The following is a 55,938-nucleotide window of genomic DNA, read 5'->3' as shown; positions in this document are numbered from 1 at the left end:
TCAGCCCGCTGCTGACCCGTATGCCGTCCGCGGTGCTCGGTGCGCTCGTCGTCTACGCCGCCATGCGGATGATCGACCTTGCGGGATTCCGGAGGCTGGCGTCCTTCCGGCGCCGGGAGCTGTTCCTCGCGGCCGGCTGCCTGGCCGGGGTGCTCGCGCTGGACATCCTGTACGGGGTGATCGTGGCGGTGGGTCTGTCGGTGGCCGAGCTGCTCACCCGGGTGGCGCGCCCGCACGACGCGGTGGAGGGACTGGTGCCCGGGGTGGCCGGCATGCACGACGTCGACGACTACCCCGAGGCCCGCACGGTCCCCGGTCTGCTGGTCTACCGCTACGACTCACCCCTGTTCTTCGCCAACGCGGAGGACTTCCGGCGCCGGGCGCTGGCCGCCGTCGACGAACAGACCGACCCCGTGCGCTGGTTCGTGCTCAACGCGGAGGCCAATGTGGAGGTCGACATCACGGCTCTGGACGCGGTCGACGAGCTGCGCCGCGAACTCACCGGCCGCGGGATCGTGTTCGCCCTCGCCCGGGTCAAGCAGGAACTGCTCGACGACCTACAGGCGTACGGACTCCTCGCTTCGGTCGGCAAGGACCTCGTCTTCCCCACGCTGCCGACCGCCCTGGCCGCCTACCGCGCGTGGTCCGAGAGCCGGTGAGACGCGCGGCGGTCAGCCGCTCGTGAGGTCGGGGCGGACCAGTGTGCCCGACCTGCCGTGGACGATCTCGTACGCCGCGTCCAGGGCGCCGATCGCGGCGAGTCCCCCAGTGCGCTCGACGAAGCGGGCCGCCGCCTCGGCCTTGGGTCCCATGGAGTCGGCCGGGAAACCGCCGCGGCGCAGCTCGGCGGGGGTGGCGTCGAGGACGGGCCGCTGGTCCCGGGTGCCGTACCCCTCGTACACGTGCGGGACGTCGGTGAGGATCAGCAGGAAGTCCGCCTTCAGCTCCTCGGCGAGCAGGGCGGCGGTGAGGTCCTTGTCGACGACGGCCTCGACACCGGTCAGCGCTCCGGTGCAGCGGTCGGCGACGACGGGCACGCCTCCGCCTCCGGCGCAGATCACCAGGGCGCCGCCGCCGAGCAGTTCGTGGATCGTGTCGCTCTCCACGATCCGCTCCGGCTCCAGTGCCGGCACGACCCGGCGCCAGCCGCCGGTGTCCGCCGCGATGTGCCAGCCTCGCGTGCGGGCGAGCACCTTCGCGACGTCACGGGAGTAGACCGGGCCGACGCACTTGCGGGGCCGGGCGAAGGCGGGGTCGTCGGCGCGGACGACGGTGTGGGTGACCAGGGCGGCGACCCGGCGGCCGGGCAGGACGTCGTGCAGGGTGCGTACGAGCAGGGAGCCGATGAGCCCCTGCGCCTGCGCGGCAAGCAGATGCAGTGGACAGGGAGTGCTCGACGCGGGGTCGGCGGCACTCTCCGTGGCGAGCAGCCCGGTCCGCTGCCCGTCGCCGTGGGTGAGAACCAACTCGTGGTCGTGGGCGAGCGCGGCGAGCGCGGTGGCGACCCGCTCGATGCTCGCCTGCCGGCCGCCCGGGTCGGGGCGTTCGCCGCGGTGCGACAGGGCGTTGTCGCCGAGGGCGACGACGATGCGCATGGGTCAGTCCTCCGGGGGGTCCGCACGGCTGTGGTCCGATGTAGTGAGGTGTGTTCCGGTGTGTTGCTTGTGGCGGTCGCTGCCGATGATTCGACGCGCCGACGACGTTGCCGCGCCGGTCCGGCTCGGGACAGCGGCCACATGGACTCGCGGCGGTGCCGTTGGTCCCGGCGGCGCGGACCGGACCGGCCCGGCTCGCCCGGGAGTGCGGGCGAGCCAGGTCCGGGCGGCTGGAGGAGGTTGCGGAGGACGGCTCGGCACGCCTCCGCCGTGGTGGACCGTACGGCCCGGTCCACGGGCCTGGTGGCCCATGGCCCCGCAGCGCGTGCCGGCACACCCTGGGAGTGACAGCCCGTACGACGTGCCGGGGAGGCACCTCATGAACAGTCCCCCCACACCCAGCATGCTGCGCGCCCTGCCCGTAGACCACCGCCGTCGGCTCATGGATGTCGCCCGGGAGGTGTCGATCCCCCAGGGGACCCGGCTCTTCGACGAGGGCGCACGCGCCGACAAGTTCTGGATCATCCGCACCGGCACGATCGAACTCGACATGCGGGTGCCGGGCCGCCGGCCGGCCGTCATCGAGACCCTGGGTCACAACGAACTCGTCGGCTGGTCCTGGCTGTTCGCCCCGCACGCCTGGCACCTGGGCGCCGAGGCGGTCACGCCGGTGCGCGCCTACGAGTTCGACGCCGCGTCCGTCCGTTCCATGTGCCGGGACGACCCGGCTCTTGGCCACGCCGTAGGCCAATGGGTCGGCGAGGTGCTGGCCCACCGCCTGCGCTCCGCACGTACCCGGCTGCTGGACCTGTACGCCCCGTACGGCGCCGGCAGCGCCGTCTGAGCGGAGCCCACTCGTCCGCACGTTCAAGGAGTCGTCATGCACGGCACCCCGCACATCGTCAGCGACGTCATGACCCACACGGTCGCCGCCGTGGGCCCGCACGCCACCGTCAAGGAGATCGTGCGGCTGATGCGGGACTGGCGGGTCAGCGCGCTGCCCGTCATCGAGGGCGAGAGCCGTGTCGTGGGCGTGGTCAGCGAGGCGGACCTGCTGCCCAAGGAGGAGTTCCGCGACGCTCCGGCCGACCGGATCACCTTGTCGGACCGCCCCGACGCGCGGGTGAAGGCCGACGGGGTGACGGCGGGCGAGCTGATGACCTCCCCCGCGCTGACCGTCCATGCGAACGCCCCGCTCGCCGAGGCCGCGCGCATCATGGCCCGGGCCAAGGTCAAGCGGCTCCCCGTGGTCGACGACATCGGCCTGCTGGAGGGCATCGTCAACCGCGGCGACCTGCTCAAGGTCTTCCTGCGCCGCGACGAGGAGATCGCCGACGAGGTACGCCGTGAGGTCGTGTCCTACCTGTTCCCCGGACCGGCGTCGGCGGTGCGGGTGCGGGTCGACGACGGCGTGGTGACGCTCGGCGGGCGGATCCGGGACACGTTGCTCGTTCCCGTGGCGGCACGCCTGATCCGCGCGGTCGAGGGCGTGGTGGACGTACGGTTCGACCTCACACGCCGTGCGGCGACGGTGTCCCGGCCGTAGACCGGCGGAGCGGATTGCGCCGCCACCGCCGATCCCCGTACCGCCGTATGCCCTGCCTGCCGCGTGGGACAAGCCTCTCCGGCCCTGGTGAGTGGGGCCGGTCGGCCCTAGTGCATCCGGGCTCGGCGCGTGATGATCTCGTGGTGGGCAGCCCGCAGTCTGTCCTTCACCCGGGGAACGAGGGGCCTCATGACCGAGACACGCACCTTCACGGAGGAGAACCCGATCCGTGTCTTCCTGCTGGACGACCACGAGGTCGTACGACGCGGACTGGCAGATCTGCTGGACGCCGAGCCGGACATCTCCGTGATCGGCGACGCCGACACTGTCCAGCACGCGCTGGTCCGTGGCCCGGCGCTGCGTCCGGACGTCGCCGTGCTCGACGTACGCCTGCCGGACGGCGACGGCATCACGGTCTGCCGTGAACTGCGCAGCCAGATGCCGGAGCTGGCGTGTCTGATGCTGACGTCGTTCGACGACGAGGACGCCCTCCTCGACGCGATCATGGCCGGTGCCTCGGGTTACGTCCTCAAGCAGATCAAGGGCTCCGACCTGGTCTCGGCGGTGCGGACCGTCGCCTCGGGCCAGTCGATGCTGGACCCGGCGACGACGGCCCGTCTGATGCGTTCGCTGCGCGCCGACCCCGCGGAGACCCCGGCCATGCCGCCCGAGCTGGCGAGCCTGTCGCCCCGGGAGCGGGACATCCTCGCACTGATCGGGGACGGACTGACCAACCGCGAGATCGGCAACAGGCTGTACCTGTCGGAGAAGACCGTCAAGAACCACATCTCCCGCCTGCTGGCCAAGCTCGGCGTACAGCGCCGGGTACAGGCAGCGGTCCTCGCCTCACACCTGGAACAACCGGAGCCGGGCGAACGATCGGCGAGGTAGAGCGCGCCCGGCCGACGGGAGGGCAGTCCTCGCGGAGGGAGGTGACCTCGGCGGCGGGTGTCTGCGAGCACGCGGGCGTGACCACGACAGGCGACGGACGCCGACATGCACGCGGGCGCGACCCCGGCCGACGACGGATGCCGGCACGCGGGCGTGCGATCGGTGGGGGCGGGAGACCGCCGAGCCGTTCAGCATCCAAGATGCTGATCCGCCTCGGCTACGGCCCCGAGGGCCCGCCATCGCCGCGCCGCTCAGCCCAGCGGGTCATGGACGACGGGCTGCTGTCACGGGGCGCCGCAGGCCTGCGCTGACGCCGAGCCGCGGCCCCGGTCACGACTGCTCGTGGCGCACGATCACGACGGGGCAGCTCGCGTGCTGTGCGACGTTCTGGCTGACGGATCCCAGCAGGGCCCGGGCGAAGCCGCCCCGCCCATGGCTGCCGACGACCACGATCTCGGCATCCTCGGCGGCTCTCAGCAGGACGTCGACCGGGTTGCCGCGCACCAGGAGCGCCCGGACCTCGCCCGCTCCCTCGGTGCCGAGCGCGTCCGTCAGTTCCTGGGTGAGCTGCTGCCGGGCGACCTCCTCGTCGAAGTCGGTGTCCACGGCCGGGGCGGACCAGCCGTACAGCCCGCCCAGCTCCCACGCGGCCAGCGCGTCCACGTGGCCGCCGACGAGACCGGCGTACCGGACGGCCCAGCGCAGGGCCGCGTGCGAGGACGGCGACCCGTCGACCCCCACCACGACCCGTGGTCCCGAGACATCCTTGTCCATACGACCCACCTCTCCTGCGGCCTCGCGCCCGCCCAACCGGTCCACCGCTCCCTTCCACGCTGCGCGACACGGGGCCACCCCGCCAGGGAAGAGCGTCCGAGGGCATGGCGCCCGATCCCCCGACGAGCACGTTTCGGCAGTGGTGCAAGGTGAGGATCGACGAGTGCGTGAGCGCGGGCGGGAACGCTCCCGCCGGCACGGTCCTCCTCGACGGTGAGTCGCCCCCGCCCAAGCCGACGGAGTAGATGCTGACCCGGGCAGCAAGCTGCGCGCGTTACTGGCCGCGCTGCTGGTACAGCGCGCTCACGTCGGACGACAGCTGGCTCTTGACCCAGCGGGTGAGGTCGTCCGCGAGGACCTCGTGGGCTCCCGCCTCGACGCCGTCGAGCGCGGCCACGGCGATGTCGTGGGCGTTCGCCTTGGGTGCGTCGATGTTCGTCGTCATGTCGGTGGCCACGTAGCCCATGTGCAGACCGGTGACAGAGATGCCGCGCGGCTGCAGGTCCAGGCGCAGGCCGTTCGTCTGCGCCCAGACCGCGGCCTTGGTGGCGCTGTACGCGTTGCCGTCGGCGAGCCAGGACAGTACGGAGTGGACGTTGAGGACATGACCGCCGCCGTTGCGCTCGATCACCGGCGCGAAGGCACGGGTCACCAGCAGCGGGCCGTAGAAGTTGGTCTCGAACTCGCGGCGGATGTCGTCGACCGGCGCGGTCAGGAGCCGCGCGCCTGTGGCGATGCCGGCGTTGTTGATCAGGACCGTGACGTCCTGCGCCTGCGCGGCGGCCGCCGCCACGGAGTCGGGGTCGGTGACCTCGAGAGCCAGCGGCACGGCGTCCGGGTGGGTCACGGTACGCGGGTCACGGGCCGTGGCGTACACCTTGCCGGCGCCCCGCGCGTACAGCTCCTCCACCAGCGCCTTGCCGACACCCCGGCTGCCGCCGGTGACGAGAACGACGGAGTCCTTGATCGCGGTCATGAGAGTCTCCAGACATGTGAAACCGATCGGTTTCCCGCATCGTAAACCGATCGGTTTCCACATTCAAACGGGGGCACGTTCCGCCGCCTCAGGGCGAGGCACCCCGCGTGTCTCAGGGTGAGACGCCCCGCGCCGCCGTCGTCCCGCACGCTCGTCGTGACACGGCACAAGGCGGCGAGGCAGGGAGGCCCGGGATGGCGGCACGGTCATGGGGACACCGCGAACGACTGCTGGCGCTCGGCGGGTTCGGGGTGCTGCCGGCGGTGTGCGGCGCGCTCGCGACGGCGACCGGCGCGACGGCGAACCCGGGCGTGGCCCTCACCGGGACAGCTCTGGCCTGCCGGGAAGGGCTCAACGGACCGGACCCGGCTGCCCCGCACAGTCCACCGGCGCCAGAGCGTGACGACGATCAGCACACCCACCACCGGTCACCAGCCGCGAGGGTCAGAGCTGGGAGCGGGCTTCCACCTGCACGCTCACGCCACCCGTCCACGGTGGGAAATCCCATTGCCGGACACTACGTCTGACACGGGATCGCTTAGCTGATCAGAGACGCTGCTCACGATGATCCCGGCGATCGCGGTCCTGGCCGCCGGTGCCGGGCCGACCCAGAGCCTGGTCCTCAGCCAGATCATCCTCTCCTTCGGCATCCCCTTCGCCCTGATTCCACTGGTCCTGGTCACCCGGGACCGCGCCGTCATGGGGCGCTGGGTCAACCGGCGGGCGACGACGTACGGCGCCTGGGCGGTCAGTGCCGTCGTGGCGGCACTCAACGTGGCCCTGCTGGTGAGCGTGTTCAGCGGCTGACGCGGGTTCGTCCCGCACTCCCGCAGGACGGGCGTTCGGAGTCCGACGCAGGGGACCGGCCGGCCCAGGGGGCGCACCCGCCGGCCGGTCCCGCATCCGTGTCACGTGCGTCGGCGCCGTCGGCGCGCGGTGGCCGCCGCACGCCGAGTCGGGCGCTGCTCACCCGTGTACACGTTCATGGGGGTGCCGCGGAGATCGGAACCACGCGCTCGTGGCGGTTCCTGAGCCGGCGGGGCCTCACGATTTGGTCGACACCATTCTGTCTACAGTATTCCACTTCACACTGACAAGACTCGCGACAGCACACATGGAACAGCGCATGAAAGCCGAGCGAGCCGCGTAGACTGTAGACAGAAAACAATCTTCGGCTCGGGTGAGTCGCTACCGAGGAGTGAAGCCATGGCGCCTGCCGCGCTGCCGACCGGTTCCGTCTCGAAGCTGGACCGGCCCGGCCCCCTGCGCGAGCGCGCCTACGAGGCCCTCCTGGAGCTCATCGTCACCAGATCTCTCAAGCCCGGACAGCATCTGGTCGAGACCGAACTCGCCGGACTCCTGGGCGTCTCGCGCCAGCCGGTCCGCGAGGCACTGCAGCGGCTCAACACCGAGGGATGGGTGGATCTGCGCCCGGCGCAGGGCGCCTTCGTGCACGACCCGACGCAGGAAGAGGCCGACCAGCTGCTTGTCGTACGCGGCCTGTTGGAGGCGGAGGCGGCGAGGCTGGCGGCGGCCAACGCCACGCCTCGGGCCACGGGGCGGCTGCGCGAACTGTGCGACGCGGGTGAGCGGGCGCTGAAGTCCGACGACGTCGATGCCGTGGTCGCGGCCAATGCGGCGTTCCACGCGTACGTGATGGAGCTCGCCGCCAACTCGGTGCTCGCGGAGTTGTCGGCACAGGTGGACCGCCGCGTGCGGTGGTTCTACACGCCGGTCGCGCGCACCCGCGGCGCGCTGTCCTGGGAGGAGCACCGGGCGATGATCGACGCCATCGAGTCGGGCGACGAGCAGCGCGCGCAGCAGTTGATGCGGGCCCACACGGAACACACCCGCACCAGCTACCGCGAGCGCGCGGCCCAGGCGGCACGGAACGGTCGCGCCGGTTCCGGGCGGCTGTAGACCGGCCCACGGTTCCGGGCGTTGCCGCTGCCGCGAGGACGTCGTACAGCTCCCTCACACATCCCTGCGCAAAGCATTCGGCACTTGAGGCGTAGATACTCGACCGGTTGCGGTATACAGTATGCAATCCTCCGAGACTTCAAGGAGCCGCTCCATGTCGTACCGCTCCGCCCTCTCCTATGTCTTGAGCAGCACCATCGCCTCCTCGGCCGAGCAGACCAGCGCGCACGAGAGGTTCCCGCGCGCGTCGGTGGCCGCCCTCGGAGAGGCAGGGCTGCTCGGGCTCACGGCCTCCGCCGACGTCGGTGGCGGGGGCCTGGGCCTCACCGAGGCCACCGACGTCGTGAGCCGGGTCTCCCGCACCTGCCCGGCGACCGGCGCCGTGCTGCGCTCGCACTACGCCGCCGTCGCCTTCCTCGAGGCGTACGGCAGTCCCTGGGTGCGCCGAAAGGTCGCCGTCGGCCACCACCTCAGCACCCTCGCCCTGGCCGACGACGGACCTGGCGATCCGGGCCCCGCGGCGCGACGCACCGGCGACGTGGTGGCACTGCACGCCCGCAAGCGCGACGTCGTCGCGGCGGGCGAGGCCGACAGTTACGTCTGGTCCTCGGGGCCCGTCGAGGGCGGCACGGGGCAGACCCTCTGGCTGGTGCCGGCCGAGGCACCCGGTCTGTATGTGCCGGCCCGGCCGAGCGGCGCGGGTCCGCGCGGCAGCGGGACCTCCACGGTGTGCGCCGACCCGGTACTGATCCCCGCGGGCGCGCTGCTCGGGCAGGACGACGGCGGGCTCGACGGGGTGCTCAGCACCGTGCGCGCATGGCTGGCCTCACTGCCTTCGGCCGACACCGCGCCGGCGGCCCTTCTCTGACCGCCCCACCCGGCGCGGCTTCGGACCGCGTCCGGGCCGTACTTGGCGCGCTCCGGACGGTGGACGTATCGAATCCGGACTGCATACAGTATTCGAGAACCACTCGAATACACGACTCAGCTACACAATCAGCTCGCACTCAGGGGCGTTATGCACCGCACGAGCAGGGCGGCCAGGTCGCCGCGCTCGTCGATCACCACCCCGTGGAGCCAACGGATCAAGGCCCGAAGGATGCACATGTGCACGACGGTGAGGGGGAGGACATGACGACGAGCGTCAGTGACGTGACGACGGAGGCCGCCATCAGTGCGATCGTGGCGGCCCATCGCGGCCATCGCGGCCCGCTGCTTGAGATTCTGCACGCCATCCAGGCCGAACTGGGCCATGTACCGAAGGAGGCCATCCCGTTGCTCGCCCGGGAGCTCAATCTGTCCCGGGCGGACGTGCACGGGGTGGTCTCCTTCTACCACGACTTCCGTGAGGCTCCGGCCGGGCGTACGACGGTGCGCATCTGCCGTGCCGAGGCCTGTCAGGCGCTCGGTGCGGGCGCCCTGGTCGGCTGTGCCGAGGAGAAGGGCGTCCCGCTCGGCGAGACGCGCGCGGACGGTTCGGTGACGGTGGAGCAGGTCTTCTGTCTCGGCAACTGCGCGCTGGCCCCGTCGGTCGAGGTGAACGGCCAGGTGCTCGGCCGCATGAGCGCGGACCGGCTGCGCTCGATCCTCGACGAGGCGGTGACGTCATGACCCAGGACACGAACTCGCCGGTGCGGGTGTACGTGCCGCGCGACTCGGCGGCGCGGTCCGTCGGCGCCGACGCGGTCGCCGAGGCGATCCGGAAGGCCGCGGCCGACCAGGGCCGGCAGATCGAGCTCGTCCGCAACGGGTCGCGCGGCATGCTCTCGGTGGAACCGCTGGTCGAGGTCGTCACGGCCGAAGGACGCGTCGGATACGGCCCGGTGACGCCCGAGAACGTGCCGGACCTCGTCGCCTCCGGCCTCCTGGACGGGGCCGACCACGCGCTGCGGCTCGGGCTCGTCGACGAACTGCCTTGGCTGGCCCGCCAGAACCGGGTCACCTTCGCCCGGGTCGGCGTCACCGACCCGCTCTCCCCCGAGGACTACGAGCGCCACGGCGGTCTGACCGGACTGCGCAAGGCACTTCAGCTGCCGCCCGCCGAAGTCGTGGCCGCGGTCACGGAGTCAGGGCTGCGCGGCCGGGGCGGGGCCGGGTTCCCGGCCGGCATCAAGTGGAAGACCGTGCTCGACTGTGCCGACGAGCTGAAGTTCGTCTGCTGCAACGCCGACGAGGGCGACAGCGGCACCTTCGCGGACCGCATGGTCATGGAGGGCGACCCGTTCATGCTCATCGAGGGCATGACGATCGCCGCCCACGCCGTCGGAGCGAGCGAGGGCTATGTCTACATCCGCTCCGAATACCCCGACGCCGTGGCCACGATGCGCGCCGCGATCTCCGTCGCGCGCGAGCAGAACTGGCTCGGCGAGCGCATCCTCGGCTCGGACCTCACCTTCGACCTGCACGTACGCGTCGGCGCCGGGGCGTACATCTGTGGCGAGGAGACCTCCATGCTGGAGAGCCTGGAGGGCAAGCGCGGCATGGTGCGCGCCAAGCCGCCGATCCCCGCGATCACGGGCCTGTTCGGCAAACCGACCGTCGTCAACAACGTCCTCACCCTCGCCACGGTCCCGGTGATCCTCGCGAACGGCGCGCAGGCGTACCAGGAACTCGGCGTGGAGCGTTCACGCGGCACACAGGTCTTCCAGTTGGGCGGCAACGTGGCGCGCGGCGGCATCGTGGAGACCGCGTTCGGCATCACGCTGCGCGAGCTGGTCGAGGACTTCGGCGGGGGCACGCTCAGCGGACGCCCGGTACGTACGGTGCAGGTGGGCGGGCCGCTGGGCGCCTATCTGCCGACGTCGATGTTCGATCTGCCCATGGAGTACGAGGCGTTCGCGGCGGCCGGCGCCATGCTCGGGCACGGCGGTGTCGTGGTCTTCGACGACTCGGTCGACATGGCGGCGCAGGCGCGCTTCGCGATGGAGTTCTGCGCCGCGGAGTCCTGCGGCAAGTGCACACCGTGCCGTGTCGGTTCGGTACGCGGTGTCGAGGTGATCGACCGGATCGTGGCCGGTGAGGAGCGCGACGACAACCTCGCGCTGCTCGAGGACCTCTGTGAGCTGATGACCGACGGATCACTGTGCGCCATGGGCGGGTTGACCCCGATGCCGGTGCGCAGCGCCATCACACACTTCTCGGACGACTTCCTCGCGAGGAAGGAGGGCACGGCATGACACTGCTCAAGGAGCCCGACTACGGAACCCCGGAGCGACCGGGGGCGGCGACCATCTCTGTCGAGGTGGATGGGCTGCCCGTCACGGTGCCGGAGGGCACTTCGGTGATGCGGGCGGCGGCACTCGCCGGCGTCGACATCCCCAAGCTCTGTGCCACGGACAGCCTGGAGCCGTTCGGTTCCTGCCGGTTGTGCGTGGTGGAGATCGACGGCCGCCGCGGCACCCCGGCGTCCTGCACGACGCCGTGCGCCGAGGGGATGGTCGTACGCACCCAGACGCCCAAGGTGGAGAAGCTGCGCCAGGGCGTCATGGAGCTGTACATCTCCGACCATCCGCTGGACTGTCTGACCTGTTCGGCCAACGGCGACTGCGAACTGCAGGATATGGCGGGTGCCGTCGGGCTGCGTCAGGTGCGGTACGGGTACGAGGGCGAGAACCACCTCGACGCCGAGCCCGACAAGAGCAACCCGTACTTCGACTTCAGCCCGTCCAAGTGCATCGCCTGTTCCCGCTGTGTCCGCGCGTGCGGCGAGGTGCAGGGCACGTTCGCGCTGACCATCGAGGGCCGTGGCTTCGACTCGAAGGTGGCCGCGGGCGCCGGCGAGGCCTTCATGGACTCCGAGTGCGTCTCCTGCGGCGCCTGCGTCCAGGCCTGCCCGACGGCGACGCTGCAGGAGAAGTCGGTCGTCCAGCTCGGCATGCCGTCCCGCTCGGTGATCACGACGTGCGCGTACTGCGGCGTCGGCTGCTCCTTCAAGGCCGAGCTGCGCGGCGACGAGCTGGTGCGGATGGTGCCGTACAAGGACGGCGGCGCAAACGAGGGCCACTCCTGCGTCAAGGGCCGCTTCGCCTTCGGCTACGCGACCCACCCCGACCGCAAGCTCAAGCCGATGGTCCGCGAGCGGATCACCGACCCGTGGCGCGAGGTCGAGTGGGACGAGGCGATCCGGACGGTCGCCACGCGGATGCGGGCCATCCAGGAGACGTACGGCCCCAGTTCGATCGGTGCCATCAGCTCCTCGCGGTGCACCAACGAAGAGGTGTACGTCGTCCAGAAGATGGTGCGTGCGGCCTTCGGCAACAACAACGTCGACACCTGCGCCCGCGTCTGCCACTCCCCCACCGGCTACGGGCTGAAGCAGACGTTCGGCGAGTCGGCGGGCACGCAGGACTTCCGTTCGGTGGCCGAGGCCGACGTCATCATGGTGATCGGCGCCAACCCCACCGACGGGCACCCGGTGTTCGCCTCGCGGATGAAGCGGCGGCTGCGTGAGGGCGCCCAGTTGGTCGTGGTCGACCCGCGCCGCATCGACCTGGTGCGCTCCCCGCACATCGAGGCCGCGCACCACCTCCAGCTCAAACCGTCCACCAACGTCGCCGTCATCAACTCGATGGCGCACGTCGTCGTCACCGAGGGCCTGGTGGACCGCGGCTTCGTGGCGGACCGGTGCGAAGGGTTCGACGAGTGGGCCGAGTTCGTCGCGCTCCCGGAGAACAGCCCGGAGGCGACCGAGCCGATCACCGGGGTCCCGGCCGACCAACTTCGCGCCGCAGCACGGCTGTACGCGGCCGCGCCCAACGCGGCCATCTACTACGGCCTCGGAGTGACCGAGCACAGCCAGGGCTCCACGATGGTCATGGGGATGGCCAACCTCGCGATGGCGTGCGGCAACATCGGCCGCGACGGTGTCGGCGTCAATCCGCTGCGCGGTCAGAACAACGTGCAGGGCTCCTGCGACATGGGCTCCTTCCCGCACGAGTTCACCGGCTACCGGCACGTCTCCGACGACGCGGTGCGCACCGTGTTCGAACAGCTGTGGGGCCGCGAGCTGCTGCCCGAGCCGGGCCTCAGGATCCCCAACATGTTCGACGCGGCGATCGACGGGTCGTTCCGGGGCCTGTTCGTGCACGGCGAGGACATCGCCCAGTCCGACCCGAACCTCCAGCACGTCAGCGCCGCGCTCGCGGCTATGGACCTGGTCGTGGTGCAGGACCTGTTCCTCAACGAGACGGCCAAGTTCGCGCACGTCTTCCTGCCGGGCGCGTCGTTCCTGGAGAAGGACGGCACGTTCACCAACGCCGAGCGCCGGGTCAACCGGGTGCGCGCGGTGATGAAGCCGAAGACGGGCAAGCACGAGTGGCAGATCGTCTGCGAGATCGCCACCGCCATGGGCTACCCCATGGCGTACGACCACCCGAGCCAGATCATGGACGAGATCGCCCGGGTGACGCCGACGTTCAAGGGCATCTCCTTCGAGGTCCTCGACAAGCTCGGCAGCGTCCAGTGGCCGTGCAACGACGAGGCACCCGAGGGCACCCCGACGATGCACGTGGACGAATTCACGCGCGGCAGGGGGCAGTTCGTGGTCACGACGTACGTCCCTACGGACGAGCGCACCACCTCGCGCTTCCCGCTGGTGCTGACCACGGGCCGTATCCTCAGCCAGTACAACGTGGGCGCGCAGACGCGCCGTACCGAGAACGTGGCCTGGCACCCCGAGGACGTCCTGGAGCTGCATCCGCTGGACGCCGAGAACCGTGGCATCAGGGACGACGATCTGGTGACGCTGGCCAGCCGCGTGGGCAGTACGACGCTGAAGGCGAAGGTGTCCGACCGAATGCCGCCGGGTGTCGTCTACACCACGTTCCATCACCCGGTGACCGGCGCGAACGTGGTGACCACCGAGAACTCCGACTGGGCGACCAACTGCCCGGAGTACAAGGTGACCGCGGTCCAGGTCGGGCTCGCCCATCCGCTGGCCCGGCACACCTCGGAGTCCGTCGAGGCCGGCTCGCTCGCGGGGGTGGACTGAGATGGCCGCCGCCGTGCCGTCCGAGCAGCGGATGGCGAACCAGATCGCCACGAACCTCCGTCACCAGCCCTCCGACCGGGCCGCCGAGACGCTCGCGGGCCACATCCAGCGGTTCTGGGACCCACGGATGCGCGCCCGGCTGTTCGAGCTGGTGGACGCCGGGGCGGACGGTCTGGACCCGGTGGTGGTCGCGGCCGCGCGGCTGCTGCAAAAGGCCCAGGAGGAGCGCGTGGGCTGACCGCCCGCAACCGGCCGACGACCGGACAGCGCCCCGTCTCCCCTCAGAGCGAGGGGAGACGGGGCGCTGTCGTGTGTACGGGAGCTCAGGCGGCCTCGGCGTCGTCCAGGCCGCGGCTGGTGACCAGCCGGACCTGTCCGTCGTCGAGGTGGTAGGAGAGGCCTACGACCGCCGTCCGGCTCCGCACGAGCGCGGGCGAACGGTCCAGGAGCAGGTCCACGGTGTGCCGTACGTGCTCGTCCACGATGTCGGGCTCCTCGCTCAGGCCCGCCGCGCGCGCGGCCAGCACGCTGGAGGTCACGCGTTCGACGACGTCTCGTACATATCCGGCCGGGGTCAGGCCGTCTTCCAGGGCGGTGCGTGCGGCGCGGATGGCGCCGCACGAGTCGTGCCCCAGAACCACCACGAGGGGACAGCCCAGTTGGCCCACGCCGTACTCGATGCTGCCGAGCACCTCGGGACCCAGGACATGGCCGGCGGTGCGTACCACGAAGAGGTCGCCCAGCCCGCGGTCGAAGATGATCTCCGCGGCCAGGCGTGAGTCGGAGCATCCGAAGAGCACAGCGAAGGGATGCTGGGCGGGCGCCAGTGAGGCGCGATGCGCGGCACCCTGGTTCGGGTGCTGCGGCTCTCCTTCGACGAAGCGCCGGTTGCCCGACAGAAGGATGTCGAGGGCCTGCGCTGCTGTGGGCGTACGGGTGAGGGCCATGAACAAGTATAGGCCCGAACTCCATACAGTATGCAATACGCGTGCAGGGGTTCTACGGGCGTCAGGCGGGCCGGGTTCCGGGTTCGGACGGCGCCGGCGACGCGTTCTCGGCGCTGCGGCGCGCCAGCAGGTCGGTGGCCGCATGGACGGCCCGCAGCGTGGGCGCCTCGGCGCCGGTGATGTCGGCGATCTCGACCACGGCCGTGACGAGGGCGTCGAGTTCGAGCGGCTTGCCCGCCTCCAGGTCCTGGAGCATCGACGTCTTGTGGTGGCCGACGCCCTCCGCGCCGCGCAGCCGCTTCTCGATGGAGATGTCCGGCGTACTGCCGACCCGGGCCGCGATGTCGAGGGTCTCCGCCATCAACTCGGCCACCAGCCGCCGGGTCTGGGGGTGACCGCAGATCTCCGCCATGGTCGCGCGGGTGAGCGCGCTGAGCGGGTTGAACGCGACGTTGCCCATGAGCTTGATCCAGATGTCGTCACGCAGGTTCTTCTCGACGGGCGCCTTCAGACCGCCGGCGACCATGGCGTCGCTGAGCGCCGTACAGCGCTCGGAGATGTGGCCCGCGGGCTCACCCAGCGAGAACCGGGTGCCCTCCAAGTGCCGGATGACGCCGGGTGCCTCGATGACGGTCGCCGGGTAGACGACACAGCCGATGGCCCGCTCCGGCGCCAGGACCGCGCTGGTGGCGCCGCCGGGGTCGACCGCCTCGACCCGGCGGCCCTCGTAGGGCCCGGCCAGTTGGTGGAAGTACCACCAGGGGATGCCGTTCTGTCCGGCCACGACGGCCGTGTGCTCCGCGAGCAGCGGTTCGATGAGGGGCCCGCAGGACGGGTAGGAGTGCGCCTTCAGACCGAGGAACACATAGTCCACCGGGCCGATCTCGGACGGGTCGTCGGTCACGTGGGGCCGGGCGGTGAAGTCGCCGCGCGGGCTGTTCACCCGGACCCCGTCGGCCTGCATGGCCCGCAGATGCGGGCCGCGGGCTATGAGGTGCACCTCGGCGCCACCCCGGTCCAACGCGGCGCCGACATAGGCACCGATCGCGCCGGCCCCGAGGACTGCGATCTTCATGGAGACTCCTCTCGATTGAAGACTGTATACTGTATTCAGACTGATCGCGCATGTCCACCAACTCCGCGTAACCAAAGGCCACAGACTTCGACAGTCGAAGACCAGCGGTTCAGGCATTGCATACAGTATGCGATCCGCACTACCCTCGTCCGATCCAGACGTTCCCGTGTGTGCTCTCCTCGGCCCCGGCGGGGCGGAGAGCGGGAAACGCCCATCCTCAGCCAGGAAGAAGCACATGACTGTGATCGGAGTGCCGCGGGAGACCGCGACCGGCGAACGCCGCGTCGCACTGGTCCCGAAGGTCGTCGAACGCCTGCGCGCAGCGGGCCTTTCCGTGGTGGTCGAGCCCGGCGCCGGGTCCGGCGCCCTCATCCCCGACGAGCAGTACGAGCAGTACGAGCAGTCCGGAGCCGACCTCGGCGACCCGTGGCCGGCCGACGTGGTGGTCAAGGTGAACCCGCCGACACCCGACGAGATCGGCCGGCTGGGTTCCGGCTCCTCGCTCATCGGCTTCCTGGCACCGCTGACCCGGCCGGAGATCGCGGAGTAGCTGCGCCGGTCCGGCGTCACCGGCTTCGCGATGGAGGCCGCGGCGCGGATCTCCAGGGCGCAGTCCATGGAAGCGCTCTCGTCGCAGGCGAACGTGGCCGGCTACAAGGCCGTACTGGAAGCCGCCGAGCGCTCCACCCGGTTCTTCCCGATGCTCACCACCGCCGCGGGCACGGTGAAGCCGGCGACCGTCCTGATGCTGGGCGTGGGCGTGGCCGGCCTCCAGGCCCTGGCCACGGCCAAGCGCCTGGGCGCCCGCACCACCGGCTTCGACGTCCGCCCCGAGGTCGCCGAGCAGGTGCGCTCGCTGGGCGCCCAGTGGCTCGAACTGGGCGTCGAGGCGTCCGGCGAGGGCGGGTACGCGCGGGCGCTCACCGACGCCGAACAGGCCGCGCAGCAGCAGCGGTTGACCGAGGCGGTCGCCGGGTTCGACGTGGTGATCACCACCGCACTGGTGCCCGGCCGCCCGGCGCCGCGGCTCGTCACCGCCGAGGCGGTGCGGCGGATGCGGCCCGGCAGCGTCGTGGTGGACCTCGCCGGGGAGACCGGCGGCAACTGCGAACCGACCGTGCCCGGCGAGACCGTCGTACGGCACGACGTCACGATCGCGGCACCGGCGAACCTGCCCGCGACCATGCCCGAGCACGCGAGCGAGCTGTACGCCCGCAATGTCCTGGCACTGCTCGAACTCATGCTGAACGACGGCGAGTTCGCACCCGATCCGGCGGACGAGATCATCGCGGCCTGCCGGGTCACCGGCGAGAGCGCGGAACTGTCGGAGGTGGCCTGATGTTCCTGGCCAATCTGGCGATCCTGGTGCCGGCCGGCTTCGTCGGCTTCGCGGTCATCTCCAAGGTGCCCAACACCCTGCACACCCCGCTGATGTCCGGCACCAACGCCATCCACGGCATCGTGCTGCTCGGCGGACTGATCCTGGTCGGACTGTCGGCGTCGGGCTTCCTGGACAAGCTGCTGCTGGTGGTGGCGATCACCTTCGGGACGATCAACGTCGTCGGCGGCTTCCTGGTGACCGACCGCATGCTCGGCATGTTCAAGAAGAAGCCCGCCGGGGCCGGAGCCGAGGGAGGTGCGGGCCGTGAGTGACGTCGTCACCGTCCTCTACATCGTCGCGTTCGCCCTGTTCATCCATGGGCTGACCGGACTGACCGGCCCGCGCACGGCCGTGCGCGGCAATCTCACGGCGGCGGCCGGCATGGTGATCGCCATCGTCGCCACCCTGCTCACCCCCGGGATGGGCAACTGGCTGCTGATCGTGCTCGGGCTGGTGCTCGGCACGGTGATCGGGGTACCGGCGGCGCAGAAGGTCAAGATGACCGCGATGCCGCAGATGGTGGCCCTGTTCAACGGCGTCGGCGGCGGTGCCGTGGCCCTGATCTCCTGGGTGGAGTTCCGCGACAGCCCGCCTACGCGGCGGAACCGGCGTACGTCGCCGTCACCTCGTTGTTCGCCGCGATCGTGGGCTCGGTGTCGTTCCGGGGCTCGCTCATCGCGTTCGGCAAGCTCCAGGAGGTCCTGCCGGGGCGGCCCGCGGGCCTCGGCCGGGGCCAGCAGCCGCTCAACCTGGCACTGCTCCTGGTGGCGCTGGGCTGCGCGGTCTCCATAGGCCTGGGCGCCTCGTCCGAGGCGCTCATCGTGGGCGTGCTGCTGGCGGCCGCGGTGCTCGGCGTGATGGTCGTCCTGCCCATCGGTGGAGCGGACATGCCGGTGGTGGTGTCCCTGCTCAACGCGTTCACCGGACTGTCGGCGGCCGCCACCGGACTGGCCCTGGACAACACCGCGCTGATCGTCGCGGGCATGATCGTCGGCGCGTCCGGGACCATCGTGACCAACCTCATGGCCAAGGCCATGAACCGGTCGATCCCCGCCATCGTCGCCGGCGGGTTCGGCGGGACGGGCGGAGCCGCGGGCGCGGGCGGCGGTCCGGTCGACCAGACGGTACGGCAGACCAGTGCGGCGGACGCGGCGATCCAGATGGCGTACGCGAGCCAGGTCGTCATCGTCCCCGGCTACGGCATGGCGGTCGCCCAGGCGCAGCACGTCGTGCGTGAGATGGCGGGGCTCCTCGAGGCGCGGGGCGTGGAGGTCAAGCACGCCATCCACCCCGTGGCGGGGCGCATGCCGGGCCATATGAACGTGCTGCCGGCCGAGGCCGACGTGCCGTATGAGCAGATGAAGGAAATGGATGACATCAACGGCGAGTTCGGCCGCACCGACGTGGCGCTGGTGATCGGCGCCAACGATGTGACCAACCCGGCCGCCCGCACGAACGCCGCGTCGCCGATCTACGGGATGCCCATCCTGAACGTCGACCACGCGAGGTCGGTCATCGTGCTCAAGCGCTCGATGAGCCCCGGCTTCACGGGCATCGACAACGAGCTGTACTACACGCCGAAGACGGCGATGCTGTTCGGCGACGCCAAGGCGTCCGTCGCCGAGATCACCGAGGAACTCAAGGCGCTGTGAACCGCGGGGTGCTCCGCCCCGTGACCGAGGAGCGGCCGAACACGACAAGTGTCCGGCCGCTTCCGGCGTTGCACGGACGGAGTGTGGGTCAGCCGACCGGCAGGTCCACGTCGACGCACCAGCCCGCGGCATCGCGCCGTATCTCCATGCGGGCCGCGAGCGCGTCCACGATCCCGAGGCCGCGGCCGTGCTCGTCCGGATCGCCGTCCGGACAGGGCCGCCGGGGAGCGCTTCTCTTCCCGTGGTCGCGCACCCCGACGTGCAGGAAGTCCGTGTCCAGACTGAAGCACAACGCCATGTGCGGCCGACCGTGCTCCGCCGCGTTGGCCGCCAGCTCGCCCACGACGAGGACGGCGGTGCAGCGCTCGTCCTCGGTCAGGTGCCACTGGCGCAGCAGCGCCTCGGCGAAGTGCCGTGCGCTGCCCGCCGAGGCGCGGTGGGCGGGAAGGAGCAGCAGTGCGTGCCGAGCGTTACGCCTGTTGTTCATGATGCCATCCCACAATCGGATACTGTATCCAGTATCCTGCAGCCCTCGCCGAACCGGCAGCGATTTTTCGGCAATGACGGAAATTGTTTGGTAAGAACGGACCTCGATTCCGGCGCCGGACACGACAAGAAGCCGGCCCGGGCTGATGGCCCGGGCCGGCTCCTTATGTACGGCGGCTCAGAATGTACGGCGGCTCAGATGATGATCTGCTTGTCGCGCATCGCGGCGATGGCACTGGCGTCGTAGCCCAGCCCGCTCAGCACCTCGTCGGTGTGCTCACCGAGCAGCGGCGCGCCCACGATCTCCGGCTTGAACCGGGAGAACTTGATCGGGCTGCCGACCGTCAGGAACGTCCCGCGGCCCTTCTGCTCGACCTCCACGACGGTCCCGCTCTTGCGGAGCGCCTCGTCCTCGGCGATCTCCTTCATGCTGAGCACGGGCGCGCAGGGCACCTCCCACTCACGCAGGATGTCGACCGCCTCGTACTTCGTCTTGTCCGCCAGCCACTTCTCGATCTCCTCGAAGATCTCGAAGATGTGGTTCTGCCGCGCCTTGGCGGTGCTGTACTCCGCGTCCTCGGCCCACTCGGGCCGGCCGATGGCCTCGGCGGTCCGCTTCCAGTTCTGCTCCTGGATCGTGAAGTAGATGTAGGCGTTGGGGTCGGTCTCCCAGCCCTTGCACTTCAGGACCCAGCCGGGCTGACCGCCGCCGCCCGCGTTGCCGCCCCGGGGCACGGCCTCGCCGAACTCGCCGTTCGGGTACTGCGGGTACTCCTCCAGGTAGCCGACCCGGTCCAGGCGCTGCTGGTCGCGGAGCTTGACGCGGGCGAGGTTGAGCACGGCATCCTGCATGGACACCGCGACCTTCTGGCCCCTGCCGGTCTTGTCCCGGTCGATCAGGGCCGCGAGGAGGCCGATCAGCAGGTGCATACCGGTGTTGCTGTCACCGAGGGCGGCGCCGCTGACGGTGGGCGGGCCGTCCCAGAAGCCGGTCGTGGAGGCGGCGCCGCCGGCACACTGGGCGACGTTCTCGTAGACCTTGAGGTCGTTCCAGGGCGAGTCCTCGTTGAAGCCCTTGACGGAGCCGAAGATCAGCCGCGGGTTCCACTCCTGGAGGGTGTCCCAGCCCAGGCCCATGCGGTCCATGGCGCCGGGCGCGAAGTTCTCGACGAGGACGTCGGCCTCGCGGATCAGCTTCTCCATCACATCCCGGCCCTCGGCGGACTTGGTGTTGATGGCCAGGGACCGCTTGTTGCTGTTGAGCATGGTGAAGTAAAGGGCGTCGGCGTCAGGAATGTCGCGCAGCTGGTTGCGCGTCACGTCACCGCCGGTGGTGCGCTCGACCTTGAGGACATCGGCTCCCAGCCAGGCGAGCATCTGCGTGCAGGCCGGGCCGGCTTGGACGCCGGTGAAGTCGATGACCTTGATCCCGGAGAGCGGTAGTTCAGTCATATCTGTTCCTTTGCGTGAATCATCTCGATGCGTGCCGGATGCGTCTCGACGTGGGTGATGGCGGGACGTGGTCAGTGCTTGGCCGTGATGCCCTTGGGGTTGAGGTGCGCGATGTTGCCGCTCTCCGTGCCGTCCGAGGGGTCGATCACGCAGTCGATGAGGGCCGGCACGCCCGCTGCCAGGGCCTCGCGGAGCGCGGCGGCGACCTCGGTGGGCGTCGTGGCCTGGTAGCCCTTGCCGCCGAACGCCTCGATCATGAGGTCGTGGCGGGCCTTCAGGGCGGTGGGCGCGGGGTCGGAGGTGGTCGACGGGTCGTCACCCCGGTAGACGCCGCTGTTGTTGAGTACGACGGTGACGATCGGCAGGTTGTAGCGGCAGACCGCCTCGATCTCCATGCCGCTGAACCCGAAGGCGCTGTCGCCCTCGATGGCGACGACCGGTTCGCCGGTCTCCACGGCGGTGGCGATCGCGTAGCCCATGCCGATACCCATCACGCCCCATGTGCCGCTGTCCAGGCGGTGGCGCGGCACCTGCATGCCGATCGTGTTGCGAGCCAGGTCCAGCGCGTTGGCGCCTTCGTTGACGACGTAGGCGTTCGGGTTGTCCTTGAGAACGTCGCGGATGGCCTGGAGCGCGCCCAGGAACTTCATCGGGTGCGCGGTCTCGGCGGCCTTCAGGCGTCCGGCCATCTTGGTCACGTTCTGCGCCGAGCGCGTGGAGAGTTCCTCGCGCCACTGCACCGGGGCCGTGATCCGGCCGGGCTTGCTGCGCTCGACGAGGGCCTCCATCACGGAGCCGACGTCACCGACGAGCGGGGCCGCGATCGGCTGGTTGCTGTCCATCTCGTTGGCCGCGATGTCGACCTGGATGAACTTGGCGTCCGGGCTCCACTGGGGCGCGTCGCCGTGGCCGAGCAGCCAGTTGAGGCGCGCGCCGACCAGCATGACGACGTCCGCCTTGCGCAGCGCCAGCGAGCGCGCGGTGGCCGCGGACTGCGGGTGGTCGTCGGGCAGCAGACCCTTCGCCATCGACATGGGCACGTAGGGGATGCCGGTGGTCTCGACGAACTCACGGATCGGGTCGTCCGCGCGCGCGTACGCGGCGCCCTTGCCGAGCACGACCAGCGGCCGCTCGGCGCCGGCAAGCAGGTCGATCGCCCGGTCCACGGCCTCCGGCTGCGGCAGCTGGCGCGGCGCCGGGTCGACGAGCTGCCAGAGGGAGGCGGCGCCCTTGTCGGCGTCGATGATCTCGCCGAGCACGGCGGCCGGAATGTCCAGGTAGACACCGCCGGGGCGGCCGGAGATCGCGGTGCGGATGGCGCGGGCGATACCGCGGCCGATGTCCTCCGCCCGGTGGACCCGGTACGCCGCCTTGGCGAACGGTTTCGCCGCCGCGAGCTGGTCCATCTCCTCGTAGTCGCCCCGCTGGAGGTCGACGAGGTGGCGCTCGCTGGATCCGGAGATCTGCACCATCGGGAAACAGTTGGTGGTCGCGTTGGCGAGCGCCACGAGCCCGTTGAGGAAACCGGGCGCGGACACCGTCAGGCAGATGCCGGGCTTCTGCGTGAGGAAGCCGGCCGCGGCCGCCGCGTGCCCGGCATCGCTCTCGTGCCGGAACCCGATGTAGCGAATGCCCGACGCCTGGGCGAGCCGCGCCAGGTCGGTGATCGGGATGCCCACGACTCCGTAGATGGTCTCGACCCCGTTGAGCTTCAGCGCGTCGACGACCAGATGGATCCCGTCGGTCAGAGCGGCCGGATCTTCGGCGCCCTCCACCCCCGTGTCCCGTGTGACAGCGTCCGTCATGGTCCGGATCCTCCCTAGAGGCTCGCCGAGTTCGTCTTCCGTGTTCACCATCGGCGCGAAGCGGCCGATGCGTCCAAGATCTTTTGCCAACCAGCTGATTTACGGCGTTTATCGATACGGGCGCAGAACGCCCGCGCCCCTCCGGGCACCTGTCAGCGGCCCTGCCCGACACGACTCGCCGCCGCGTTCGGGGCCGCCGCAGCCATCAGCCCGCCCCACGGAGGGCGACGGACTGCCTGTCGTACGGGACCTCGTCCTGCCTGTCGTACGGTTCCTGCGCCCCGCCGGACACGGGGGCGAGGTCCGGCCGTTCCGGCAGGAAGACCTCGTCCAGGGACAGCCCCGCGACCACGTTGAGGAACGCGCGCGCGGCGACCGAACCCGGCGTCGCCGCATGGATCGCCACCGCGATCTGCGCCCGCGCGTCCGGCTCGACCAGCCGCACGGCCCTGGTCCCGCCCGCCATAGGCATCGCGTTCAGCCAGGTGTGCGGGACGACGCTCGCCCATGCGCCCGTGGCGACGTGCGCGCACAGAGAGGCGACCGAGTCCGTCTCGACCTGCGGGGTCGCCACGGCGCCGCAGCTCTCGAAGGCGTCGTCGATGAACTGACGGAACCTCATGTCCGGCGTCAGCAGCGCCAGCGGGAGCTGCGCCGCCTCGGCCCAGGTGATGGTGGGCTTCGCGGGCACCAGGTGCTCGCCGGACACCAGCAGCACGTACTGCTCCTCGTACAGGGGCAGCAGCTCCAGGCCCTCGCGGTCGTCTGGCCCGAAGTGGGCTATGGCGGCGTCCAGTTCGAAGTCGCGCAGTTGCCGGACCAGTTCCGCCGAGGACAGCCGCGAGCAGACCTTCACCCTGGCGAGCGGGTGCATGGAGCAGAACGCGGCCACGGGAAGCCCCGTCGTCGTCGACACCGTGGGGCCGGTCCCCAGCCGCAGCGTCCCGGTGATGCCGGACTGCATGACAGCCACCTCGGCCTTGAACGCGTCGTGCTCGGCGAGGATCCGCTTGGCCCACACGACCAGCCGCTCGCCCTCCGGGGTCAGGCCCTCGAAGGTGTGCCCGCGGTTGATCAACGTGACGTTGAGTTCCCGCTCCAGTTTGGCGATGGCGATCGACAGCGCCGGCTGCGAGACGAAGCAGGCCTCCGCCGCACGCGCGAAATGTTTCTCCCTGGCCACGGCCACGAAGTACTCGAGCTGCCGGAACAACATGAGCGGCCCCTTCCGGACGCGATGGCGATTGTATGCAGTATTCCTTATTCAAACGGCGGACGCCATACTGTCGCCGATCCGGATCCGGAGTGGGCGCACCCGGCCGCGGGCACGGACCCCCGGCCCACCGGGCAGCGCCCCGGAAGAATGGGAGAACGCCGTGGGCGACGGCAGCGAAACAGCGGGCAGGAACGGCACAAAGACGGGACAGGCGACCCCGGGGACCGGGCCCGCCGACGAGCCGGAGGCATGGCTGGCACAGGCGATCGTGCGCGAGTCGTCCGAGGCCGTCGTGGCGGCCGACCCGGACGGGATCATCCTGGTGTGGAACGGCGGCGCGGAGCGCATGTTCGGCCACACGGCGGCCGAGGCGGTGGGCCAGAGCCTCGACCTGATCATCCCGGAGAAGCAGCGGGCGCGGCACAACAAGGGCTACGAGCAGACGATGGCCACCGGTCGGACCCGGTACGGCGACACGCTGCTCGGCGTACCCGCCACCCACAAGGACGGCCATCGCCTCTCGATCGAGTTCACGGTGGCTCTGCTGCGCGACGCGACGGGTCGGATCGCCGGGATCTCGGCGATCATGCGCGAGGTGTCGGAGCGCCGCGCCACGGAGAAGGCGTTGCGTATGCGACTGGCCGAACTCGAGCGCCGCTTTCCCGACCCCGAACCGGAGCCGGAATCAGAACCGGAAGGAATGGTTCCGTGACATCCATCACAGCATGTCTGGATCTAGCCGGGCCGGATAGTAGGCGCGACTCTGACGACATATGGGATTTGTCCGTCTTGATCTAACGGCTCGGCCTGCCGGGGTGGGCGGTATTCCACCCACCCCGGATTCTCAGCGGTTCTTCGCGGCCGCAAGGATTCTGACGGGCCAACAGAATGCCGTGGAGCCGCGAAAACACGGCAGGCATGTCCCCGCACCCATGACAAGGGCCGTACGAGTCTACGAAGCGAGATAGTACGAAGGCCCTTTGCGCGCTGTATGAAGCCGTCCTAAGAATGACGAGCCGCAGGCACGTCGCCGCAGTTCAGGGGCGAAACCTGCACACAGCCAGCAGCCGCACAAGGAGCGCTCGGCGATCACCGAGTGAGGTCACGCATGGGTAAGCACAGCAAGAAGCAGTATTACCGGCGGATAGTCATAGCCGCCGCCGTCCTCGGCGCCGTGGGCGTACCGTCCGTCGCCATGGCCTGTACCGATTGGCCGGGTAGCGGAGGAAACGATCCTTCCCTCACCCGCACGGCCGCGGCGAAGAACTGGTGGAACGACGCCGACTGGTACCGCCAGTGGAACGAGGAGGCGAGCGCGCCCGCCTCCGCGACGCCGGAGCCGACGGCCCCTTCCGCCGCCTCGTCGCAGCCGATGTCGCCGCATCACAAGAAGAAGCACAAGCACACCGAGCGGAAGCACTGGCCCACCGCGACGCACAGGCCGTCCCCCAGCACGCAGAAGCCCACGACTTCCGCCCCCTCCACTCCTTCAGCTCCCGCGAGCTCCGCCGCTCCCGCGGCCCCGAGCACCCCGAAGCCCTCCGCCACGGCGTCCGGCGTCGCCGCCCAGATCGTGCAGCTCGTCAACGCCGAGCGCAGCAAGGTCGGCTGCTCGCCCCTCACCCTGAACGCGACCCTGACCAAGGCGGCCCAGGCGCACAGCGCGGACATGGCCGCCCACCAGAACATGTCGCACACCGGCTCCGACGGCTCCGACCCGGGCCAGCGGATCACGAGTGCCGGCTACAACTGGAGCGCGTACGGCGAGAACGTCGCGTACGGCTACGCCACGGCCCAGCAGGTCATGGCGGGCTGGATGTCCAGCCCCGGCCACAAGGCAAACATCCTCAACTGCACGTTCAAGGAGATCGGCGTAGGCCTGGCCCAGCCAAACAGCTACTGGACCCAGGACTTCGGGACGGCCCGCTGACCCCTCCCCGGGCATACGGCAGGCCGGGGCCGGTCAGGCGAACCGGCGGGCGCTCAGTGGTCGACCACGATCACCGCGTCCCTCCGCGTCCGCGCGAGTGGTGCGGAACTGGTTGACGGGGTGCTCGGTGTCGGCGTGGCCGAAGGAGACCGCGCAGACGACAAGTCGGTCCGGCGGGATGCGGAAGTACTCGCGGACATGGTCCGCGTGCATCGCGATCGCCGCCTGCGAAATGGTCACGACGCGCGGTGACGATGCTCTGCGCCGCGACGCAGCGTGCGGCCGAAGCGGCCTGTGGCTGCCTGGACCGCGCTCTGGCCGCCGGCCTGACGTCCAGGGCGGTCGGCAGGAGGCTGTCCTGCTCACCGCCGAGGGCTTCGAGGACGTTCTCGGGGCGGCGGCCGGAACCCGAGGCGACTACAGCAGCATTTCCGGCGTGATGGGAAGGCTGCGCATCCGTGAACCGGTCGCGTGGTAAATGGCGTTGGCGATCGCGGGGGCCACGCCGATCGACGCGATCTCGCCGATTCCCTTCGTCCCCAGAAGGTTGACATACGGGTCGTCCTCTTCGACGAAGATCGGGTCCAGCACCCCGATGTCCGCGTTCACCGGGACGAGGTAGTCCGCCAGACTGCCGTTGACCACGTGGCCGTCTCGGGGGTCGACGACGGTGTGCTCCAACAGGGCCATCCCGATCCCCATCACCATGCCTCCGACGGCCTGGCTGTGGGCCATCTTCGGATTGACGATCCGGCCGCCCCCGAAGGCGCCGACCACCCGTGGCACGCGCACCAGGCCGAGATCCGGATCGACCCTCACTTCGGCGAAGATGGCACCGAACGCATGCATCGAGTACTGGCCGGATTCCTCACTGGGCCGGTATTCCTCGGTTGCCTCGACCGAGTGCCCCAACCGCCCCATGACCTCGGCGAGATCTGCGTCGCCGCTGGTCTCCCCCGCCTGCTCCAGAGCTTGACGCCTCGCCTCGGCGCACGCGGCGTACACGGCGGAACCGACACCTCCCATGGTCGCCGATCCACCGTGCGGGGGCGCTTGAGGCAGACTGGCGTCCCCCAGCTCGAAGCGAACCCGCTCCAGGGGCAGTCCCAGCGTCTCTGCTGCGACCTGCGTCATCGATGTATAGGTGCCCGGCCCCATGTCGCTCGTCGCGGAGGTCACGAGGGCCGAACCGTCGGGGTGGACCACCGCACGCGCCTGGGCCGGGAAGTTGTAGACGGGGTAGGTCGCGGAGGAGCATCCGTAGCCGATCAGCCGTCCCTGCTCGTCGCGCATCGATCCGATGCGCGGGTCGCGGCTGCTCCAGCCGAAGCGTTCTCCGGCGGTGATGAGGCATTCCCGCAGGCTGCGGCTCGAGAACGGCAGATTCCTGTCCAGATCGCGATCGGCGTCATTGCGCAGCCGCAGCTCGACCGGGTCGATGTCGAGGACTTCCGCCAGTTCGTCCATGGCGGACTCCAGGGCGAAGATGCCACTGATTTCGCCCGGCCCCCGCATGGAGCACGGCGTGTTGACGTTCATCTCGGCCAGGCGATAGCGCGTGGCGACGTTCTCACACCGGTAGAGAAAGCGGGTCGGTCCGAGGAGGTTCTCCGCGTACTGCTCGTACATCGAGGTGACCGCCGTACCCTCGTGCTGGATGGAGACGAGGGTGCCACTGCGGTCGGCGCCGAGTACGACGCGCTGTGCGGTGTGCGGCCGAAAGCCGGTGAGCTCGAACATCTGCCGCCGTGTCAGCATCACCTTCACCGGCCGGTCGACCCGTTGTGCCGCCATCGCCGCGAGCACGGTGTGCGGCCACATATTCAGCGCCGAGCCGAAGGCACCGCCGACGAAGGGCGAGATGACCTCGACGTTCTCGGGCGGAATCCCGAAGGTCGCGGCGATGGAGGTGCGCATGTTGCCGACCCACTGGGTCTTGGCCCACAGCCTGAGCGTTCCACCGTCCCAAACCGCGGTCGTAGCCATCAGCTCGATGGGGTTGTGGTCCTCGCGTGCGATCACATACGTGGAATCGACCTTTGCCTGGGCCGTGCGCAGTGCAGCATCGGGGTCGCCGCGCCTCGTGTCGGCGGGCAGACCGAACTGCTGGTTGCCTGGTCCCGGCGCGACGGCGTGTGCGGCGGCGTCCTCGAAGGAGGTCGCGGCCGGGTCCTCGGCGTAGGAGGCCTGTACGAGCGTCGCGGCGTGCACAGCGTTCTCAAAGGTGTCGGCGACGACGAGCGCAATGGCCTGGCCGTGGTGAAGGATGCGGTCGTCCTGCAGCACGTGGATCGGCTCACCGTCCTGGGCGTCGATGAGGGACCGGGACGGGTGGTACGGAAGCCGGGGCGCGTTGTAGTGGGTCAGTACCTCGATGACACCGGGAGTGGACTCGGCTGCGGCCGTGTGTACGGCGGTGATACGGCCGTTCGCGATGGCGGAACCGACGACGACGCCGTACGCCAATCCCGGTCCAGGGTCGAATTCGGCGGCGTAGGTGGCCTTGCCGGTCACCTTGGCATATCCGTCCACTCGGCTGACCGGCTGCCCGATGTAGGACGTCGCGCGGGTGACGGTCGTCGTCATGCTCGGCCTCCCACGACGCTGAGGGCACGGACCACCGTCCGCTTCATCAGTTCGGGCTTGAACTCGTTCTGTGCACGGGTGACGGCACCTTCGGTCGCATGCTGCGCCGCATTCCGGTACGTGTCGTCGCCGTTCGGACGACCGCGCAGCGCGTCTTCGACCTTGCGCATGCGCCACGGCTTGGTGCCGACTCCGCCCATGGCCACCCGTGCTGCGCGGATGGTCCCGTTGTCGATGTCCAGAGCCACGGCCGCGGAAGTCAGCGCGAACTCGAAGGACTCCCGGTCCCGCACCTTGAGGTAGTGGGAGCGTCGAGCAGCCGGCGACGCGGGAACCACCACCGCGGTGATCAACTCACCTGGATCCAGCACCGTTTCGATGGAGGGGGTGTCGCTGGGCAGGCGATACAGAGCGTCCACGGCAACAACCCGTTCCCCGTTCGGACCCAGTACGTGGACCTCCGCGCCCAACGCCACCAGCGCCACGGCGACGTCGGAGGCGTTCGTCGCGATGCACTGATCGGATGTGCCCAGCACGGCGGCCGTCCGGTTCACGCCGTCCATCGCGGCGCAACCGGATCCAGGAGCGCGCTTGTTGCAGGCGTGGAAGCCGGGGTCGCGGAAGTAGGGGCAGCGCGTTCGCTGCAGGAGGTTGCCGCCGATCGTGGCCATGTTCCGCAGCTGTCCCGAGGCCGACAGCAGCAGCGCCTCGGCGATCACGGGGAAGGCCACGGCGACATCGGGATCGGCGGCGATGTCGCTCATCTTGGCGGCGGCGCCGAGGCGCAGTGATCCATCAGGCGCCACTTCGATGCGATCGTCGAGCACGCCGTCGAGAGCCACCAGCTGTTCCGGGCGCAGGATTTCGTCGACCAGCAACTGCATCATGTCCGTGCCGCCGGCGATGTACTGGGCGGACGGAGCGGAACCGAGACGTCTGGCCGAGGCCGGGTCGCCCGGGCGCTCGAGCGTGAAGGGATACATCGCTCAGACCTCCGACCACTTCTCGTCCGGCGCCGATCCAGTCGGGGTCTTCGCCACCTGGGCAATGGCGGCCACGATGTTGGAGTACGCGCCACAGCGGCACAGATTGCCGCTCATGAACTCCCGGATCTCGTCGGCCGAACCCGTATGACCTTCCCGCAGCAGGCCGGCAGCGGACATGATCTGCCCGGAAGTGCAGTATCCGCATTGGAAACCGTCGTGGTCGACGAACGCCTGCTGCAGGGGGCTCAGAGCGCTCTCACCATCTTGCGCCAGGCCCTCGATGGTCGTGATCTCCTTGTTGTCGTACAGCGCAGCCAGAGCCAGGCACGCGTTGATCCTCCGGCCATCGGCGAGCACGGTGCACGCACCGCACATACCCAGGCCGCAGCCCTTCTTCGAACCGGTCAGCTTGAGGTGATCGCGCAGGGCGTCCAGCAAGGTCGTCCGAGTGTCCAGTTCTTCCAGCGCGTACTCTTCACCGTTCACGTGCAAGGTCACGGAAACCGTGGGTGTCGCGGTCATCGAGAACTCCTCACCGGCTGTCCGAAGCACCGTTTACGAGTATCAGCAGGGGGCGACGACGGCGCCATTTGGAAAGGGGTTCCCTGCTCTCTGGCATCGCCGACCTGGATCGGGGTGGAGATTCCTCCCCTCACAGAAGTTGCGCGCTCAGCCGGACTCGCCTGCATGAGCAGCAACCCGAGCCGAGGCGGGCTCCGCCGGGAGGAAGTGGCCCTGCTCGCCGCCATCAGCACCGACCACCGCGTCATGCCGGTGACCTCGGCGTCGTCGGCGATCTGGAGGGCCTGCTCGACCGCGTACCCGTCCAGCTCGGAGAGCAGACCGTCCCCGTCATCGCGGGCCGAGACCCCCAACAGAGCCGACGATGACGTCGAGGACGGCGCCGCGCACGCGGGTTGGCCGGGTGGGACACCTCGATCATCGGGGTAGATCTTGGGTTCGTGCCCCCCGGAACCTTGATGGCAAGCGGTCGCATGCCGGTTCCTTGCGTGACATGTGCGGTGCCCCGGCTGTTCCAGACGGGCCCTGTGGTGTGCGGAATCCCTCCGTCGACGAGTCCGACGTAAGTAGGGTGATACGCATGAAGGGGCCCTGACCTCGCTGGAGGGTGGGTCGGACACGATGGGGGGTCGCGTTGGATCGCCTGGCCGGAGCAGACCTGGAAGTCGGCCAAGACCAGTTCGTGCTTGACGGGTTTGTCATCTTGCTCGGTTCAGCCGCGCAGCCCGTACAGACTGACGATCCCGGCCATGTCGGCGGGCTGCATCGGGCAGTTCTTGCGGGGCTCGACCGCCGCCATACAGGGGGTTGCGGCGCGGTCGAGTTCGGCGATGAAGTGCGGGCTTTCGCTGGGGCCGTAGAAGCAGTCGGCGACCAGCGCACGGAACGCGATGCCCTTGGCGCGGGCCCGGGCGGTGGCGGCCGCGACGATGCCGTTTCCGACCTGCCCACGGGAGCCGAGGTACTGACGGGACACATAGGCCGTGGCGTGCCCGGACTTCCGGACACCGGAGTCGTCCGGAAACAACGCCCCGCCGTCGTGGGGCGCGGTCACCGGCTCCGCCAACGCGGTCAGCGTCTTGTTGCGGTCCCGCGGCGCCAGCAGGGTGGCGACGTAATCCCGCAACGCCCGACGCTGCGCACGGCAGACAAGAAGGTCACTACCGCAGGTCGATCGGACGCGGTGGGCGTGTGACCGGCCGGCCGACGCCCACGGTACTGCCCCCATCGCTGCGCGTGCGGCTCGGGCTGATCGCGGCCCTCTCCACACTGGCGGTCATCGTGCTCGGGGTCCTGTATGCCGGCCACAGCCGGCCCGGCAAGGTGGACGGGTGGATCCAGCCCGCGGTGGAGGGTGTGCGGCCGCCGTGGCGGAACGTCGCTCTGGCCGCGGACTTCTGGGGGGAGCCCGCCGGAGCGGCGATGTTGGTCGTGGCCGCCGTGGCAGGCTGCCTGCTGCTTCGGCGTCCTCGCGCGGCGGGGCTCATCGTTGCCGGCGTCGGCATGACCGTGGCGACGACGACGCTGCTCAAGTCCTTGGTGGGACGCACCATCCACGGCGACAACCTGTCCTATCCGAGCGGGCACACCGCCTTCGCCACCGCGCTCGCCCTCATGGTGGCGCTGCTCGCGACCGGCCTGCTCGGCCTCGGCAGGACGGCCGGCACGTTACTCGTGCTCGCCGCGGCGCTGGTTGCCGGCGCCGCCATGGGCTGGGCGCAGGCCGCCCTGGGCGCGCATTACCCGACCGACGTCCTCGGCGGCTGGTGCACCGCGCTGACGGTGATACCGGCGACAGCCTGGCTGGTCGATCGGATGGCCGACTGGCTGGTCGATCGGATGGCCGCCGCCGCTCGGCGGGAGCGTCGCTGACGTCACGTCACGCCAAGGGGCGGAATACGGGCTTCACCGGTCGCCCGGCCAGCCAGGGGGTGGGGTCGCCGGCGTCCAGTGCCTTCCGGTACACCGCACATGCCTGGGCCACCACCTCGACGGTGCGGTCGATGTCGTCCTCGCCGAGCGCGCTGCTCACCACGAACGACGGGGCCAGCACCCCGCCCGCGAGGAGCCGACGCAGGAACAGGGTGCGGTACTCCTGCGACGGCTGCCGGTTCTCGTCGAGGGTGGCGAAGACCAGGTTGCTGGCCCGGCCCCGGACGAGGACGTGCTCGCCGACGCCCATACTGGCCGCTGCGTCGCGGACACCGGCGGCCAACCGCTCGCCGAGGGCGTGCAGCCGCGCGGTGACGCCCTCCTCGACGTAGGTGGTGAGCACGGCCATCGCGGCGGCCAGTGAGTGCGTTTCCGCACCGTGCGTGGTGGACAGCAGGAACACCCGGTCGCCGGAGTGGCGCAGCCCGCCCCGCTCCATCAGTTCGCGGCGCCCGGCCAGCGCGGAGACGGCGAACCCGTTGCCCAGCGCCTTGCCGAACGTGGAGAGGTCGGGGACGACGCCGTACAGGCCCTGGGCGCCCGCCTCGGACCAGCGCAAGCCGGTGATCATCTCGTCGAAGATCAGTACGCATCCGTGTCGGTCGGCCAGCTCGCGCAGGCCGGCGAGATACCCGGGGGGCGGCTCGGTGTGGCCGGCAGGTTCGAGGATCAGGCAGGCGACCTCGTCCTGGTACCGGGTGAGCAGCTCCTCCGTGGCGTCCAGGTCCCCGTAGGGGAAAGCCACGGTGAGCTCGGTGGTCGCCGCCGGAATACCGGCGGACATCGGCGTGGTGCCGATGAACCAGTCGTCGACGGAGAAGAACGGATGGTCGCCGCAGATGGCCACCCGCGGACGCCCGGTGACGGCACGGGCGAGGCGCACCGCGGCGGTGGTGACGTCGGAGCCGTTCTTCGCGAACTTCACCATATCCGCGGTCGGCACCGTGGCCAGGAAGCGTTCCGCGGCCTCGACCTCCACGATGGACGGCCGGACGAAGTTGCTGCCGCGGTCGAGTTCCCGCCGCACCGCCTCGATCACGCGTGGGTGGGCGTGGCCGAGGCTGACCGACCGCAGGCCGGAGCCGTACTCGATGTAGCAGTTGCCGTCGACGTCCCACACGTGGGCACCGCGGCCGTGGCTGATGACCGGGGCCAGGTTGTCGGGGTACTGGTCGTCGCCCTTGGCGTAGGTGTGCGCGCCCCCGGGGATCATGGCGTGCAGCCGCTCGTTCGCCAGCCGCGACCGGGGCAGGAGGAACTCTTCGGTGTCCACGGGAACCTCAATTCTCTTCCTGCTTCAGGACCTCGGCGAGGCTCGGCGCCTCCCGGTCCCGCTGGGACATCGATGTGGCCGGCAGCGGCCAGGGAATGGCGAGCTCCGGGTCGTCGAAGGCGATCGTCACGTCCTCGGACGGATCGTGCGGGCGGTCGATCCGGTACGAGGTGTCGGCGGTCTCGGTCAGCGCCTGGAAACCGTGCGCGCACCCCGCCGGGATGTACAGGGTCACCTGCGTCTCGCCGGACAGCTCGAAGAAGGCCCGGTTGCGGTAGGTCGGCGAGTCCGGCCGCAGGTCCACGACGACGTCGAAGATCTTCCCGTACGAGCACCGCACCAGCTTGGCCTCGCCGGCGCCGGAGCGCAGATGCAGGCCGCGCAGCACGCCCCGGACCGAGCGGGACAGGCTGTCCTGGACGAAGGCGTCCGGGTCGAGACCCACCGAGCGGACCACGTCGGCGTCGAAGGTGCGGCAGAAGAAGCCGCGCTCGTCGGCGTACGGCGTCGGCTCGAAGAGGTAAGCGCCGGTGATCTCAGGGACTTCGGTCGCCTTCATGGAGCCTTCCGCGAGGTGTGGGCGTGGTCGGCCGCGGGGAACAGGGCCGCGGTCAGGGAGTTGAAGTGGTGCTCGAGTCGCCGGGCGGCGGCCAGGTTCCTCTCGGTGAGGGTCTGACGCAGTTCGGCCGAACGCTTCTCCAGCGCACGGAACTGTTCGAGCAGCCGGTCGGCGTCGACCTCCTGCGCCGGGTGGCAGTACGCGCTGAGGCCCATCTCCGCCATGAGCGCGTCGCTCTTCGTCGCGTAGCAGAGGGCGAGCACCGGCGTACCGGTCTTCAGCGCGCAGATCAGGTTGTGGTACCGGACCGCCACTACGGTGTCGGCAGCCGCCATCTCGTTCATCAGGTCGGCCAGTGACGACGGCTCGGCAGCGGTGACCAGCGGCGAGTCCACCGCGTCGCGGATCGCGGCGACCACCGACGCGTCGCACTCGTCGCCGGTGAGCAGCCGGACAGGCCTGCCCTCCTCGACCAGCGTGCGGACGAACCGGATCGTCCCGTCGAGGTAGCGCCGGTATATCTCATCGGCTCGGTCGCGATCGTCGTTGCCGCCGTGGAAGTCCATGACGCCGACGCAGACCGGGCCCGGCGGGGCCGACGGGTCCGCGGGCGCGCTCGCCCGCGGCGTCGGCAGGGCGAACGCGAGGTCCGGGTGGACCTCGTCGCGCGTGGTGTCCACGCCCATCTCCCGCATCGCGTCGCGGGACGGGGCGTCCCGGTACGACCGGTAGGCGGCCAGCCGCGCCGACCACCGCACCAGGGTCCGGGTCGGCCGGTTGCCGATCGCGGCGGCGCCGACGCCGACCAGCGCGACCCGGGTGCGCAGCAGCCGGCCACTCGCGCAGAGCAGGAACAGCGAGTACGGGAAGCCCCACGGCCGCAGCGGGAGCGTGGCCTCCAGGACGCCCATGCCCGGCACGATCACCACGTCGTGCCGGCGCACCCAGGAGGCGGTGCGGAAGACGTCGACGAGTTTGCCCAGACCCTTCGCCACGATCGCGTTCGCACGCGACGCGGTCCGGTACTCCCCGCGGTACCAGTGCAGCCGCGTCGCGGGGATCCCGAACCGGGCCGTCACGGCCTCGGGACCGCCGCACAGCGCGTCCACGACCGCCCCCGGGTGTTCGGCGCGGAGGTAACCGAGCACGGCTTCGAGCGATCCGTCGTTGCCGAGGTTGCCGGAGCCGAGCAGGCCGAACACCCCGACGCGCACCGGGGCCCTGTCCGCGGCCGTCATGCCTGCCTCCCCTCACGGCCGGCGACCAGGGCGTCGACGGAGACGGTGAGCCGGTCCGGGTCGACCGGGGCGCGGTCCTCGACCCGCTCGCCGGCGCCCGGCCGGACCCGGCTGGTCATCCACGCGGCCAGGTGGCGGTAGCACGCGCGCCGGTCGGCCGGGGACAACGGCGCCCGCCGGACCGCCGCGACGAAGCCCCAGATGTACTCGGCGAGCAGCCGGGGCGTCGGATGCAGCGGGCCCGCCCGGCGGGGGTCCAGGTTGACGCACCGAGAGCGCTTGGAAGGATTCGCCCGCTCGGCGCGCGTGGGGTGGTCGCGGCGGAAGTACAGCAGCTCCGGCACCTGGTGGAAGGCCCCGTGCAGGGTGATCTCGGCGACGAACGTGCGGTCCGCGTGGTGGTAGCTGTCGAGCGGCTTCACCCGGCGCAGCATGTCGGCCCGCATCACCCCGTAGAAGTCGTCGCCACCCGGCTCGAACAACAGACTGCGGAAGCGCTCCGGCGCGTGCGGGGAGTCGGTGGCGAGCCCGTACTCGTAGGGGACCTTCACCTGGCCGTCGCCGTCTATTACCGCCTGGCCGGTGTGCGCGAGGATCATGTCCGGCCGCTCGTCCAGCGCCTGAACGCAGCGCCGCAGCAGGTCCCGGCCGTACAGGTCGTCGTGCGAGGCCCACTTGAACAGCTCGCCACGGGACTCGGCGAACACATGGTTGTGGTTCGGCGTGGCGCCGATGTTCCGGGGCAGCCGGAGGTACCGGATGCGCGAGTCCCGCGCCGCGTACTTGCGACAGATCTCCTGGGTCCCGTCGGTCGAGGCGTTGTCGGAGATGACCAGCTCGAAGTCCTCGTAGGTCTGGCCGAGCAGGGCGTCGAGCGACTCGGCCAGGTACTCCTCGCCGTTGTACACGGGCAGGCCGATACTCAGCCTGGGTTGGGCGGTCATGAGGTCCTCACTTCGGGGATGGGATGGCGGTGGCGCTCGCGCAGGGCGGACCGCAGTTGCAGCCACCACACGGCCGAGCCGCTGACGGTCGCGGCGGCGACGCCCCAGGCCGAGCCGACCGTGCCGGCGGCGGCCGCCCCGCCGAGCCCGCCGCCGACATAGCAGGCGGAGGCGAAGAGCTGGCAGCGCAGGCTGCGCCGAGCCGCGCCGAGCGCACGCAGCCCGGCCGCCGCGCCGGTGCCGAGGCCCGCGCCCGCGACGCCGAGGGTGACCGGCACGATGAGCTGCGAGGCGGAGTGCCAGACGTCGCCGAGCACCAGATCGCCGAGCCGGCCGGGCATCAGCAGCAGCGCCGAGCCCCAGAGCAGCGCACCGGCGGCCTGCCCCCCGCCCAGCAAGAGGCAGAACCTGCCGAGCCGGTGCGGGGCCTGCCGTAGCACCCGTGCCGCCTCCGGGACGGTGACCAGCGAAAGCCCCATCAGCACGGCAAGGAACGGGCCGAGCAGGAGCTCGGCGCCCCGCACCGCACCCACCGCGCTCACCCCGACGATCGCGCCGAGTCCGTACGCTCGCAGCTGGCTCGCGCCACTGAGGCTGACGTTCTCGACCAGGTACCGGTAGCCGAGATCGCGCTGCTCGCGAAGCCACCCGCGCGCCTCGGTCATCCGGGGCCTGATGCCGGACTGGATGTAGCCGTACCCCGCCGCCACCGTGGCGGACGCGCCCCAGGCGAACACGAAAGCGGCCACGCTGCCCACACGGGCCGCCACCACCATGGCCGGGACGAGCGCGACACCCCACACGACGTCGTTGACGAACGCCTTCCGCCCGGCGCCGGCGGCGAAGAACGAGAACCGCCAGGCGTCCTGGAGCAGCAGCCCCGGCAGCATGACGGCGAGGGCGGCGAACGCGGGCCCCACGCGGCCGCCGAAGCCGAGCCCGGCCACCAGACACGCCGCGCCGATGGCCGCACCGACGCAGAGTGCGGTGCCCGTGGACCGGGCCACCGCCCCGCGCCAGGACGCGTCCGGAACGCCGCTGAAGCGCACCACGAGCGGATCGGTGGCCAGCCCGCGGGAGACGTTGAGCACCACGCCGTACGTCACCCAGGCGAGGCTGAACACGCCGAACGCGGTCAGCCCCAGCGAGCGGGCCACGTAGATGCCCACCACGAAGTTGCTCACGCTGGAGGCCGCCTGGTCGGCCAGTCCCCAGGACAGCCGGCCGACGAGGGCCCGCTGGGCGGTCCGCCGGGCTTCTCCGGGCGGGTTTTCCGGTGTCGTCGTCTTCGCCCCTTCGGTGGTCATCGGCGTCATGCCTTGATCAGCCCGGCGCCGTGCAGGGCGTCGGCCGCGGCGGCGACGGTGTCGAACGGCAGCCCGGACCGCTCGGCGACGTCCAGCAGACTGTGCTCGCCGTCGGAGAGGCTGAGCACCCAGAGCATGGCCATCTGGGCCTGTTTCGCGTCGCTGCGGCCGCCGAGCGAGTCGTACAACCCGCGCCGGCCCAGCTGCGGTTCGCCGTAGGGGCTGAGGTTGACGTACTGCCGGTTGCGGTCGAGGACGGCGAACGCCTCGCGGCAGACGGCGAGCGTGTCCGCCATCGCCTCCGGGGAGACGAAGTCCGGGTTGTCCGCCGAGGTGTGGTACTCGGGGTACCCGGCGTACGGGGTCCGGCTGAGCGAACCCACGCCGAGATCGAACCCGGGCGAGCAGAACTGCCGCTCGTCGTATCCGTACGGAGTGAACTCGGCGACGTGGTGCGGACGTTCGGAGGCGGCCAGCACATGCCGCATCACCCGGTCGATCTCCGCGTCGCCGCGCCTGCTCTGCTTGTACGTCAGTTGGCCCGAGTCGCCGGCGCAGGCCAGCACAAGGCCGTGCTTGACCCGTTCCACCCGCTCCGCGTTGCGGGCCAGCCAGGTGATCGCCCCGATCGTGCCGGGCGCGAACAGGAACCGGTAGGTGTAATACGGCGTTTCCTGTGCCAGCGCCCGGGCCAGGAACGTCGCCACCGCGATGCCGGCCAGGTTGTCGTTGGCCAGCGACGGGTGGCAGACGTGGCAGGAGACGATCACCTCGTCGGGGACCTGCCCGGGGACGATGTGCTCGGCGTAGGTGAGGTGGCCATCTTCGAGTGTGGAGTCGATGCGCACCTCGTACTCGCCGTCCGGCAGCGCGTCCAAGGTCTCCTGGGCCAGGCAGAATCCCCATTCCGGCTTGTAGTAGCTGGTGCGGTACGGCACCCAACTCGGGTGGTCCGGCAGGGTGTGCAGGTGCCCGCGAAGCTCGGCCAGCGGCATGGTCTGCGACACCGGCACGCTGTAGCCGAGCACGTGCAGGCTGGACGCGGCGAAGTCGACGACGCGGTTGCCGGCGGTGTCGGCGACGTACGCGTCCCGGATGTTCCACTCCCGCGGAACCGTCCAGTCGAGCACTTGCGTCCCTGTCGGCACCTCGTGCACCTGCAGCGGGACGTACTCGCCGACGATCTCCAGGGTCGCGCGCACACCGTCGCCGGTGATGCTCCGGCACAGCGGGTACAGCCGCTCCACCAACGCGTGCATCTCCTCGCCGACTGCGGTCATCGGCGCCACCGCAGGGTGTCGTCGACGGCGCCGGCGTCGGACGCCGCGCGCAGCACGGCAAGGCGGGTGAAGCGTCGCTCGAAGTCCTCCCTGGTCAGCCCGAACTTCCGGTAGGCGTCGGCGAGTTCGAGCGCTCCCTGCTTCACCGTCCACTCGCAGTCGAAGCCGGGGATCGCGGCGCGGAACCGGGAGAAGTCCACCCGGTACGACCGCGGATCGGCACCGGTCTCCCCGGTGATCACCACCCGCGAGCCGGACACCGCCTCGGCGACCTGCTCGGCGATCTCCGCGACCGTGACGTTGTTGATCTCGCTGCCGATGTTGAACGCCCGGTCGTGCACCGCTTCGCGCGGCGCGGTCAGCGCGGCCGCGAAGGCCCGTGCGATGTCGGCGGCGTGCACCAGCGGGCGCCAGGGGGTGCCGTCGGAGAGCACCAGCACCTCGCCGGACAGGAGCGCGTGGCCCACCAGGTTGTTCAGCACGATATCGGCGCGCAGCCGGGGTGAGTAGCCGAAGGCGGTGGCGTTGCGCATGAACACCGGGCTGAAGTCGCCGTCGGACAGCGCGTGCAGGTCGTCCTCCACCCGCACCTTGGACTCCGCGTACGGCGTCACCGGGCGCAGCGGGGCGTCCTCGGTCACCAGGTCGTCGCCGCCGGCGGCACCGTAGACCGAGCAGGTCGACGCGTACAGGAAGCGCCGCACTCCGGCGTCGCGGGCCAGCCGGGCCAGCCGCACGGACGCGTGGTGGTTGATGTCGTAGGTGAGCTCCGGCGCCAGCGATCCCAGCGGGTCGTTGGACAGCGCGGCCAGGTGGATCACGGCGTCCACCCCGGCCACGTGTTCGGCCGTGACGTCGCGCAGGTCCACCCGATGCCCGGACGGGTCCGCGGGCGGCGGGCCGAGGACGCAGTCGGCGAACAGGCCGGCGTCAAGACCGACGACCTCGTGCCCGGCGGCCGCGAGGACCGGGGCCATCACGGTGCCCAGGTAGCCCTGGTGTCCGGTCAGCAGTACGCGCAAGGTTCATTCCCCCAGGTTGAGAGTGAGTTTGGCGGCGGCGAACGCCTCGGCGTAGCGCGCGTGGCATTCGATGCCGCGGATCCGTGCAAGGCCGAGGAAGGCCTCCCGGTCGTACCAGGGCCGGTGCCGCTGCGAGGGGTAGTGCTCCTGCAGCAGCCGCACCTTCCGTTCGGCGATCTCCGGCGACAGCGGCTGGTACGCCGTCGGGCGACCGAGATCGCCGTCCCACTTGACGATCTCGTAGCGGAGCACGAGGTGGTCGCGGAATGCGGTGGTCACCAGCTTCGCCAGGCTGCGGTGATCCTGGTGCGCGTCATCGGTACGCGGGGCGAGGACCAGATCCGGCTCGGTCCGCTCGCGCAGCTCCTCGACCGCGGCCTTGGCCTCGTCCCAGTGTGCGGGCATCCGGCCGTCCGGCAGCTTGAGCACGGTCAGCCGCAGGTCGGCGCCCGGGCAGAAGGCGGCGAGCGCGGCCTGCTCCTCCTGTTCCCGCTCGCTGCCGCCGCCGGAGAGCACCAGTGCGTCGACGCGGACACCCGGCCGCGCGAGGCACAGCGTCAGCAGCGTGCCGCCGGCGCCGATGGCGATGTCGTCGCAGTGCGCACCTGCCGCGACGACCCGGTCCAGGGGCCCGGCCCCGAGCCGGATCACGCCCTCGCTCCGGCGGTGTCCCGTTCCCACACGGCCCACGGGCGGTCGCCCCGGGCGTAGGCGTCGTCGAGCGCGGCCCGCTCCTTCACGGTGTCGGTCGGCTTCCAGAAGCCGCGGTGCTGATGCGCCACCAGCCGTCCGCACTTGGCCAGTTGGGCACATCCGTCGGCGACCAGGTCCCCGTTCTCCGGTATGTGGTCGAAGACCTCCTGGCGGAGCACGAAGTAGCCGCCGTTCTCCCACAGCGGCAGTTCGCTCACCGCGGTGATGCCCCCCACCAGGCCGTCCTCGCCCAACTCCACGCAGTGGAACGACGACTGCGGCGGCACCACCATCATCGACGCCCCGGCGTCGCGCCGGGCGAACCGGTCGATCATCTCCGGCAGCGGGGCATCGGTGAGCACGTCGGCGTAGTTGGCGAGGAACATCTCGTCGCCGTCCAGGTGGTGCCGCACCCGGCGCAGCCGCTCCCCGATCGGTGACTCGATGCCGGTCTGCGCGAACGTGATCGTCCAGTCGGCGATGTCGGTGGACAGCAGCTCGGTCCGCCCGCCCCGCAGCACGAAGTCGTTGGACGTCGTCTCCTCGTAGTTGAGGAAGAAGTTCTTGATGTGGTGCGCCCCGTACCCGAGGCACAGGATGAACTCCGTGTGCCCGAAGTGCGCGTAGTAGCGCATGACGTGCCAGATCAGCGGACGCGGGCCGACCATCGCCATCGGCTTGGGCACGTCGTCGGAGGCTCCGCTGCGCATCCGCATCCCGTAACCGCCGCAGAACAGGACGACCTTCATGACTTGACCTCGACAATGCTCAGTTCCGGGATGGGAAAGACAAGGCGGCCGCCCCAGTCGTGCACGAAGGACAGCTGCTCGACCAGCTCGGCCCGCAGGTTCCACGGGAGGACGAGGACGTAGTCGGGTTTGTCGGCGGCTATCTGCTCGGGCGGCAGGATCGGGATGCGGGTGCCCGGGGTGAACCTGCCGTGCTTGTAGGGGTTGCGGTCGACCGTGTACGGGAGCAGGTCGGGCCGGATCCCGCAGTGGTTGAGCAGGGTGTTGCCCTTGCCCGGGGCGCCGTAGCCGACGACCGTCTCGCCGCGCTCGGCCGCCTCGATGAGGAACCGCAGGAGGTCCCGGCGCACCTTGGCCACCCGTGCGGAGAACTCGGTGTACCCGGACAGCTCCTGCAGTCCGGCGGCCTTCTCCCGGGCCAGCACGTCGGTCACCCGCCGGGTCGGCTCGCCGGCCACCTCGGTCGGCCGGGCCCACAGCCGGATGGAGCCGCCGTGCGTGGGCAGCAACTCGACGTCCACGAGCGCAAGTCCGCCGCTCGCAAGGGCTCGGATCGCGGACGCGACCGTGTAGTACTGGAAGTGCTCGTGGTAGATCGTGTCGTACTGGTTCTCCTCGATCAGGGTCAGCAGGTGCTGCACCTCGATGGAGACCCAGCCGTCGTCGGCGACCAGGGCGCGCAGCCCCTGGGTGAACCCGACCACGTCGGGGATGTGCGCGTACACGTTGTTGGCCACGACCAGGTCCGCCGGGCCGTGCTCGGCGCGGACGGCGGCGCCGGTGGCCGGATCCAGGAACTCCGTGAGCGTGGGCACACCCGCATCCCGCGCCGCGGCGCCGACGTTCACCGAAGGCTCGATGCCCAGGCAGCGGATCCCCCGGTCCACCATGTGCCTGAGCAGGTACCCGTCGTTGCTCGCGACTTCGACCACGAAGGCGTCGCTGCCGAGACCAAGCCGCGCCGCGGTATCGGCGACGAACGTGCGCGCGTGCTCCACCCAGGAGGTCGAGTATGAGGAGAAGTACGCGTACTGCGTGAAGGTCTCCTCCGGCGTGATCAGCGGCGGGATCTGCGCCAGCCAGCAGTCGGTGCAGACCCGCAGGTGCAGCGGGTACGCGGGCTCCGGCTCGTCCAGTTGGTCCGCGGCGAGAAAACTCTCGCACGGCGGGGTCGCCCCCAGATCGACGACGCTCGCCAGCGTCGCCGAGCCGCAGAGTCGGCATCGTGTCATCTACTGTCCCCAACCCCCCTGCTCGCGCGGGAGTCCCCGTCGCGAGCCAGTGCTGACCGCCCCGCGATCGCGGTGCGGTACTCCTCCACCAGGCGCTCAAGGCCGACGGCTGGGCTGAACCCCTGCTCGTAACGGCGCCGGGCCGCCTGGCCCATCTCCCGGTTGCGGGCCGGTTCGGCCGCGATCCGGCGTATGCAGGACGCGAGCGAGGCCGCCTCGCCCGGCCGGTGCAGCAGCCCGGTCACCCCGTCCTCGACGAGTTCGGCGAAGGCGCCGTGACCGGCGGCGACGGCCGGGACCCCCGCCGCCATCGCCTCCACGACCACCAGGCCGAACGCCTCCAGCCACGTCGAGGGAGCCACCACGGCGACCGACCGCGCGAGGGCCTCCCGGCACTGGGCCGGGTCGTACAGGCCGACGTGGCGCACGTCGTCCCGGCCCGCCGCCCAGGCGGTCACCTCTCGCTCCAGTGGCCCCGCGCCGGCGATCACGAGCGGCACGCCCACACCGCCGCTCGCCGCGATCTCGTCCCACGCGGCCATGAGCAGCCGCACGCCCTTGGCCTCCGCGAGCCGGCCGAGGTAGAGCAGATGCTCACCGTCGCCCGCTCGGCAAGTGCCCGGGTCCGGCACGAAGTTGTGCTTCACCGCCAGCCGCTCGGCCGGCATCCCTGCCCGCACCAGTACGTCGCGCTGCGCCGCGGAGATGCAGAAGAACCGCTCCACGCCGGACCACCAGCGCCGCCGGTTGACCGACAGGCTGACCGCGAGCGGCACCGTCGCAAGGCGGGAGTTCCGGTAGCAGCCGTGCCGGACTGCGGGCAGTGGTGCAGCGCCGACGCACTCGGTGCACGGTCGGCCGTCCCGTTGCAGCGTGCCGGGCGGGCAGACCTGGGTGTAGTTGTGCAGTGTGGCGACGGCGGGTACGCCGGCCTCGGTGCAGGCGGCAAGCACCGCGGGCGACAGGAGCGGGAAGACGTTGTGGACGTGCACCACGTCCGGCCGCTCGGTGCGCAGCCGGGCGGCGAGTTCCGCGCGGACCGCCGGGTTCCACGGCACGAGCAGCGGCACCGCGACCTTGCCGAGCAGGGACCGGGCGGCGATGGTGTCGCTGCGCCGCTCGAACACCTCGACCCGGTGGCCGGCCGCGCGCAGCAGCTCCACCTCCTGGTCGACGACCTTGTTCTCCCCGCTCGGCTGCGCCGAGGCGTAGTGGTTGTGCACCACGAGGACGTGCATGGTCAGGTCACCTCCGATCTACGGGTCCGGCGTGGGATGCGTCCTTGAGGGACTGCGGGCGTCGGGAGCAAAGTGGCCTCGGCAGGTGCCGCCAGCAGGGAGGCGGCCACGGCCAGATGCAGCAGATACGGCGAGGCGTCGCCGAGGCCGGCCTCGGTGTACGACGCGATCGCGCAGTAGCTGATCAGGAAGATCGCGCAGGCCCTCTGCAGCGACGGTGGCCGCAGCAACGCGACGCCGGCAAGGACGATGATGATCGCCGCCACGATGGCGCCGCCGATCAGACCCTGCTCCTGGTAAACGGCCAGCCAGCTGTTGTCGATCGGCAGCCCGCCGAACGACTTGTCGCCCAGGCCCATGCCGAACAGCTGCTCCGAGGTCGTCCGGGGCGCTGCCAGCAGGGCGTCCCAGACCTTGGCCCGACCGGTGAGGTTGGAGAAGTTCTCCTGGCTCTGCCCGCGCAGGAACCACGCCTGCAGCGCGGAGCTGAACCCCACCACGGCCACCGTGGCGCACAGCACCGTCCAGGTGAAGAACCGGCGGGCGGCGGCGCTGGTCAGGATGAGCGAGCCGATCGCCAACGCAAGCCCGATGAGCAGGCCGAGCGTGGCCGTCCGGGTATGGGTCAGCGCGAGCAGGACGAGTGACGGCACGATGACCACCGCCGCGCTGGCCCTGTCGGTCCGGCGCCCCAGTACGAGCAGCACGGTGAGCCCGATGATCACCGCGGCGTACTGTCCGATCTGCGGCGGGGTGAGCGGCCACAACGCGCCGACAAGGCGCCCGCCGTAGAGGTCGGGCAGGGCGGCGCCCGGTGAGACGACCAGGCCGGCAGCCACCGACCCGAGCACCGCGAAGTACATCCGGATGTGGTGCCGGACGAATGTCAGGCCGCCGTCCCACCAGCGGCTGAGCAGCCACAGCGTGCCGATGAAGAGAGCCAGCCGGGCACAGCGGAACAGCGCGCCGAATCCGGACTCCTGGTCCACGCTGGAGATCACGCTCGGCACCAGCAGCAGGGTGAGCAGGAACAGGAAGGCGCCGGCTCGGATGCGCAGCCGGAGATTGACCGCGAGCGCCAGCGCGAACGCGGCGACCAGCGCGCCCATGGTGACCATCTGGATGAGGGAGCGGGGCAGCGGGATGATGGTCTTCGCCCCGGCGGACCCGAGCGTGTTGAGGACCAGCAGGCCCCAGACGATCCCGACGATCTTCGGTGTGCCGACAGGGCGCGGTTCGGCGCCGGGCTGCGTGCCCATCTCAACCACCGGCCCGTGGGTCGAGGGTGCTGCCCGCGTCCTGCTGGTACGGCGTGCCCTGCCACTGCCCGAAGTCGAGCACCCGGCTCATGTCCTGGGCCACGAAATTCCATGGTCCGATGTAGACGTTGTCGTGCCAGCGGTTGTGCTGCTTGGTGGTGATCGCGTCAGCCACCCGCTCGCCCTTGTACGGCGACCAGTCCGGATAGGTGCCGTAGTTGGCAAGGACCGCCATTCGGTCGCACTTCACCGTGCACTTGACGACGGACTTGTCCAGCACGAAGCGGTTGTCGTGGATGTCCACCCGCTGGGTCTTCCACCGGCAGTCCGCGTAGAGCGGTGCGGTGGCGATCGCCGGCTTCGCGCAGCGGTCGGTGTCCCCCACCAGCAAAGTGCAGTCACCGGACGAGGTGTTGGCCGGGCTGTTGCAGAACCGGTCGGCGTTTTCCCACAGGGTGATCCCGGACCAGTTGTTCTCCAGCACGTTCCGGTAGATCTCGATCTTGTCGGTGCGGGCTCGGATCCGTGGTTCGCCGCCGGACTCGGACAGGTAGATGGTCGCGTACGGGAAGGTGTCGCCGCGGTCGGCTTCCCGACGGCCCTCGACCCAGTTGTTCCGCCGGATCGTGTTGTTCCGGATGACCGCGTTGTAGCTGGTCTCGTAGATCAGCGCGGCACCGTCGTTGGCCTCGAGCACGTTGTTCTCGATGCGGAAGTCGTTGTTGTTGGTGTCCGCCCACAACCCGGGCCCGCGGTTGTCGTGCACCCAGTTGCCGCGCACGTCGGCGCCGTTGACGGCCCAGAACTTGATGCCTCCGGTGCAGCCGCAGCCCTTGCGCCGCCGCTCCCAGTCGCCGGTGTTGTTGCCCACGATCTCGTTGCCCTCGACCACCAGGCCGCTGATCCGGCCGCCGGCCTTGTACGCGTTCATGCCGTACTGGCCGTTGTCGCGCAGGCAGCTGGCGCGGACCTGCTGGCGGGCACCGGCCATCAGCCCGGCGCCGGAGTTGTCCTGGATCGTCGCGTGCTCGATCACCCACCCGTCGGCCGAGTCGTGGTTGACCACGCCCTCGTCCGGCGGCGCCACGAAATCCTGCACGGTCAGGTAGCGGATGGTGACCTCGCGGGCGGTGCCGCCGAACGCGTACTGGTTCTTCTTCCGGCCGTCGAGCACCGCGCCCGGCGCACCGAGGTAGCGGTCCCCCTGCTTGGGAATGACCTGGGCGTAGCGGTCCGCGTCGAGCCTGTGCTTGCCCGGTCGAAGCCAGAACGTGGTGTTCGGCGGGCTGCTCTTGGTCTTCGCTGCCAGGTCACCGACCTTCGCGGGGTCGACCGTCACCGCGCCCGCCGGTGCCTTCGCCGGCCCGGCCGCGGGCTTGGCGCACACCCGGGCCACGGATCGGTCCGCGGACGTGGCGGGCGCGGCCTTCGACTCCGCCTTGGCTTCCGGCGTACTCTCACAGCCGGTCGCCGTCAGCAGGGCCAGCGCCAGCGGTGCCGCCGCCAACGCCCAGTGCCGCCTCTTCATCCCCACGCGCCCCCCTAGCCGCGGAACCTGAGGGCGGTGGTGAAGTCCTCCGCGCCGTCGGCGAAGCCGGTGCCGACCAGCGTGGTGGTGGGTTCCTTGCGCCCGAAGCCCGCGGAGTACCAGCCCAGCGGCGGGTCGGTCTCGCCGCGATGCGCCCGCCAGGACAGTTGCCCGGGCAGGTCGAACAGGGCGGAGCGGTCCTCGCCGTCGCGGGTCCAGGTGAGCACTGCCCGGTTCCCCACCAGGTCCGCGGCGATCGCCGGGCCGAGGTGGAACGCCAGGCGCACGGCCCGGCGCGGGCCGCGCACCTCGTCGACCACCCGCAGCTCCTGGCTCGCGGCGGTCAGCTCCACCCGGCGGCGGTGCACGGAGCTCTGGTAACCGTCGTGCTCGGCACACCAGCGGGCCACACCCTCGCCGGATGCGTCCGCGACCAGGACACGACTGCGGGCATGCCGCGTCCACAGGAACGGGCCGCCGGAGACGGACTGGTCGCTGCCGTCCAGTTGCAGGGTGTTGTGGCCGAGGGTCGACCGGAAGTACTGCCGCCACTCGGGCTGCCCGTGATAGCAGAACGTCCCCGGGTCGGCGAGCACGTCGACCCCGTCGTGCCGGACCTCCACGGACAGCGCGTCCGCGTGGGCATGCGCGGCGATGGACAGGAAGCCGTGCGGACCACCGTCGCAGCGGCACCAGATCTCCCCAGGACCACGCAGGATGGTCATGCCCGCGTCCGCGAAGTGGGCCGGTCGGCTTGCCGGGCGGGTCACAGCCGGTGCGGTTTCATTTTTCGAGTACGGCCGGATGAGCGCGGCAAGGAGCGGGGTGCGCACATCGGTGCCGGTCATCCCCGGCCACCAGGCGAGCCGGCCGAACACGGCGTCCCCGGTGGCCAGCAGCGAGGCCCAGCGGTCGGTGCCCGCGCCGTCCACGACCAGACCGTGCCCGTCGTCCGCGTCGCCCTGGCGCGGCGGCCGCAGTCGGCTGTCCACGACGGCCGCGAGCGCGTCGGTCATCCGCAGCAGCACCAGCCGGATCGACGCGGGGACCGGCACGTCGGCGGCATCCGCCTCGGCCACTGCGGCCAGGCCGAGCTCCAGCACGAGTCCGTGGTACTCGGTGGCCAGCTCGCGGTTGAGGCCGGAGTCGAAGGTGTTGCTTCGCAGGTGCCGCTCCAGCGACCGCAGCGCGCCGGCTCGCCAACGCGCCGAGGAGGGGAACCACCCGAACGCGCAGGCTGCGGCGAACTGCCCGGCGGCCTCGGCGATGACGTGGTTGTTCGCCGAAGACCCCCGGCTGGGGAAGGCGGCCAGCCAGCGCTGGTGGTGCCAGATCTGGTTCAGCGCCACCGGGTTGCCCTCGAACAGCCCGGCCGCGCCCGGCCAGCCGTCGAGCAGCCGGCGGATCCACACCCAGGACAGCAGCCGGATGCCCAGCTCGATGCCGCTGATCCAGTGGACTGCGCGCAGCGGCGGGTTGGCCTCCCACCACGACCGCAGGTGCTCGGCCACGCGCTCGGCGTACCGGTCGTCCCCGGTGATCGCGTAGGCGGCGGCGAGCACGGTCAGGTACTGGTGCCGGGACAGCTCCCAGATCTGCTTGATGTCCCCGACCGCGTCCTCGTCGCGGTACGGCACGTCGAAGGCGTAGCCCGACGGAGCGCGGCGCCCGGTCTTCGGGTCGTACCACCAGTCCGGGGCGGCGAGGTCGTCGCGGACCGCCCCGAAGTACTCGGCGTGCCCGTCCATCAGCCGGTCCGCCTCGGCGAGGAGGCGTTTGGCGGCGTCCGGCGGCACGGCGGCGATCGTTCCGGCGGGGAGTACCGCGGTGAACCGGGCGCCGGGCACGGCCGGGCTGTCCGGCAGCGCCGATCGCCAACGCCGCCTGCGCACCGCGTCGCCCACCCGGCCGCCGACCTCCCGCGGTCCCATCCGGGACAGCCGCCGCAGGTACCAGCCCGCGCTCATGGTCATCGCGCCCTCGCCAACGTCACCGGCGCGCCGCCGACCAGGCCGGCCTGCACGGCGAGGGTGGCCGACGTGGTGGCGACCAGCGACTCCAGCGGCACCGGCATCGGCCCGCCGGTCCGCACGGCCTTGATGAACGCGGCCAGCTCGGCGGACTGGCCCTTGTCCCGGGCCTTGGGCAGCCGCGAGCTGACCCACCGCTTGCGGCTGTACACCGAGGCACGGACGAAGTCGTCGAGCCGCAGCACCTTGCCGTCCGCGACGAGGTCCAGCGTCTCCTTGGGGAAGCTGGGCGCGCCGCTGGTGACGTAGCTGATGGTGGCGGTGGACCCGTCCGGGTAGCGCAGCACGACCTGCAGGTCCTCGTTGCCGGACGTGGCGACCGCGTACACCGATACCGGGTCGGCCTCAAGCAGCCAGCTCGCCGTGTCGATGAAGTGTCCGCCCTCGCCGGCGAAGCGTGAGCCCTCGGTGCCCTGTTGGAGGTACCAGCTGCCGTGCTGCAGCCGGCCCGCGTTGACCAGGTAGCGGAGGCTCGCCGGACCGGTCCGGGCGCCGAACCGCTTCCTGGCCTCCTGCAACAGCGGCGCGAAACGACGGTTGAAGCCCACCTGCAGCCGGTCGTTGCCGGACTCCTCCACCGCCGCGAGCACGCCGGCCAGCTCGTCCTCGGTGAGAGCCAGGGGCTTCTCCACGAACACCGTCTTGCCGGCAAGCAGCGCCCTCCGGGTCAGTTCGGCGTGCGAGCTGTGCCGGGTGACCACGAACACCGCGTCGATGGACTTGTCGCCGAGCACGGCGTCGAGGTCGGTGGTCGCCTCGGCGAAGCCGAACTTCCGCTGCGCGTTGGCCGCGGACAGCGCCGTCGTGGTGACGACTGTCGACAACGTGACGCCGTCCCGCTGTACCAGGTGCGGCAGCAGCATCGACGTCGCGTAGTTCCCCGCGCCGACGAACGCAAGGCGCACCGGCGTCTTGGCGGACCGGGCCTGGGTGGACGCATTGCCGCTGCGTCGCACCGCGGGCACGGCCACCGCCGGGGCCTCCGCCTTCCCCGTGTGTTCGGGGTACCGGAACAGCACAGCCACGGCCTTCAGGTCACCGTCCTTCAGGCGCTGGTACGTCTCGACGGCGTCATCGAAGTCGGCGATGTGGGAGACCAGGGGCTCCACGTCGACGCTGCCGCGGGCGAGGAGATCGAGGAAGCACGCCAGGTTGCGGCGCTCGGTCCAGCGCACATAGCCGATCGGGTAGTCCCGCCCCTCGAGCTCGTACTCCGGGTCGTAGCGCCCGGGGCCGTACGAGCGCGAGAACCGGACGTCGAGCTCTTTCTCGTAGTACGCGTTCCACGGCAGGTCCAGGCGGCACTTGCCGATGTCGACGACCCGGCCGCGGTCCCGGCAGAGCCGAGCGGCCAGCTCGACGGGCTGGTTGCTGCCGCCGCCGGCGGCCAGGTACACCTGGTCCACGCCGTGACCGCCGGTGAGTTCGGCGACGGCGGCTTCCACGGCCGCGGACGCGGGATCGCCGCAGGCCGCGGCGCCCAGGCGCTCGGCGAGCTCGCAGCGCACCGAGTCGGGGTCGACCCCGACGACGCGGACTCCCGCGGCGGCCAGGAGCTGCACCACCAGCTGCCCGATCAGCCCGAGGCCGATGACCAGCGCCACGTCGCCGAGTTGCGGCTCGCCGCGGCGGACGCCCTGCATCGCGATCGACCCGACGGTGCCGAAGGCCGCGTGCTGCGGCGCGAGGCCGTCCGGCACCCGGGCGTAGAGGTTCTGCGGTACCCAGTTCAGCTCGGCGTGCAGTGCGTGCTCGTTGCCGGCGCAGGCCACGAGGTCGCCGACCTTCACATCGTCGATCCCGGTGCCGACCTGCTCGACCACCCCGCACAGCGAGTAGCCAAGGGGTGTGTAGGAGTCCAGCTTGCCCATCACCTTGCGGTAGGTGGCGGGCACTCCGTTGGTGGCCACGCTCTGCATGACCTTGGCCACCTGGTCCGGCCGGGAGCGGGCCTTGCCCAGCATCGACATGCCGGCCTCGGACACCTTCATGAGCTCGGTCCCGGTGGATATCAGCGAGTAGGCGGTGCGGACCAGCACACCGCCCGGCTTGCATCCCGGCACCGGCACGTCGAGCACCGCCAGCTCGCCGCTCTTGTAGTTCTGCACAACCTGTTTCACCCGAAGTCCCCTTGTTTCTACGCCGTCTTCTACGCCGCCGAGCGAGCTCTCTGGCCGGACCCGGAGGTCGCGTCGCGGTACCAGTACTCGAGGGTCAGCACATGCCACAGATGCTTGGAGAAGTCCCGCTGTCCGGCGGCGTCCTCGGCGACCATGCGCGCCAGCGCGTCGCGGCGCAGCAGCCCGGAGTTGACGAGCACGCCGTCGTGCACCACCTCGCGCACCAGCGGTGCCAGATCCCGGCTCATCCAGGCGCGCAGCGGGGCGCTGAACAGACCCTTGGGCCGGTAGACGATCTCCCGGGGCAGGATCGAGGTGGCCGCCTCCTTGAGGACGGCCTTGCCCTGCCGTCCGACGATCTTGCGCTCGCCGGGCACGGCGAACGCCGCCTTGACCACCTCGACGTCCACGTACGGCACGCGCACCTCGGTCGACGCGGCCATGCTCGACCGGTCGGTGTACGTAAGGTTCAGGCCCGGCAGGAACATCCGGGCGTCGCCCAGGCACATGCGGTTGACGAAGTCGTCGAGGTCGTTGTCCTCGTAGATGTCCGCGTGCTCGGTCAGCACGTCCTCGACCGTCCCGGCCAGGTCCGGATCGACGAGGGCGAGCAGCTCGTCCTGGTCGTACATGGTGTAGCTGCGCCGGAACGCGGTCTCCTCCGGCAGGTCGGCGAAGGAGAGGAACCGCTTCGCGAAGCGCACCGACCGGTACCCCCGGCGGGCCGTGGCGACCGGCAGCCGGTCCACGGCCCTGGACACCCCGCGCCGCAGCGGCCGCGGGACGCGCTGGTAGCGCAGCGCGATCAGGTTGGCCAGGTGCTTGCGGTAACCGGCGAACAGCTCGTCGGCACCCATCCCCGAGAGCATCACCTTGACCCCGGCCTCCCGGGCGGCCGAGCAGATCAGGAACGTGTTGATCGCGGCGGGGTCGCCGATCGGCTCGTCCAGGTGGTAGGTCATCTGCGGCAGCAGGTCGAGCACATTCGGAGCGATCTCGATCTCATGCAGGTCGACGCCGAACCGCTCGGCCACCCGTCGGGCATAGCGCAGGTCGTCCGGCATCGCCTCGAACTTGGCGTCCTCGGGGCGGAACCCGATCGTGTAAGCGGAGATCCCGGGCTGGTGGCGGGCCGCCAGAGCGGTCAGGTAGCTGGAGTCGAGACCGCCGGAGAGGAAGGTCGCCACGGGTACGTCGGAGAGCAGGTGGCGTCGAGTCGACTCCTCGACTATGGCAGCCAGGTCCGGCTGTTCGCCGCTCCGGGCCCGCTCCCGGCCCTCGGCGGCGACGTCCTTCAGGTGCCAGTACCGGCCGCGCTCCACCCGGCCGTCGGGCCGGCACCTGAGCCAGCTCCCCGGCGGCAGCTTCTCCGCTTCGCGGAACGCACACCGCGAGTCCGGCACCCAGTAGTACAGCAGTGAGGCCACCAGCGCCGCATGGTCCACCTCCAGCGAGCCACCGGTGGCGGCGGCGAGCGCCTTGAGCTCGGAGGCGAACAAAAGGCCCGCACCGCGCCGGAGCAGGAACAGCGGCTTGATGCCGAGCTGGTCGCGGGCGAGCACCAGTTCACCGGTTCGCTCGTCGAAGACCGCGAACGCGAACATGCCGCGCAGCCGGGGCAGGCAGTCCGTGCCCCAGCGCCGCCAGGCCTCAAGCAGCACCTCGGTGTCGGAGGTACCGCGGAAGCGCACCCCGGCGGCTGCCAGCTCGGCACGCAACTCGGGCGCGTTGTACAGCTCGCCGTTGTACGTGAGGGCGAGGCCGTCCGAGACCATCGGCTGGGCGCCGGTCTCGGACAGGTCGATGATGGCGAGCCGACGGTGCCCGAGGTGCACCTCGCCGTCACCGACGCGGTGGCTGTACCGGCCCGCCCCGTCCGGACCGCGGTGGGCGAGGGTATCGGTGAGCCGGTCGGTCACGACCTTCCCGTCCGGCCATCGGTACGTGCCTGCGATGCCACACATGTCTTACCGCGCCTCCTGGTCGATGTCCGGGACTCGTGCCCATGACGGCCGCTCCGTCCGCGGCCGGCCCGTCACGTTCTCCCGGGCCAGCCGCTCGTTGTGGCCGCGCAGCGCGGTGTGCAGCCCGTCCCACAGGGTGCCGTCGGTCCGGTCCCGCGGATCGGGGTCGATCAGCACCACACCGATCACCGGAATGAGCAGGTCCGCGAGCTGCCGCGCCACGGTGTGCAGCCATGCGGCGCTGCCGTGCCCGGCACGCACGACGAGCACGGTCTGGGTACCGAGGTCCTGGAGGCCGGTCCACGCCGTGCCGGGCGCCACCGAGCCGACACCGACTCGGCGCTCCTGATGCGACACGGCCGCGGCACTCTCGCCGCTGACCACGGTCGGGTCTCCTGGCTTCGTGCGGCGGCCTGCGAGCTGCAGGCCGGGCAGACCATCGATGACGACCACTGGCCCCTCCTCCGCCAGTGCCCGGGCGAGGTCCAGGGCGATCACGCTCGCGGTGCGCGCACAGCCCAGTTCCAGCAGCGACACCGGTTCCGCGGAGCCGCGCACGGTGCGGGCGAGGGTCGCGGTCAGCCGTTCGCGGGTCGCCCGGGTCCGTCGGCGCTGCCACAGCCTGCCCGACCGGCGGGGCAGCTCCGCGATGACCGAGGCGCCCAGGTTCGCCGCGATGTCCCGGCGCAGCACGGGGCGGTCCGCCACCACCGTGCGGACCGCGGCCACCGCGAGCCCGAGGACGAGCCCGAGGACGAGTCCGATCGCGGCATTGGTGACAGCGGCCCTGGGCATTGAGTGCTGCACCGCGCGCGGGGCGTCCACGATCTGCGTGCCGGCGATGACCTTGGGCGTGCCGGTGCGCGCCTCCTCGGCGCGCTGGTCGAAATCGGCGATCCGCGAGTCGAGCTCCGCCCGGCGGGCGAAGAGCGACTCGATGCTCGCCGACGCCTTCGGGTCGCTCTCCGGCGATCTGTCCCCGATCGCCTTGTTGACCTGGGCGAGTTCGTCCCGCATTCGGTCACGCTGGTCGCCCAGGGCCTTGGCCTCGGCCTTCGCGGCTTCCTGCATCCGCCTCACGTGGTCCGCGACGAACGCATCCGCCAACGCCTTGGCTCGGGCCACCGCTTCCGCGTCGCTGTCACCTGTCACATCGATCTGCAGCAGGTTGTTGGTCAAGCCGGTCCCCCGGTAGTCCCGCATGAAGTCCTCAGGCTTTTCCGGGGACTTGAGGGACTGCAGGGCCTTGTCGGCGATCCGCGTGGTCCCCAGCAGCGCGACGTCGGTGCGCATCAGCGTTCCGGTGTCGTTCGGCTGGTCGTCCTCATGCGCGACCAGCACCTTGGTCACCGCGGCCGGCGGGGGCGGCAGCAGGACCGCCACCGCCGCGCCGACCAGCATCCCCAGGAGCGCCAGGGAGCACCAGAGGCGGCGGCGTCTGCGCACCGCCACCACCAGCGCCTGCAGGTCGAAGAGCGGAGTGGCTGCCGACGACTCCGAAGTCGTGCTCGTCGTCACACTGAACCTCCCGTCACGTGACCGCGAACCGCGAGCGCCACAGCGGCGTTGTCCGGAGGATGGCCGACAGACCGCGTCGGACGGGCCCGGACCGTGCCGGCGACGACGATGCCGACAACCTCGTGCCTGCCGTCCGCACACGCCTCGGCGATGCCGGCGAGCTCCTCAGCGGTCCAGCTGCCCGCGCTGAGCACGACCAGGGCACCGGATTCGGTTTCGCGGTCCGGCACGATCGGCCGGTCGACCGAAACCTCCACCACCCGCAGCAGCGGATCGCTCTTGGCCTCGGCGACGAGCTGCCCGGCGGCCTGGCGGGCGATCTCGTCGCCGTCCGGTACGACAACCAGCAGCCGCCGGGGGGCCGGCAGCTGGTCCCGGAGGCGAGCGCACACCCGCCGGTAGCGGATCCGCCTGCCGGCCTCGTCGCCGGACCTCTGCGGGGTCGGTATGTCCCACCGGGTGTCGACGCCGAGGAGTCGGCGGATCCGGGCTCGCGGGCCACGGCCTTCTGGCCGGTGCGCGCGCCGTTCACCAGGCACGTCGACGGTGCCGAGGAGCGCCGAGCCCAGCGCCGCGGCGATCTCCGGTTCGGTGCGCAGTCGGCGATTGACCCGTGCGGCGGCGAGATGGCCGATGACCGCGAGCAGGAAGAACAGCAGCGCCCCTGCGACGATGAGCTGCATCCTCGTCGGCGGCGCCTCGCTGGTCGGCCGGGCCGCCGGCTCCATGACGACCATGCCGGCCTTGACGGTCGCCGGGTCGGCCTGGTCCAGCTTGGTCATGGCCTCCTCCAGCGAGGTGCGCAGCTTCTCGAGCGCGGTGCGGGCCTGCACGCTCTCCACGGTCTGCCCCGGATCGGCCGCATTGGCCAGGTCGGTGATGCGGCGGTTGGTCTCCACCACCTGCTGCCGCAGCGCCTCGGTCCCCGTAGCCGCGCCGGGGTCGGTGCTGCCGCCTGCGATCCGTGCGGCGAAGCTGACGAGTTGCTGGGCCACCTGGTCGGAGAGCTGCTGCGCGCGCTCCGGGGTGTCGGCCGTTCCCGAGATCTTGATGAGGTTCCCGTCGGCGGCCTTGGCACTCACTCGATCCCGCAGTTCGCCGCCGCTGACGCCCTTCCAGCCGAGCTTGGCGGCCGCGCGGTCGACCACCGACGAACTGGTCGCGATGTCCACCTGAGTCAGCAGCTCGCGCTCTTCCCACTGCCCCGGCAGCAGTACCGATGCCGACGCCGTGTATCGCGGCGGAAACAGCACCGAGGTGCCGTAGCCGACGAGCGCGCCCACCACGGTGAGGACGGCGAGGAGCCGCCAGCGCCGACTGAGAATCCGCCCGATCGTGACCAGGCGTATCGTGTCCTCGCTCAAGGGTGCTGCCTCTTCCCTGTACGGACCGCCTTGCCCGCCGACACCGGAGTGTGGTCACGGCACGCGGCGGCGTAGGCGGCGAGCAGCGACGCTTGCGAGTTCCGCCAGGAAAGCTGCCCGCTGACCCGCTCCTGGCCGATCTTGCCCATCCGGGCCCGCTGCTCCGGATCGTCAAGGAGCAGCGCGATGAGCTTGGCGAATTCGGCCTCGTCGTTGGCGGGCGCGTAGACGGCGGCGTCACCGGCGGAGACTCGCGCCTCTCGGAGGTCGAACGAGACGATCGGCCGGCCCATCGCCATGTACTCCAGGACCTTGTTCATGGTCGACACATCGTTGAGCGGATTGCGCGGGTCGGGGGAAAGGCACACGTCCGCAGTGGACAGGTAGCGGATCAGGTCGGCGTCCGGAATGCGCCCGGTGAACTGCACCTGCTCACCGAGCCCGAGCCGCCGGGACAGCTCCACCATCGCGTCGAAGGCGTCGCCGGCGCCGACGAACACCGCGTGCCAGTCGGTCCGCCCGAGCTCGTCGCGCATCTTCGCAAGGGCCCGCAAGGCGTAGTCGACGCCGTCCTGAGGGCCCATGACGCCGAGGTAGCACAGCAGATGAGGCTTGCCGCGCTTCAGCTCCGGCTCGGGCGGGACCGGTTGGAACCGGTCGATCTGGGGCGCGCTGCGCACCACGAAAACGTCCGATGGCCGCCGACCGCCGCGGCGCAGCGCGACGTCCCGGTAGCTCTCGTTCGTGGCGAGCACGACGTCCGCGGCCCGGTAAGTCTGCCGTTCCAGCGCGCACACGGCGCGGTAGAGCAGATCCTCGCCGCGGTCGAACCGGGAGAGGTACAGCTCGGGTACCAGGTCGTGCTGGTCGAAGACGAACCGCGCGCCGCGCCGCTTCAGCCACAGTGCCGGCAGGAACAGCAGGTCGGGCGGGTTGCAGGCGTGGACCACGTCGACCGG

General features: G+C 70.7%; 52 protein-coding genes and 1 pseudogene (2 of these 53 only partly in view). 20 read left to right on the top strand and 33 right to left on the bottom strand.

The window, feature by feature from the left end; all coding sequences use genetic code 11:
- Positions 1–659 carry the 3' portion of a SulP family inorganic anion transporter gene (locus ACFYXB_RS17610; protein ID WP_389582979.1) on the top strand. It extends 1,054 nt beyond the left edge of the window, so the window shows 659 of its 1,713 coding nt (coding positions 1,055–1,713); its start codon lies off the left edge, out of view; it ends in the stop codon at positions 657–659.
- A gap of 12 nt (positions 660–671) precedes the next feature.
- On the opposite strand, the gene ACFYXB_RS17605 is transcribed toward ACFYXB_RS17610, so the two are convergent.
- Positions 672–1,595 carry a carbamate kinase gene (locus ACFYXB_RS17605; protein ID WP_389582976.1) on the bottom strand — a complete coding sequence of 308 codons (924 nt, stop codon included), beginning with the start codon at positions 1,593–1,595 and terminating at the stop codon, positions 672–674.
- 379 nt (positions 1,596–1,974) lie between these two features.
- On the opposite strand from ACFYXB_RS17605, the gene ACFYXB_RS17600 reads away from it, so the two are divergent.
- The 3 genes from ACFYXB_RS17600 to ACFYXB_RS17590 all read left to right on the top strand — a co-directional run bounded on the left by ACFYXB_RS17600 (position 1,975) and on the right by ACFYXB_RS17590 (position 4,032).
- Positions 1,975–2,439 carry a cyclic nucleotide-binding domain-containing protein gene (locus ACFYXB_RS17600; RefSeq protein ID WP_389582973.1) on the top strand — a complete coding sequence of 155 codons (465 nt, stop codon included), beginning with the start codon at positions 1,975–1,977 and terminating at the stop codon, positions 2,437–2,439.
- 36 nt (positions 2,440–2,475) lie between these two features.
- Positions 2,476–3,141, top strand: coding sequence for a CBS domain-containing protein (locus tag ACFYXB_RS17595; protein WP_389582970.1), 666 nt, complete (start codon positions 2,476–2,478; stop codon positions 3,139–3,141).
- Between the two features lie 189 nt (positions 3,142–3,330).
- Entirely contained in the window at positions 3,331–4,032 is a 702-nt protein-coding gene (locus ACFYXB_RS17590) for a response regulator (RefSeq protein ID WP_389582967.1), read from the top strand.
- 330 nt (positions 4,033–4,362) lie between these two features.
- On the opposite strand, the gene ACFYXB_RS17585 is transcribed toward ACFYXB_RS17590, so the two are convergent.
- Together ACFYXB_RS17585 and ACFYXB_RS17580 are read right to left on the bottom strand one after the other, a co-directional pair.
- Positions 4,363–4,806, bottom strand: coding sequence for a universal stress protein (locus ACFYXB_RS17585; protein ID WP_351354868.1), 444 nt, complete (start codon positions 4,804–4,806; stop codon positions 4,363–4,365).
- A 274-nt stretch (positions 4,807–5,080) separates the two neighbouring features.
- Positions 5,081–5,782, bottom strand: coding sequence for an SDR family oxidoreductase (locus ACFYXB_RS17580; RefSeq protein WP_351354866.1), 702 nt, complete (start codon positions 5,780–5,782; stop codon positions 5,081–5,083).
- 564 nt (positions 5,783–6,346) lie between these two features.
- Here ACFYXB_RS17580 and ACFYXB_RS17575 point away from each other — a divergent pair.
- The 7 genes from ACFYXB_RS17575 to ACFYXB_RS17545 all read left to right on the top strand — a co-directional run bounded on the left by ACFYXB_RS17575 (position 6,347) and on the right by ACFYXB_RS17545 (position 13,929).
- Positions 6,347–6,589, top strand: a complete 243-nt coding sequence (locus tag ACFYXB_RS17575; protein WP_389582963.1) for a divalent metal cation transporter — start codon at positions 6,347–6,349, stop codon at positions 6,587–6,589.
- 399 nt (positions 6,590–6,988) lie between these two features.
- Positions 6,989–7,702: a GntR family transcriptional regulator gene (locus ACFYXB_RS17570; RefSeq protein ID WP_389582960.1), complete on the top strand. Its 714-nt coding sequence runs from the start codon at positions 6,989–6,991 to the stop codon at positions 7,700–7,702.
- A 154-nt stretch (positions 7,703–7,856) separates the two neighbouring features.
- The gene (locus ACFYXB_RS17565) at positions 7,857–8,570 is read left to right on the top strand and encodes an acyl-CoA dehydrogenase family protein (RefSeq protein ID WP_389582958.1); all 714 of its coding nucleotides are present in this window, start codon (positions 7,857–7,859) and stop codon (positions 8,568–8,570) included.
- A gap of 263 nt (positions 8,571–8,833) precedes the next feature.
- The gene (locus ACFYXB_RS17560; RefSeq protein WP_389582955.1) at positions 8,834–9,313 is read left to right on the top strand and encodes an NAD(P)H-dependent oxidoreductase subunit E; all 480 of its coding nucleotides are present in this window, start codon (positions 8,834–8,836) and stop codon (positions 9,311–9,313) included.
- Positions 9,310–10,878: a formate dehydrogenase beta subunit gene (locus tag ACFYXB_RS17555; protein WP_389582953.1), complete on the top strand. Its 1,569-nt coding sequence runs from the start codon at positions 9,310–9,312 to the stop codon at positions 10,876–10,878. The genes ACFYXB_RS17560 and ACFYXB_RS17555 overlap by 4 nt, the downstream gene beginning before the upstream one ends.
- Positions 10,875–13,691, top strand: coding sequence for a formate dehydrogenase subunit alpha (gene fdhF / locus ACFYXB_RS17550; protein WP_389582951.1), 2,817 nt, complete (start codon positions 10,875–10,877; stop codon positions 13,689–13,691). The genes ACFYXB_RS17555 and fdhF overlap by 4 nt, the downstream gene beginning before the upstream one ends.
- A gap of 1 nt (position 13,692) precedes the next feature.
- Entirely contained in the window at positions 13,693–13,929 is a 237-nt protein-coding gene (locus ACFYXB_RS17545) for a formate dehydrogenase subunit delta (RefSeq protein ID WP_389582948.1), read from the top strand.
- Positions 13,930–14,014: 85 nt separating this feature from the next.
- On the opposite strand, the gene ACFYXB_RS17540 is transcribed toward ACFYXB_RS17545, so the two are convergent.
- Both ACFYXB_RS17540 and ACFYXB_RS17535 read right to left on the bottom strand, forming a co-directional pair.
- Complete coding sequence (locus tag ACFYXB_RS17540; protein WP_389582946.1) at positions 14,015–14,638, bottom strand: carbonic anhydrase; 624 nt, start codon at positions 14,636–14,638, stop codon at positions 14,015–14,017.
- A gap of 61 nt (positions 14,639–14,699) precedes the next feature.
- On the bottom strand, positions 14,700–15,713 hold the full coding sequence (locus ACFYXB_RS17535) for a 2-dehydropantoate 2-reductase (protein WP_351354839.1): 1,014 nt from the start codon (positions 15,711–15,713) through the stop codon (positions 14,700–14,702).
- A 235-nt stretch (positions 15,714–15,948) separates the two neighbouring features.
- Between ACFYXB_RS17535 and ACFYXB_RS17530 the strand changes: the two genes are divergently transcribed.
- From ACFYXB_RS17530 to ACFYXB_RS17510, 5 genes and pseudogenes are all read left to right on the top strand, one after another.
- The gene (locus ACFYXB_RS17530) at positions 15,949–16,263 is read left to right on the top strand and encodes a hypothetical protein (RefSeq protein WP_389582943.1); all 315 of its coding nucleotides are present in this window, start codon (positions 15,949–15,951) and stop codon (positions 16,261–16,263) included.
- Positions 16,264–16,329: 66 nt separating this feature from the next.
- Positions 16,330–17,052, top strand: a complete 723-nt coding sequence (locus tag ACFYXB_RS17525; protein WP_389582941.1) for a hypothetical protein — start codon at positions 16,330–16,332, stop codon at positions 17,050–17,052.
- Positions 17,052–17,366 (top strand): NAD(P) transhydrogenase subunit alpha, encoded by a 315-nt coding sequence (locus tag ACFYXB_RS17520; RefSeq protein WP_389582939.1) that lies wholly within the window; start codon positions 17,052–17,054, stop codon positions 17,364–17,366. The genes ACFYXB_RS17525 and ACFYXB_RS17520 overlap by 1 nt, the downstream gene beginning before the upstream one ends.
- Positions 17,350–17,622: pseudogene (locus ACFYXB_RS17515) on the top strand (NAD(P)(+) transhydrogenase (Re/Si-specific) subunit beta); the annotation flags it as partial. The gene ACFYXB_RS17520 and the pseudogene ACFYXB_RS17515, both read left to right, overlap by 17 nt.
- A gap of 125 nt (positions 17,623–17,747) precedes the next feature.
- On the top strand, positions 17,748–18,746 hold the full coding sequence (locus ACFYXB_RS17510) for an NAD(P)(+) transhydrogenase (Re/Si-specific) subunit beta (protein ID WP_389582936.1): 999 nt from the start codon (positions 17,748–17,750) through the stop codon (positions 18,744–18,746).
- 88 nt (positions 18,747–18,834) lie between these two features.
- Here the strand turns inward: ACFYXB_RS17510 and ACFYXB_RS17505 are convergent, their stop codons facing one another.
- The 4 genes from ACFYXB_RS17505 to ACFYXB_RS17490 all read right to left on the bottom strand — a co-directional run bounded on the left by ACFYXB_RS17505 (position 18,835) and on the right by ACFYXB_RS17490 (position 23,705).
- The gene (locus tag ACFYXB_RS17505) at positions 18,835–19,233 is read right to left on the bottom strand and encodes an ATP-binding protein (protein ID WP_389582933.1); all 399 of its coding nucleotides are present in this window, start codon (positions 19,231–19,233) and stop codon (positions 18,835–18,837) included.
- Between the two features lie 194 nt (positions 19,234–19,427).
- Positions 19,428–20,684 (bottom strand): formyl-CoA transferase, encoded by a 1,257-nt coding sequence (frc, locus tag ACFYXB_RS17500; RefSeq protein WP_389582931.1) that lies wholly within the window; start codon positions 20,682–20,684, stop codon positions 19,428–19,430.
- A 71-nt stretch (positions 20,685–20,755) separates the two neighbouring features.
- Positions 20,756–22,489, bottom strand: coding sequence for an oxalyl-CoA decarboxylase (oxc, locus tag ACFYXB_RS17495; RefSeq protein WP_389582929.1), 1,734 nt, complete (start codon positions 22,487–22,489; stop codon positions 20,756–20,758).
- A 205-nt stretch (positions 22,490–22,694) separates the two neighbouring features.
- Positions 22,695–23,705 (bottom strand): LysR family transcriptional regulator, encoded by a 1,011-nt coding sequence (locus ACFYXB_RS17490; RefSeq protein WP_389582927.1) that lies wholly within the window; start codon positions 23,703–23,705, stop codon positions 22,695–22,697.
- Between the two features lie 160 nt (positions 23,706–23,865).
- Here ACFYXB_RS17490 and ACFYXB_RS17485 point away from each other — a divergent pair, with 160 nt between their 5' ends.
- Entirely contained in the window at positions 23,866–24,417 is a 552-nt protein-coding gene (locus tag ACFYXB_RS17485) for a PAS domain-containing protein (protein WP_389582925.1), read from the top strand.
- A gap of 396 nt (positions 24,418–24,813) precedes the next feature.
- Positions 24,814–25,635 (top strand): CAP domain-containing protein, encoded by an 822-nt coding sequence (locus tag ACFYXB_RS17480; protein WP_389582922.1) that lies wholly within the window; start codon positions 24,814–24,816, stop codon positions 25,633–25,635.
- Between the two features lie 33 nt (positions 25,636–25,668).
- Here the strand turns inward: ACFYXB_RS17480 and ACFYXB_RS17475 are convergent, their stop codons facing one another.
- The 4 genes from ACFYXB_RS17475 to ACFYXB_RS17460 all read right to left on the bottom strand — a co-directional run bounded on the left by ACFYXB_RS17475 (position 25,669) and on the right by ACFYXB_RS17460 (position 29,729).
- A complete protein-coding gene (locus ACFYXB_RS17475; protein ID WP_389582919.1) occupies positions 25,669–25,875 on the bottom strand; it encodes a hypothetical protein in 207 nt (68 codons plus the stop codon).
- A gap of 177 nt (positions 25,876–26,052) precedes the next feature.
- Positions 26,053–28,221, bottom strand: a complete 2,169-nt coding sequence (locus tag ACFYXB_RS17470) for a xanthine dehydrogenase family protein molybdopterin-binding subunit (protein ID WP_389582917.1) — start codon at positions 28,219–28,221, stop codon at positions 26,053–26,055.
- Complete coding sequence (locus tag ACFYXB_RS17465) at positions 28,218–29,204, bottom strand: FAD binding domain-containing protein (protein ID WP_389582915.1); 987 nt, start codon at positions 29,202–29,204, stop codon at positions 28,218–28,220. Before ACFYXB_RS17465 ends, ACFYXB_RS17470 begins: the two co-directional genes overlap by 4 nt.
- A 3-nt stretch (positions 29,205–29,207) precedes the next feature.
- On the bottom strand, positions 29,208–29,729 hold the full coding sequence (locus ACFYXB_RS17460; RefSeq protein WP_388501515.1) for a (2Fe-2S)-binding protein: 522 nt from the start codon (positions 29,727–29,729) through the stop codon (positions 29,208–29,210).
- A 165-nt stretch (positions 29,730–29,894) separates the two neighbouring features.
- On the opposite strand from ACFYXB_RS17460, the gene ACFYXB_RS17455 reads away from it, so the two are divergent.
- On the top strand, positions 29,895–30,158 hold the full coding sequence (locus ACFYXB_RS17455; protein WP_389583192.1) for a hypothetical protein: 264 nt from the start codon (positions 29,895–29,897) through the stop codon (positions 30,156–30,158).
- Positions 30,159–30,441: 283 nt separating this feature from the next.
- Here the strand turns inward: ACFYXB_RS17455 and ACFYXB_RS17450 are convergent, their stop codons facing one another.
- Positions 30,442–30,855: a transposase gene (locus tag ACFYXB_RS17450; RefSeq protein WP_389582913.1), complete on the bottom strand. Its 414-nt coding sequence runs from the start codon at positions 30,853–30,855 to the stop codon at positions 30,442–30,444.
- A gap of 65 nt (positions 30,856–30,920) precedes the next feature.
- On the opposite strand from ACFYXB_RS17450, the gene ACFYXB_RS17445 reads away from it, so the two are divergent.
- Complete coding sequence (locus ACFYXB_RS17445) at positions 30,921–31,601, top strand: phosphatase PAP2 family protein (protein ID WP_389582910.1); 681 nt, start codon at positions 30,921–30,923, stop codon at positions 31,599–31,601.
- A 7-nt stretch (positions 31,602–31,608) separates the two neighbouring features.
- Here the strand turns inward: ACFYXB_RS17445 and ACFYXB_RS17440 are convergent, their stop codons facing one another.
- The 19 genes in view from ACFYXB_RS17440 to ACFYXB_RS17350 are tightly spaced (at most 29 nt apart) and all read right to left on the bottom strand, a layout consistent with a single transcriptional unit that may run on beyond the window.
- A complete protein-coding gene (locus ACFYXB_RS17440) occupies positions 31,609–32,934 on the bottom strand; it encodes a glutamate-1-semialdehyde 2,1-aminomutase (RefSeq protein WP_389582907.1) in 1,326 nt (441 codons plus the stop codon).
- A 7-nt stretch (positions 32,935–32,941) separates the two neighbouring features.
- The gene (rfbC, locus tag ACFYXB_RS17435; RefSeq protein WP_389582905.1) at positions 32,942–33,493 is read right to left on the bottom strand and encodes a dTDP-4-dehydrorhamnose 3,5-epimerase; all 552 of its coding nucleotides are present in this window, start codon (positions 33,491–33,493) and stop codon (positions 32,942–32,944) included.
- The gene (locus ACFYXB_RS17430) at positions 33,490–34,731 is read right to left on the bottom strand and encodes a polysaccharide pyruvyl transferase family protein (protein ID WP_389582903.1); all 1,242 of its coding nucleotides are present in this window, start codon (positions 34,729–34,731) and stop codon (positions 33,490–33,492) included. Before ACFYXB_RS17430 ends, rfbC begins: the two co-directional genes overlap by 4 nt.
- Positions 34,728–35,675, bottom strand: a complete 948-nt coding sequence (locus ACFYXB_RS17425; protein WP_389582901.1) for a glycosyltransferase family 2 protein — start codon at positions 35,673–35,675, stop codon at positions 34,728–34,730. The genes ACFYXB_RS17430 and ACFYXB_RS17425 overlap by 4 nt, the downstream gene beginning before the upstream one ends.
- The gene (locus ACFYXB_RS17420; RefSeq protein WP_389582898.1) at positions 35,672–36,982 is read right to left on the bottom strand and encodes a hypothetical protein; all 1,311 of its coding nucleotides are present in this window, start codon (positions 36,980–36,982) and stop codon (positions 35,672–35,674) included. The genes ACFYXB_RS17425 and ACFYXB_RS17420 overlap by 4 nt, the downstream gene beginning before the upstream one ends.
- A 5-nt stretch (positions 36,983–36,987) precedes the next feature.
- Entirely contained in the window at positions 36,988–38,262 is a 1,275-nt protein-coding gene (locus tag ACFYXB_RS17415; RefSeq protein WP_389582896.1) for a DUF4910 domain-containing protein, read from the bottom strand.
- On the bottom strand, positions 38,259–39,284 hold the full coding sequence (locus ACFYXB_RS17410; protein WP_389582893.1) for an NAD-dependent epimerase/dehydratase family protein: 1,026 nt from the start codon (positions 39,282–39,284) through the stop codon (positions 38,259–38,261). Before ACFYXB_RS17410 ends, ACFYXB_RS17415 begins: the two co-directional genes overlap by 4 nt.
- 3 nt (positions 39,285–39,287) lie before the next feature.
- Positions 39,288–39,935, bottom strand: a complete 648-nt coding sequence (locus ACFYXB_RS17405; protein WP_389582890.1) for a PIG-L deacetylase family protein — start codon at positions 39,933–39,935, stop codon at positions 39,288–39,290.
- Positions 39,932–40,726 carry a glucose-1-phosphate cytidylyltransferase gene (locus ACFYXB_RS17400; RefSeq protein WP_389582887.1) on the bottom strand — a complete coding sequence of 265 codons (795 nt, stop codon included), beginning with the start codon at positions 40,724–40,726 and terminating at the stop codon, positions 39,932–39,934. The genes ACFYXB_RS17405 and ACFYXB_RS17400 overlap by 4 nt, the downstream gene beginning before the upstream one ends.
- Positions 40,723–41,958 (bottom strand): class I SAM-dependent methyltransferase, encoded by a 1,236-nt coding sequence (locus ACFYXB_RS17395; RefSeq protein WP_389582885.1) that lies wholly within the window; start codon positions 41,956–41,958, stop codon positions 40,723–40,725. The genes ACFYXB_RS17400 and ACFYXB_RS17395 overlap by 4 nt, the downstream gene beginning before the upstream one ends.
- The gene (locus tag ACFYXB_RS17390; protein ID WP_389582882.1) at positions 41,955–43,196 is read right to left on the bottom strand and encodes a glycosyltransferase; all 1,242 of its coding nucleotides are present in this window, start codon (positions 43,194–43,196) and stop codon (positions 41,955–41,957) included. Before ACFYXB_RS17390 ends, ACFYXB_RS17395 begins: the two co-directional genes overlap by 4 nt.
- A 2-nt stretch (positions 43,197–43,198) precedes the next feature.
- Complete coding sequence (locus ACFYXB_RS17385; protein ID WP_389582881.1) at positions 43,199–44,455, bottom strand: O-antigen ligase domain-containing protein; 1,257 nt, start codon at positions 44,453–44,455, stop codon at positions 43,199–43,201.
- A gap of 1 nt (position 44,456) precedes the next feature.
- On the bottom strand, positions 44,457–45,989 hold the full coding sequence (locus ACFYXB_RS17380) for a right-handed parallel beta-helix repeat-containing protein (protein ID WP_389582879.1): 1,533 nt from the start codon (positions 45,987–45,989) through the stop codon (positions 44,457–44,459).
- Positions 45,990–45,997: 8 nt separating this feature from the next.
- Positions 45,998–47,956: an alginate lyase family protein gene (locus ACFYXB_RS17375; protein WP_389582877.1), complete on the bottom strand. Its 1,959-nt coding sequence runs from the start codon at positions 47,954–47,956 to the stop codon at positions 45,998–46,000.
- Positions 47,953–50,133, bottom strand: a complete 2,181-nt coding sequence (locus ACFYXB_RS17370; protein WP_389582874.1) for a bi-domain-containing oxidoreductase — start codon at positions 50,131–50,133, stop codon at positions 47,953–47,955. The genes ACFYXB_RS17375 and ACFYXB_RS17370 overlap by 4 nt, the downstream gene beginning before the upstream one ends.
- A 29-nt stretch (positions 50,134–50,162) precedes the next feature.
- Positions 50,163–52,097 (bottom strand): asparagine synthase (glutamine-hydrolyzing), encoded by a 1,935-nt coding sequence (gene asnB / locus ACFYXB_RS17365; RefSeq protein WP_389582870.1) that lies wholly within the window; start codon positions 52,095–52,097, stop codon positions 50,163–50,165.
- Positions 52,098–52,100: 3 nt separating this feature from the next.
- Positions 52,101–53,615, bottom strand: coding sequence for a Wzz/FepE/Etk N-terminal domain-containing protein (locus ACFYXB_RS17360; RefSeq protein WP_389582867.1), 1,515 nt, complete (start codon positions 53,613–53,615; stop codon positions 52,101–52,103).
- On the bottom strand, positions 53,612–54,979 hold the full coding sequence (locus tag ACFYXB_RS17355) for a Wzz/FepE/Etk N-terminal domain-containing protein (protein ID WP_389582865.1): 1,368 nt from the start codon (positions 54,977–54,979) through the stop codon (positions 53,612–53,614). Before ACFYXB_RS17355 ends, ACFYXB_RS17360 begins: the two co-directional genes overlap by 4 nt.
- Positions 54,976–55,938, bottom strand: partial view of a glycosyltransferase family 4 protein gene (locus ACFYXB_RS17350; RefSeq protein WP_389582863.1) — the 3' portion only. The gene runs 303 nt beyond the window's last position; only the last 963 of its 1,266 coding nucleotides appear in the window; its start codon lies off the right edge, out of view; its stop codon occupies positions 54,976–54,978. Before ACFYXB_RS17350 ends, ACFYXB_RS17355 begins: the two co-directional genes overlap by 4 nt.

It is taken from the genome of Streptomyces sp. NPDC002619, from assembly GCF_042889305.1.
Taxonomy (GTDB): Bacteria; Actinomycetota; Actinomycetes; order Streptomycetales; family Streptomycetaceae; genus Streptomyces.
This window is presented reverse-complemented; position numbering and strand designations above follow the sequence as displayed.

Excerpts from the sequence above, each read along its gene's own strand:
- ACFYXB_RS17605 (WP_389582976.1), bottom strand. The coding sequence starts at position 1,595 with ATGCGCATCGTCGTCGCCCTCGGCGACAACGCCCTGTCGCACCGCGGC.
- ACFYXB_RS17600 (WP_389582973.1), top strand. The coding sequence starts at position 1,975 with ATGAACAGTCCCCCCACACCCAGCATGCTGCGCGCCCTGCCCGTAGAC.
- ACFYXB_RS17595 (WP_389582970.1), top strand. The coding sequence starts at position 2,476 with ATGCACGGCACCCCGCACATCGTCAGCGACGTCATGACCCACACGGTC.
- ACFYXB_RS17590 (WP_389582967.1), top strand. The coding sequence starts at position 3,331 with ATGACCGAGACACGCACCTTCACGGAGGAGAACCCGATCCGTGTCTTC.
- ACFYXB_RS17585 (WP_351354868.1), bottom strand. The coding sequence starts at position 4,806 with ATGGACAAGGATGTCTCGGGACCACGGGTCGTGGTGGGGGTCGACGGG.
- ACFYXB_RS17580 (WP_351354866.1), bottom strand. The coding sequence starts at position 5,782 with ATGACCGCGATCAAGGACTCCGTCGTTCTCGTCACCGGCGGCAGCCGG.
- ACFYXB_RS17575 (WP_389582963.1), top strand. The coding sequence starts at position 6,347 with ATGATCCCGGCGATCGCGGTCCTGGCCGCCGGTGCCGGGCCGACCCAG.
- ACFYXB_RS17570 (WP_389582960.1), top strand. The coding sequence starts at position 6,989 with ATGGCGCCTGCCGCGCTGCCGACCGGTTCCGTCTCGAAGCTGGACCGG.
- ACFYXB_RS17565 (WP_389582958.1), top strand. The coding sequence starts at position 7,857 with ATGTCGTACCGCTCCGCCCTCTCCTATGTCTTGAGCAGCACCATCGCC.
- ACFYXB_RS17560 (WP_389582955.1), top strand. The coding sequence starts at position 8,834 with ATGACGACGAGCGTCAGTGACGTGACGACGGAGGCCGCCATCAGTGCG.
- ACFYXB_RS17555 (WP_389582953.1), top strand. The coding sequence starts at position 9,310 with ATGACCCAGGACACGAACTCGCCGGTGCGGGTGTACGTGCCGCGCGAC.
- fdhF (WP_389582951.1), top strand. The coding sequence starts at position 10,875 with ATGACACTGCTCAAGGAGCCCGACTACGGAACCCCGGAGCGACCGGGG.
- ACFYXB_RS17545 (WP_389582948.1), top strand. The coding sequence starts at position 13,693 with ATGGCCGCCGCCGTGCCGTCCGAGCAGCGGATGGCGAACCAGATCGCC.
- ACFYXB_RS17540 (WP_389582946.1), bottom strand. The coding sequence starts at position 14,638 with ATGGCCCTCACCCGTACGCCCACAGCAGCGCAGGCCCTCGACATCCTT.
- ACFYXB_RS17535 (WP_351354839.1), bottom strand. The coding sequence starts at position 15,713 with ATGAAGATCGCAGTCCTCGGGGCCGGCGCGATCGGTGCCTATGTCGGC.
- ACFYXB_RS17530 (WP_389582943.1), top strand. The coding sequence starts at position 15,949 with ATGACTGTGATCGGAGTGCCGCGGGAGACCGCGACCGGCGAACGCCGC.
- ACFYXB_RS17525 (WP_389582941.1), top strand. The coding sequence starts at position 16,330 with ATGGAAGCGCTCTCGTCGCAGGCGAACGTGGCCGGCTACAAGGCCGTA.
- ACFYXB_RS17520 (WP_389582939.1), top strand. The coding sequence starts at position 17,052 with ATGTTCCTGGCCAATCTGGCGATCCTGGTGCCGGCCGGCTTCGTCGGC.
- ACFYXB_RS17505 (WP_389582933.1), bottom strand. The coding sequence starts at position 19,233 with ATGAACAACAGGCGTAACGCTCGGCACGCACTGCTGCTCCTTCCCGCC.
- frc (WP_389582931.1), bottom strand. The coding sequence starts at position 20,684 with ATGACTGAACTACCGCTCTCCGGGATCAAGGTCATCGACTTCACCGGC.
- oxc (WP_389582929.1), bottom strand. The coding sequence starts at position 22,489 with ATGACGGACGCTGTCACACGGGACACGGGGGTGGAGGGCGCCGAAGAT.
- ACFYXB_RS17490 (WP_389582927.1), bottom strand. The coding sequence starts at position 23,705 with ATGTTGTTCCGGCAGCTCGAGTACTTCGTGGCCGTGGCCAGGGAGAAA.
- ACFYXB_RS17480 (WP_389582922.1), top strand. The coding sequence starts at position 24,814 with ATGGGTAAGCACAGCAAGAAGCAGTATTACCGGCGGATAGTCATAGCC.
- ACFYXB_RS17470 (WP_389582917.1), bottom strand. The coding sequence starts at position 28,221 with ATGACGACGACCGTCACCCGCGCGACGTCCTACATCGGGCAGCCGGTC.
- ACFYXB_RS17465 (WP_389582915.1), bottom strand. The coding sequence starts at position 29,204 with ATGTATCCCTTCACGCTCGAGCGCCCGGGCGACCCGGCCTCGGCCAGA.
- ACFYXB_RS17460 (WP_388501515.1), bottom strand. The coding sequence starts at position 29,729 with ATGACCGCGACACCCACGGTTTCCGTGACCTTGCACGTGAACGGTGAA.
- ACFYXB_RS17455 (WP_389583192.1), top strand. The coding sequence starts at position 29,895 with ATGAGCAGCAACCCGAGCCGAGGCGGGCTCCGCCGGGAGGAAGTGGCC.
- rfbC (WP_389582905.1), bottom strand. The coding sequence starts at position 33,493 with ATGAAGGCGACCGAAGTCCCTGAGATCACCGGCGCTTACCTCTTCGAG.
- ACFYXB_RS17430 (WP_389582903.1), bottom strand. The coding sequence starts at position 34,731 with ATGACGGCCGCGGACAGGGCCCCGGTGCGCGTCGGGGTGTTCGGCCTG.
- ACFYXB_RS17425 (WP_389582901.1), bottom strand. The coding sequence starts at position 35,675 with ATGACCGCCCAACCCAGGCTGAGTATCGGCCTGCCCGTGTACAACGGC.
- ACFYXB_RS17420 (WP_389582898.1), bottom strand. The coding sequence starts at position 36,982 with ATGACCACCGAAGGGGCGAAGACGACGACACCGGAAAACCCGCCCGGA.
- ACFYXB_RS17415 (WP_389582896.1), bottom strand. The coding sequence starts at position 38,262 with ATGACCGCAGTCGGCGAGGAGATGCACGCGTTGGTGGAGCGGCTGTAC.
- ACFYXB_RS17400 (WP_389582887.1), bottom strand. The coding sequence starts at position 40,726 with ATGAAGGTCGTCCTGTTCTGCGGCGGTTACGGGATGCGGATGCGCAGC.
- ACFYXB_RS17395 (WP_389582885.1), bottom strand. The coding sequence starts at position 41,958 with ATGACACGATGCCGACTCTGCGGCTCGGCGACGCTGGCGAGCGTCGTC.
- ACFYXB_RS17390 (WP_389582882.1), bottom strand. The coding sequence starts at position 43,196 with ATGCACGTCCTCGTGGTGCACAACCACTACGCCTCGGCGCAGCCGAGC.
- ACFYXB_RS17385 (WP_389582881.1), bottom strand. The coding sequence starts at position 44,455 with ATGGGCACGCAGCCCGGCGCCGAACCGCGCCCTGTCGGCACACCGAAG.
- ACFYXB_RS17375 (WP_389582877.1), bottom strand. The coding sequence starts at position 47,956 with ATGACCATGAGCGCGGGCTGGTACCTGCGGCGGCTGTCCCGGATGGGA.
- asnB (WP_389582870.1), bottom strand. The coding sequence starts at position 52,097 with ATGTGTGGCATCGCAGGCACGTACCGATGGCCGGACGGGAAGGTCGTG.